This window comes from Nostoc sp. 'Peltigera membranacea cyanobiont' 232, from assembly GCF_002245985.1.
GTDB lineage: Bacteria > Cyanobacteriota > Cyanobacteriia > Cyanobacteriales > Nostocaceae > Nostoc.
Genome location: NZ_NOLK01000049.1, coordinates 1 through 56,922 on the forward strand (window position 1 = coordinate 1; position 56,922 = coordinate 56,922).

Annotated in this window: 47 protein-coding genes, 3 pseudogenes and 3 CRISPR repeat arrays; of the genes and pseudogenes, 25 read left to right on the forward strand and 25 right to left on the reverse strand. The window is 39.5% G+C overall.

From position 1 onward, the window contains the following. Positions 1-109: 109 nt before the first annotated feature. The 6 genes and pseudogenes from CDG79_RS17775 to CDG79_RS17795 all read left to right on the forward strand — a co-directional run. Positions 110-376 (forward strand): annotated as a pseudogene (locus tag CDG79_RS17775) (magnesium chelatase domain-containing protein); the annotation flags it as partial. Positions 377-968: 592 nt separating this feature from the next. Next, positions 969-1,778, forward strand: coding sequence for a TnsA endonuclease C-terminal domain-containing protein (locus tag CDG79_RS17780; protein WP_094343308.1), 810 nt, complete (start codon positions 969-971; stop codon positions 1,776-1,778). A gap of 63 nt (positions 1,779-1,841) precedes the next feature. Further along, positions 1,842-2,495 carry a hypothetical protein gene (locus CDG79_RS43785; protein WP_223278191.1) on the forward strand — a complete coding sequence of 218 codons (654 nt, stop codon included), beginning with the start codon at positions 1,842-1,844 and terminating at the stop codon, positions 2,493-2,495. Between the two features lie 64 nt (positions 2,496-2,559). Next, complete coding sequence (locus CDG79_RS17785; protein ID WP_223278192.1) at positions 2,560-4,110, forward strand: transposase family protein; 1,551 nt, start codon at positions 2,560-2,562, stop codon at positions 4,108-4,110. Further along, complete coding sequence (locus CDG79_RS17790) at positions 4,094-5,839, forward strand: ATP-binding protein (RefSeq protein ID WP_094343309.1); 1,746 nt, start codon at positions 4,094-4,096, stop codon at positions 5,837-5,839. Before CDG79_RS17785 ends, CDG79_RS17790 begins: the two co-directional genes overlap by 17 nt. A gap of 5 nt (positions 5,840-5,844) precedes the next feature. Beyond that, positions 5,845-6,801, forward strand: a complete 957-nt coding sequence (locus CDG79_RS17795) for a TnsD family Tn7-like transposition protein (protein WP_094343310.1) — start codon at positions 5,845-5,847, stop codon at positions 6,799-6,801. A gap of 705 nt (positions 6,802-7,506) precedes the next feature. Here the strand turns inward: CDG79_RS17795 and cas5 are convergent. The 5 genes from cas5 to CDG79_RS17820 all read right to left on the reverse strand — a co-directional run bounded on the left by cas5 (position 7,507) and on the right by CDG79_RS17820 (position 13,530). Continuing rightward, entirely contained in the window at positions 7,507-8,139 is a 633-nt protein-coding gene (cas5, locus tag CDG79_RS17800) for a type I-MYXAN CRISPR-associated protein Cas5/Cmx5/DevS (RefSeq protein WP_094343311.1), read from the reverse strand. A 4-nt stretch (positions 8,140-8,143) separates the two neighbouring features. Continuing rightward, positions 8,144-9,115: a DevR family CRISPR-associated autoregulator gene (locus CDG79_RS17805; protein ID WP_094343312.1), complete on the reverse strand. Its 972-nt coding sequence runs from the start codon at positions 9,113-9,115 to the stop codon at positions 8,144-8,146. Between the two features lie 40 nt (positions 9,116-9,155). Next, the gene (cas8a1, locus tag CDG79_RS17810) at positions 9,156-10,760 is read right to left on the reverse strand and encodes a type I-MYXAN CRISPR-associated Cas8a1/Cmx1 (protein WP_094343313.1); all 1,605 of its coding nucleotides are present in this window, start codon (positions 10,758-10,760) and stop codon (positions 9,156-9,158) included. Next, complete coding sequence (gene cas6 / locus CDG79_RS17815) at positions 10,733-11,425, reverse strand: type I-MYXAN CRISPR-associated protein Cas6/Cmx6 (protein WP_094343314.1); 693 nt, start codon at positions 11,423-11,425, stop codon at positions 10,733-10,735. The genes cas8a1 and cas6 overlap by 28 nt, the downstream gene beginning before the upstream one ends. A gap of 881 nt (positions 11,426-12,306) precedes the next feature. Continuing rightward, complete coding sequence (locus tag CDG79_RS17820; RefSeq protein WP_094343315.1) at positions 12,307-13,530, reverse strand: hypothetical protein; 1,224 nt, start codon at positions 13,528-13,530, stop codon at positions 12,307-12,309. Between the two features lie 3 nt (positions 13,531-13,533). Between CDG79_RS17820 and CDG79_RS17825 the strand changes: the two genes are divergently transcribed. Then, entirely contained in the window at positions 13,534-13,716 is a 183-nt protein-coding gene (locus CDG79_RS17825; protein WP_094343316.1) for a hypothetical protein, read from the forward strand. On the opposite strand, the gene CDG79_RS17830 is transcribed toward CDG79_RS17825, so the two are convergent. The 8 genes from CDG79_RS17830 to CDG79_RS45510 form a co-directional block, all read right to left on the reverse strand. Then, complete coding sequence (locus CDG79_RS17830) at positions 13,713-13,997, reverse strand: hypothetical protein (protein ID WP_094343317.1); 285 nt, start codon at positions 13,995-13,997, stop codon at positions 13,713-13,715. The two genes, CDG79_RS17825 and CDG79_RS17830, sit on opposite strands and share 4 nt — an antisense overlap. Continuing rightward, the gene (locus CDG79_RS17835; protein ID WP_094343318.1) at positions 13,990-14,301 is read right to left on the reverse strand and encodes a hypothetical protein; all 312 of its coding nucleotides are present in this window, start codon (positions 14,299-14,301) and stop codon (positions 13,990-13,992) included. Before CDG79_RS17835 ends, CDG79_RS17830 begins: the two co-directional genes overlap by 8 nt. A 255-nt stretch (positions 14,302-14,556) precedes the next feature. Next, positions 14,557-14,778: a hypothetical protein gene (locus tag CDG79_RS42450; protein ID WP_189525033.1), complete on the reverse strand. Its 222-nt coding sequence runs from the start codon at positions 14,776-14,778 to the stop codon at positions 14,557-14,559. Between the two features lie 201 nt (positions 14,779-14,979). Then, positions 14,980-15,258: a CRISPR-associated endonuclease Cas2 gene (cas2, locus tag CDG79_RS17845; protein WP_094343319.1), complete on the reverse strand. Its 279-nt coding sequence runs from the start codon at positions 15,256-15,258 to the stop codon at positions 14,980-14,982. After that, positions 15,259-16,251, reverse strand: coding sequence for a CRISPR-associated endonuclease Cas1 (cas1, locus tag CDG79_RS17850; protein WP_094343320.1), 993 nt, complete (start codon positions 16,249-16,251; stop codon positions 15,259-15,261). Between the two features lie 46 nt (positions 16,252-16,297). After that, complete coding sequence (gene csx18 / locus CDG79_RS17855; protein ID WP_094343321.1) at positions 16,298-16,561, reverse strand: CRISPR-associated protein Csx18; 264 nt, start codon at positions 16,559-16,561, stop codon at positions 16,298-16,300. 297 nt (positions 16,562-16,858) lie between these two features. Then, positions 16,859-17,344: direct repeats of the CRISPR family, unit length 36 nt; unit sequence GTCGCTTCTCCAATGAGAAGTGGAATTAATGGAAAC. 145 nt (positions 17,345-17,489) lie between these two features. After that, positions 17,490-19,565 (reverse strand): WYL domain-containing protein, encoded by a 2,076-nt coding sequence (locus CDG79_RS17865; protein ID WP_094343323.1) that lies wholly within the window; start codon positions 19,563-19,565, stop codon positions 17,490-17,492. Positions 19,566-19,866: 301 nt separating this feature from the next. Further along, complete coding sequence (locus tag CDG79_RS45510; RefSeq protein ID WP_442946220.1) at positions 19,867-20,070, reverse strand: hypothetical protein; 204 nt, start codon at positions 20,068-20,070, stop codon at positions 19,867-19,869. A 69-nt stretch (positions 20,071-20,139) separates the two neighbouring features. On the opposite strand from CDG79_RS45510, the gene CDG79_RS17870 reads away from it, so the two are divergent. Genes CDG79_RS17870 through CDG79_RS17895 form a run of 6 tightly spaced genes read left to right on the forward strand, consistent with a single transcriptional unit; the run spans position 20,140 to position 26,851 of the window. Continuing rightward, the gene (locus CDG79_RS17870; RefSeq protein WP_143855507.1) at positions 20,140-21,471 is read left to right on the forward strand and encodes a Cas10/Cmr2 second palm domain-containing protein; all 1,332 of its coding nucleotides are present in this window, start codon (positions 20,140-20,142) and stop codon (positions 21,469-21,471) included. Next, positions 21,456-22,448, forward strand: a complete 993-nt coding sequence (locus CDG79_RS17875) for a CRISPR-associated protein (RefSeq protein ID WP_094343325.1) — start codon at positions 21,456-21,458, stop codon at positions 22,446-22,448. The genes CDG79_RS17870 and CDG79_RS17875 overlap by 16 nt, the downstream gene beginning before the upstream one ends. Position 22,449: 1 nt before the next feature. Beyond that, on the forward strand, positions 22,450-23,286 hold the full coding sequence (locus CDG79_RS17880; RefSeq protein ID WP_094343326.1) for an RAMP superfamily CRISPR-associated protein: 837 nt from the start codon (positions 22,450-22,452) through the stop codon (positions 23,284-23,286). A 4-nt stretch (positions 23,287-23,290) separates the two neighbouring features. Beyond that, positions 23,291-23,701 carry a hypothetical protein gene (locus CDG79_RS17885; RefSeq protein WP_094343327.1) on the forward strand — a complete coding sequence of 137 codons (411 nt, stop codon included), beginning with the start codon at positions 23,291-23,293 and terminating at the stop codon, positions 23,699-23,701. Next, positions 23,694-25,301 carry a hypothetical protein gene (locus CDG79_RS17890; protein ID WP_094343328.1) on the forward strand — a complete coding sequence of 536 codons (1,608 nt, stop codon included), beginning with the start codon at positions 23,694-23,696 and terminating at the stop codon, positions 25,299-25,301. The genes CDG79_RS17885 and CDG79_RS17890 overlap by 8 nt, the downstream gene beginning before the upstream one ends. Positions 25,302-25,303: 2 nt before the next feature. Further along, entirely contained in the window at positions 25,304-26,851 is a 1,548-nt protein-coding gene (locus CDG79_RS17895) for a hypothetical protein (protein ID WP_094343329.1), read from the forward strand. Positions 26,852-27,388: 537 nt separating this feature from the next. Then, positions 27,389-28,070: a CRISPR direct-repeat array (repeat unit 37 nt; unit sequence GTCTCCACTAACTATGTGGAGGCGAATTAATGGAAAC). Between the two features lie 163 nt (positions 28,071-28,233). Here the strand turns inward: CDG79_RS17895 and CDG79_RS17900 are convergent. Then, positions 28,234-28,599, reverse strand: a complete 366-nt coding sequence (locus CDG79_RS17900; protein WP_223278193.1) for a hypothetical protein — start codon at positions 28,597-28,599, stop codon at positions 28,234-28,236. A gap of 243 nt (positions 28,600-28,842) precedes the next feature. Between CDG79_RS17900 and CDG79_RS17905 the strand changes: the two genes are divergently transcribed. After that, positions 28,843-31,041 (forward strand): DEAD/DEAH box helicase, encoded by a 2,199-nt coding sequence (locus tag CDG79_RS17905; protein ID WP_094343330.1) that lies wholly within the window; start codon positions 28,843-28,845, stop codon positions 31,039-31,041. A 359-nt stretch (positions 31,042-31,400) separates the two neighbouring features. On the opposite strand, the gene CDG79_RS17910 is transcribed toward CDG79_RS17905, so the two are convergent. Both CDG79_RS17910 and CDG79_RS17915 read right to left on the reverse strand, forming a co-directional pair. Continuing rightward, positions 31,401-32,135, reverse strand: a complete 735-nt coding sequence (locus CDG79_RS17910) for an IS1/IS1595 family N-terminal zinc-binding domain-containing protein (protein WP_094343331.1) — start codon at positions 32,133-32,135, stop codon at positions 31,401-31,403. Further along, positions 32,098-33,225 (reverse strand): tyrosine-type recombinase/integrase, encoded by a 1,128-nt coding sequence (locus tag CDG79_RS17915; RefSeq protein ID WP_094343332.1) that lies wholly within the window; start codon positions 33,223-33,225, stop codon positions 32,098-32,100. Before CDG79_RS17915 ends, CDG79_RS17910 begins: the two co-directional genes overlap by 38 nt. Positions 33,226-33,348: 123 nt before the next feature. On the opposite strand from CDG79_RS17915, the pseudogene CDG79_RS17920 reads away from it, so the two are divergent. Then, positions 33,349-34,230, forward strand: a pseudogene (locus CDG79_RS17920) (YifB family Mg chelatase-like AAA ATPase); the annotation flags it as partial. A gap of 36 nt (positions 34,231-34,266) precedes the next feature. Here CDG79_RS17920 and CDG79_RS17925 read toward each other — a convergent pair. Continuing rightward, positions 34,267-34,710, reverse strand: a pseudogene (locus tag CDG79_RS17925) (RNA-guided endonuclease InsQ/TnpB family protein); the annotation flags it as partial. A 217-nt stretch (positions 34,711-34,927) separates the two neighbouring features. On the opposite strand from CDG79_RS17925, the gene CDG79_RS17930 reads away from it, so the two are divergent. The 4 genes from CDG79_RS17930 to CDG79_RS17945 all read left to right on the forward strand — a co-directional run bounded on the left by CDG79_RS17930 (position 34,928) and on the right by CDG79_RS17945 (position 39,035). Further along, positions 34,928-35,944 carry a YihY/virulence factor BrkB family protein gene (locus CDG79_RS17930; protein ID WP_094343333.1) on the forward strand — a complete coding sequence of 339 codons (1,017 nt, stop codon included), beginning with the start codon at positions 34,928-34,930 and terminating at the stop codon, positions 35,942-35,944. Between the two features lie 351 nt (positions 35,945-36,295). After that, entirely contained in the window at positions 36,296-36,847 is a 552-nt protein-coding gene (locus CDG79_RS17935) for a DUF421 domain-containing protein (RefSeq protein WP_094343334.1), read from the forward strand. A gap of 168 nt (positions 36,848-37,015) precedes the next feature. Further along, a complete protein-coding gene (gene purB / locus CDG79_RS17940) occupies positions 37,016-38,311 on the forward strand; it encodes an adenylosuccinate lyase (RefSeq protein ID WP_094343335.1) in 1,296 nt (431 codons plus the stop codon). Between the two features lie 193 nt (positions 38,312-38,504). After that, entirely contained in the window at positions 38,505-39,035 is a 531-nt protein-coding gene (locus CDG79_RS17945) for a DUF4126 domain-containing protein (protein ID WP_094343336.1), read from the forward strand. A 711-nt stretch (positions 39,036-39,746) separates the two neighbouring features. On the opposite strand, the gene hemH is transcribed toward CDG79_RS17945, so the two are convergent. Then, positions 39,747-40,913, reverse strand: a complete 1,167-nt coding sequence (hemH, locus tag CDG79_RS17950) for a ferrochelatase (protein ID WP_094343337.1) — start codon at positions 40,911-40,913, stop codon at positions 39,747-39,749. 94 nt (positions 40,914-41,007) lie between these two features. On the opposite strand from hemH, the gene CDG79_RS17955 reads away from it, so the two are divergent. Both CDG79_RS17955 and CDG79_RS17960 read left to right on the forward strand, forming a co-directional pair. Then, positions 41,008-41,649, forward strand: a complete 642-nt coding sequence (locus tag CDG79_RS17955; protein WP_094343338.1) for a class I SAM-dependent methyltransferase — start codon at positions 41,008-41,010, stop codon at positions 41,647-41,649. Between the two features lie 276 nt (positions 41,650-41,925). Continuing rightward, positions 41,926-42,910: direct repeats of the CRISPR family, unit length 37 nt; unit sequence GTTTCAATCCCTAATAGGGATTTTGATGAATTGCAAT. Between the two features lie 577 nt (positions 42,911-43,487). Next, on the forward strand, positions 43,488-44,321 hold the full coding sequence (locus tag CDG79_RS17960) for a dienelactone hydrolase family protein (RefSeq protein ID WP_094343339.1): 834 nt from the start codon (positions 43,488-43,490) through the stop codon (positions 44,319-44,321). 385 nt (positions 44,322-44,706) lie between these two features. Here CDG79_RS17960 and CDG79_RS17970 read toward each other — a convergent pair whose 3' ends face one another. Continuing rightward, complete coding sequence (locus tag CDG79_RS17970) at positions 44,707-47,823, reverse strand: hypothetical protein (RefSeq protein ID WP_094343341.1); 3,117 nt, start codon at positions 47,821-47,823, stop codon at positions 44,707-44,709. A gap of 384 nt (positions 47,824-48,207) precedes the next feature. Here CDG79_RS17970 and CDG79_RS17975 point away from each other — a divergent pair, with 384 nt between their 5' ends. Then, positions 48,208-48,414 carry a KGK domain-containing protein gene (locus tag CDG79_RS17975; RefSeq protein ID WP_223278194.1) on the forward strand — a complete coding sequence of 69 codons (207 nt, stop codon included), beginning with the start codon at positions 48,208-48,210 and terminating at the stop codon, positions 48,412-48,414. 99 nt (positions 48,415-48,513) lie between these two features. Here the strand turns inward: CDG79_RS17975 and cobJ are convergent, their stop codons facing one another. Then, positions 48,514-50,235 carry a precorrin-3B C(17)-methyltransferase gene (cobJ, locus tag CDG79_RS17980; protein WP_094343343.1) on the reverse strand — a complete coding sequence of 574 codons (1,722 nt, stop codon included), beginning with the start codon at positions 50,233-50,235 and terminating at the stop codon, positions 48,514-48,516. Positions 50,236-50,499: 264 nt separating this feature from the next. Between cobJ and CDG79_RS17985 the strand changes: the two genes are divergently transcribed. Both CDG79_RS17985 and CDG79_RS17990 read left to right on the forward strand, forming a co-directional pair. Beyond that, the gene (locus CDG79_RS17985; RefSeq protein ID WP_094343352.1) at positions 50,500-50,748 is read left to right on the forward strand and encodes a helix-turn-helix domain-containing protein; all 249 of its coding nucleotides are present in this window, start codon (positions 50,500-50,502) and stop codon (positions 50,746-50,748) included. Positions 50,749-50,846: 98 nt separating this feature from the next. Further along, the gene (locus tag CDG79_RS17990; protein WP_223278195.1) at positions 50,847-51,419 is read left to right on the forward strand and encodes a restriction endonuclease; all 573 of its coding nucleotides are present in this window, start codon (positions 50,847-50,849) and stop codon (positions 51,417-51,419) included. Positions 51,420-51,433: 14 nt separating this feature from the next. On the opposite strand, the gene CDG79_RS17995 is transcribed toward CDG79_RS17990, so the two are convergent. The 4 genes from CDG79_RS17995 to CDG79_RS18010 form a co-directional block, all read right to left on the reverse strand. Beyond that, positions 51,434-52,534 carry a DNA-methyltransferase gene (locus CDG79_RS17995; RefSeq protein WP_094343345.1) on the reverse strand — a complete coding sequence of 367 codons (1,101 nt, stop codon included), beginning with the start codon at positions 52,532-52,534 and terminating at the stop codon, positions 51,434-51,436. Between the two features lie 46 nt (positions 52,535-52,580). Then, the gene (locus tag CDG79_RS18000; RefSeq protein WP_094343346.1) at positions 52,581-52,799 is read right to left on the reverse strand and encodes a type II toxin-antitoxin system HicB family antitoxin; all 219 of its coding nucleotides are present in this window, start codon (positions 52,797-52,799) and stop codon (positions 52,581-52,583) included. A gap of 77 nt (positions 52,800-52,876) precedes the next feature. After that, complete coding sequence (locus tag CDG79_RS18005; protein ID WP_094343347.1) at positions 52,877-53,266, reverse strand: hypothetical protein; 390 nt, start codon at positions 53,264-53,266, stop codon at positions 52,877-52,879. A gap of 40 nt (positions 53,267-53,306) precedes the next feature. Continuing rightward, the gene (locus CDG79_RS18010; protein WP_094343348.1) at positions 53,307-54,806 is read right to left on the reverse strand and encodes an acyl--CoA ligase; all 1,500 of its coding nucleotides are present in this window, start codon (positions 54,804-54,806) and stop codon (positions 53,307-53,309) included. Positions 54,807-55,042: 236 nt separating this feature from the next. On the opposite strand from CDG79_RS18010, the gene CDG79_RS18015 reads away from it, so the two are divergent. Then, entirely contained in the window at positions 55,043-56,185 is a 1,143-nt protein-coding gene (locus CDG79_RS18015) for a BMP family ABC transporter substrate-binding protein (protein ID WP_094343349.1), read from the forward strand. Between the two features lie 79 nt (positions 56,186-56,264). Here CDG79_RS18015 and CDG79_RS18020 read toward each other — a convergent pair whose 3' ends face one another. Further along, the gene (locus tag CDG79_RS18020; protein WP_094343350.1) at positions 56,265-56,726 is read right to left on the reverse strand and encodes a hypothetical protein; all 462 of its coding nucleotides are present in this window, start codon (positions 56,724-56,726) and stop codon (positions 56,265-56,267) included. Positions 56,727-56,922 lie beyond the last annotated feature (196 nt).

Here is a 56,922-nt window from a genome sequence, read left to right on the forward strand (position 1 = left end):
CCATTCCCCTTTACCTATTTCGATCGGAAAATCGTCCCTGTAATTTCACTAATGCCAATCTACCCAGACATCTGCTAGAGATTTGAAAGGTTTACTACTATATTAAGAAATGCTTGCTAGAGTCTGGAGTGCATCAATTGTGGGCATCGATGCCGTCAAAGTAGGCGTAGAAGTCGATGTCTCAGGGGGATTACCGGGAATTGTTGTCTTGGGACTACCAGATTCAGCGATTCAAGAATCAAGAGAAAGAGTCAAAGCAACGCTGAGAAATGCAGGTTTCGCTTTTCCCATGCGAAAAATTGTGATCAATTTAACTCCGGCAGATTTACGCAAAGAAGGCCCCTGTTTCGATTTGCCTATTAGCGTCGGAATTTTGGTGTAATGAAATAAAAAAGTTGGATAATAATTTTAAAAGTTGGATAATAAACAAAAAGTTGGATAATAAGTCTGAAAGCTTTTCCATATAAGGGAAAGTAAAAACTTGCCTGCCGCCACCTTGTCGAAACCGATGGTAAGATGGGAAGGATTGCAAGTCACAGTAAATTGCACTCATATACCTTAAAAACCTGAAGAATTGCAGCCCATAGAACAACTGTGATGAGATAACCAACTTGGATAATAATTCTAAAAGTTGGATAATAAACCAAAAAGTTGGATAATTAAGTCTTAGACAAAAAGTAGTCAGAAAAAACCATCAAACCCCTATGCAGATAGAGTTTGGCGTCGTTAAGCCTAGTTTATTGATATAGCTAAGTTTCAAGCATTTTTGAGCCTTTAGTGTTTTTTCCTTGCCCTGCAAGGACTTGAGGCTTGTTTTTGCCTCAAAAAGGTTTAAGTCCCGATAGTAGTGATTCAGACGCTCTCTACTCCTGCGGTGACAAAATTAAAAAGTTAAACAATAAGCCTAAAAGCTTTACGATATAAGGAAAAGTATTAGAAATTGCTTTTTTTTAGATGGGCTTTATTTTATGAGTAAAGGATGGACTTTAAGCACGATTGATCGCAGATTGAACAATCAACGTGGGCTGGGTGTTGGCAAACAGTATAAACCTTGGCTAACAGTAAGAGATCAATCCTCTAGTGGCCGGTCTGCTAGAGAACCTGGTTGGAAAACTGGTAGAGTGCATCATTTCCACTCAGACCTCGAAAGATATGCATTTTATATGTATGAGTTCTGGGATCAAGTATTAGATATCAGAGAACAATTTCCTATGTTCGATGTAGAACTGGCTATGACAATAGCAAAGGAACAGGGAATGCAAAACTTCAGAGATCCAAAAACTAAAGTTCCTTATATTTACACAACTGATTTCATGCTTACGATGAACCTTCATGGGCAAGAAGTCAATGTTGCTCGTGCAGTTAAGTCTCACCAACAGTTAAATAAACGATCTGTTCGCAATAGGTTGTTATTGGAACAACGCTATTGGGCTGCTAAAGGAATTGAATGGCAATTAGTTACAGAGCAAGTAATATCAAAAGTGTTTGCTAAAAATGTAGAGTGGGTTCACAATGCATACTGGCTAGAACCAACCAGGGATTTGAATATTTCAGAGCTACTAGAACTAGCAAAAGTTTTAAAATTAATGCTGAGAGATAATGATAGTACTGTAACCAAAATAACAACTAGGCTAGACAAAGAAAATGATATAGAACGTGGAACATCGCTTTACTTGTTTAAGTATTTAGTTGCTAAAAAAGAAGTAATTATGGATATGTTTGAAACTCAAATTTTTAAATCTCCTTCAACTCGATTAATTAAAAAAATTGTTTTTTAAAATATAATATATTAATTGCAATTATTAATACAATTAATACAGCAATACATAGGAGGTAATTAAATGGAAGAAAACCTATATGTTAACGATTTAATTGAATGGGAATTAGATTCAGGGAATAAAGTATTAGAAAGAATTCTTTGGATTGATGAAGATTATACTATTGCTTTTTTAATAGATGTTAATACAAATAAAGGATTACCAAAACTAAAGAAAGTTTCCGAAATTGTAGAAGAAATTTCTAATAGATTAGCTTTTAAACAAAGAGTAGATCCCTGGGCACGGGTAATTCGTGAGGAAGATTTACGGGATACTGAAAAAGTAATTAGAGATAAAGCATGGAATATTATTTCGGAGCTTGTTCTAGAGGAACCATTAATTTATGAGAGAAAAGCTCGTGGGTCATTAGTTCAGGATGCCATCGGTAAATATAACGCAAGAGAAGACAACAATAAATTAATTCCTAAAACCGTCTATGGATACCTGAGAAAATTTTGGCAAAGAGGTAAAACTAAAAACTCTCTAATTCCTGATTATATTAATTGTGGTGGTAGAGGTAAAACTAAAGCATATAGTGAAGTTAAAAGAGGAAAACCTAGAACTTATAAACACATTAATGAAATTGGTGAAGGCATAAATATTACGGAAGAAGATAAAAGATGCATCTTGATAGGAATAGATAGGTACTATAAAAAAAAAAAAAAAAATATCTCTTAATCAAGCATATAAATTAACTTTAAAAGATTTTTATACTTATGAAGATTATATTGAGAACGGAAAATTGAAATTCAATTTAATACCCAGAAGTCAACAGCCTACATATACACAGTTTAAATATTGGTATAATATTGAATTTGAACAGGATGTTAAAACAAGTATTATATCTAGAAAAGGTTCTAAGGCTTATGCTTTAAAGCATAGACCCATTTTAGGAACGTCAAAAAGCGAAACCCCTGGGCCAGGTTCCAGGTATCAGATTGACGCTACAGTCGTAGATGTTTTTTTACGTTCTGTTTATAACATCAATTGGATAATAGGGAGGCCTATTATCTATGTAGTTATTGATGTTTTTAGCCAGATGATAGTAGGTGTATATGTTGGTTTGGAAGGCCCATCTTGGATAGGAGCAATGATGGCTCTAACTAATGTAGTAACTGATAAAGTTAAATTCTGCAAAGAATATGGTATTGAAATTTCTGAGGATCAATGGCCTTGTAAGGAGCTTGGAGATTGTATTTTAGGCGACCGAGGTGAACTAATAGGAATGCCACCAGAGGATACATTAAGCCCTAATTTATATATTCGCATTGAAAATGCAGCATCTAAGCGAGGGGATTGGAAGGGGCTAGTAGAAAGTCGCTTTCATATTTTACATCATGAAACTAAACCATTTATACCGGGTTTTGTTGATCAAGAACTAAAGCAAATGACAGGAATAGATTACCGTCTTAGAAGCAGACTAAATATTGATAGTTTTACTGGAATTGTTATTAATCTGATTATTTCACATAACAATCGTCGTCATAATAGATATCAAAGAGATACAGATATGATCGCTGATGATGTACTTCCTATACCGACAGAACTATGGAAATGGGGAATTGTAAATCGTTCTGGCAGGTTGAAATCTTATGATGAAGATGTGGTTAAACTCAATCTGTTACCCATTATCAAGGCAACTATCACTTCCCAAGGTATCAAACTAAATGGGAAATTGAATAATTTGTTCAAACTTAAAGGTAATTATTTGTACTACACTTGTGAAAAAGCAGAAAAAGAACAATGGTTTACGAAAGCAAGAAGTGGTTTACTTACTCAAGAAGAAAAATCTATAGCTGTTTCTTACGATATCAGAAAACCTAATTTTATTTATTTACCTTCTCGAGATGGTAGAAGCTTTGAAAAGTGTTCGCTTATAGATCCAGAAGAAATATACAGTAATAAAAGCTTTTATGACATTGATTATAAGCTTACTAAAGAAGATGTAGAAAAACAGGAAACACAAGGAGAAGAATTACAAAAAGAAATTGATGTTACTGTAGATATCGAAAATATTGTTAATACTGCTGAAGATAATTTCAAACTAGACCAAGATAATACTATTACTAAAACACAGCAGATAGCTAAGATTGGAGAGAATAGAAAAAATGAAAAAAATCAAAGAAGAGAAGATGAAGGGTTTGAGCTACAAAGAACACAAAGTGAATCTATTTCCGATTCCAAAGATGAAGTACAAACTAAAGATACAAGTTCTAACAAGTTATTAGTACCAGACTATAGTAATATTCTCGAGCAAAATCGGGAGGGCCGTAAACGTGGACGAAGCAATTAATTTTAAAATATATCATGAATGGGATTGGAAAGCCCTGCCTAATGGTGGATTAATAGCTATAGCACGATATAGGCAACATAAACATACAGAATATAATCTAAACCCCTTAATACAAACCCTTCCTGAAATTATTTCTAATCAAGAATTTCTTAACAAAGTAACTTTGGAACCTGATTTATCTGATGAAGAGATAATAGGGGAAGCACATGATAGATTTCATTGTGTTGAAAGATTATCTGATTTTTATTTTGAGCCATTAGGTAAAACTGTATCATTATATCGTTTAGTCTCTACATTAATTATGCGGGGCTATTTACACCGTAATCCTTTGGTTTCAGAATATGCAAAGCGTTCAAGAGAAATTAATGAAGCTGTGCAAGACGGTAATGGAACAAACATATTAAAATATATCAGTCTTCGCATATCGGCTTCAGCTTTAACATTAATCGGCCCTTCAGGGATGGGTAAGTCAACAGATATTAAGCGTATACTTTCTCTTTATCCACAGGTAATCGTTCACCCAAACTATAAGATTTATCAGGTTGTTTGGGTCAAAGTTGACTGTTCTTCCATTGGCTCTTTGAAGGGATTATGTAGCGATATATTTTTTGCTTTAAGCAGAATCTTAAAAGATGAAAAATACCAAAAATATGCTGTCCCAAGAAACTCTGTAGATTATATGCTGGCTGAACTTGCACAAGTAGCTAACACTATTAATTTAGGAGTATTAGTTATTGATGAAATGCAAAATCTTGCAAATACAAAAACAAATGAAAACGATATATTAAATTACTTAGTTGATTTGAGCAACACTATAGGAGTACCTATAATTCGCATTGGGACACCAGAAGCCAAGCCGATTCTAATGGGGAATTTTAGAAATGCACGAAGAGGAGGAGAATGTATTGAGTGGCATAGGCTAACTAGAGCAACTAATAAACAAGATGATTCCTGGAAGAAAACAGATTTTTATTACCTTATAACAGGATTGTGGGTTTATCAATGGACAAAGACATCTGTTAAATTTGAAAAGGAATTTTATGATACTTTTTATAATTGTAGTCAGGGGATTATTGATATTACCATTAAGCTTTACAAAATGGTTCAGTGGAAAGCAATAGCGATTGGTGGTGAAGAAGAGATTAGCGTAGAATTGATCAATAAAGTTGCCGCAGAAGGCTTGATTTTAGTCCAGCCTATGCTGGATGCTATTCGTTCAGGAAAGCAAGAAGATATTGAAAAGTATAAAGACATTGCACTACCTGATGAATATGTCACAAATTATAGAGAAAAATGTATATCTGAACTAATAGGGAGACAACAACAAGAAATTCGTGACTCGGTACGGAGGCAGCAGGGCAGAAAAAGCATTTTACCAAAGGTACGTGCGATAACAACGGAACTACTGAAAACTGAAAAGTTAGGGTTAGATTTTGATAAAGCTATAGAATATGCGGAAAAAGTTGTAAATTCCAGCAAGGAAGATAACGATATTTTGACATTAATCAAAAAGGCTCAAATTCTTGCTTTGGATGGTGATTCAGTAAAGACAAGTAAATCTCAAGAAAGCATACAGAGTAAATCTAGTTCAAAACCAGCAACTAATAAAAAACGGCAAGCAGCAAAAAAAACAAATAAAAAACAAAATTTAAGTGGCAATTCTCAATCGGATGAAGGATTGGAGACACTTAATCAATTCATCTCAGATGATATAACTAAAATTCAGTAATAATTATGCTGAATGGTTTTCCTCGAATTTATCCTGACGAACTTTTATATAGTGTGATTGCTAGATATCATATTAGAAACGCTTACAAAAGCTTTCACCAATCAGATATGGAATTATTTGGATATGCATCGCAACAAATTTACAGAGTTGTTTTACCCTGCAATCTAAATCATTTAGTCAGAGAAATACATTTGCATTTATTCTACGAGCTAAATATAAATGATTTAATTTATCATCATACCTTATACCCATTTTATGCAAGTTTTTTACCTCCACAGGAAGCATGGCTACTCAAAAATTATATGGAGCAAAAAGCTAATGTTTCCCTTTCTGAAATATTAAAATGTCCTCGAAATAATAAAGAAGAAGCAAAAACATTTTTAAAATTTTGTCTTTACTGTATAGAAGAAGATACACAAAAGTATGGAGAACCTTATTGGCATAGATTTCATCAAGTCCCTGGCGTAATTGTTTGTCCCATTCATCGAATAGCTTTGAATAATAGTTTAGTATCAATAGAAACGAAAGAAATACATTATCATGCTCCAAGTGACGATAACTGCCCACTTAACACCAGCACAACAATTTACAATGATGCAACTCTACAAAAACTATTAGTATTTGCTAATAATATTGAGTGGCTGATTAATAATAATTTCACTTTTAAAGGTTTATCCTGGCTTCGCAGTCACTATAAGACTTATTTAACTAATAAAAACTTTATAACGGTATTCTCTAAAGATAAATTTATATTTCATGAGCAAGAATTTTATAATGCAGTGTTGACATATTATGGACAAGAATTTTTAGAAGCCATTAATCCAAAAATAATAAAAAATCCAGAAAAATATTTTAGTAATTGTCTACTTGCCTGTGACGTTAACCCAGTAATCGACCGCATTATACATATATTAATAATCAAATTTTTAGCTAATTCTATTGAAGATTTTTTTAAAGCATAATAGTTAGCTCTTTAGTAAAGAACTAACTATTATGCTAAACGCCTAAAGACATCTTATATTGAAAAGCTAAATCAGCAGGAGTGAACTTAATCACAATTTTCCGTTTATAAACGCCTAAAGGCAATCTAATATTGAAGCAGGGCAATAGTTGCCAGTTACAATTTACGATCTCTCTCGTGATCAACGCCTAAAGGCAATCTAATATTGAAGCAGGCATAACAATAATCAGGGATTGCGATCGCAAGAACGTGATCAACGCCTAAAGGCAATCTAATATTGAAGCAGTACTTTGCCAGTGTTCCAGAAATGATAAAGGCTTTGTGATCAACGCCTAAAGGCAATCTAATATTGAAGCAGGGTAATCCCTAAACTTATTGATTCATAACTATCTCCAGGTAAGATTACAAGCACCTACCGCAAAACATCTCGAAATTGACACAGTGAAATGGTTTAGCCCCTTATTTCAAGCCTAAAAAGCTTATCCTGTAGTCTTTCTAGAGATTGCAAGCACCTTAACTCAGCTTGAAACTGCTGAATACTGCATTTAGCAAGGAACACAGACGCTTTATCCTCTTGTCCTGACTCTACAAACAGGTATCCTTGCAAATATCTGACATTCTCTCTTGTTGATTGAAACAATACACCTCTCAAAAATTTTTTGTATTGGGCAAGGTAATATGAGATGTAATTGGAGATGAATATTATCTAAGCTGTCTGGATTACAGTCCACGATAATTCAGGTGGTTGCCGCCCCAAGGATTTTTGCAGCATATAACGCTGCCATCGTGTTCCCTGTGACCCAACGTGGTCAACCCAATAAGGTAGAGTTAGCAAACCCTCTTCATTTTGAACTAACCACTCAAACGACTCGCCTTCATATTTTTCAGAAAAGAAGCTAACAGAATTAACTAGATCGCGGCTCTCTCCCAAGCACAGTCCACCAAAACGATTAATAGAAGCAGGGTTAGTCAATGCCAAATGTAGACGTTCTGGCAAAGTTGGTTTTGATTTATCTGTACCTGCAATAATCCAAACAACAAATTCGATATTAGTCAATAATTCCTGATAATCAGGTTTAATATTGCTAGGATCGTTGATATCCAGTTTTTTGAATCGATGAAACTTCCGAATTACCGTAGATTTTTTAGGTTCAGAGAGGAGTGCAATTGCTAACTGAGTTCCACAGTGCGTATAACGATTCATCTCGCCAATCATAGAAAGCAACATCCCATACACTGTAGATGGTGGCGGTACTGGATAGGTTTCCACATACTCCCTGGCGCGAGATTGGCGAAAGCAAGCTACAGGTACTTCAACTTTCAAAGCAATTGTCGTCATGTTCTTAGCTCCTCAAAGCCAACTGCAAATCTTCTGCTATAACCTGTTTTAATGCTTCTACTAGGGCTTTCACTCCTGGAAAGACATTTGCTCCTAAATCTTCTAGAGTCTTGGATATAGCTCCTCCTATCCATAATTCTTTTGGATCAATATCTCCAGCTTCGACACGTCGAACTAAATCTGGAACTGTGATATTTCTTCGTTCATCTTCTTCAAAGCAATATAGAAAACGAGGCGAAGAATCATGTGTCCACCGCAGTACTATACTTTCAGGGGAGAAATCATACAAAAAACGAGCATGATTTCCCGCCACTTCACCAATAGAAATCAAGCCATCTAAGACAGCATGGATGCGAGATTTATCTTTAAGGCTATCAGGTGTCAATGCAAAACCATATTGATAACGAGTGGCATGAATCTCTGTAGCATAAAGAGAATTTCGGTTTTTAATTCCACTAACAGCATTAAAGGTAATGTCTCCCATAAAGGGTATCATTGATACTGCACGAGTAACTTCTAATACACCTCGTCTAGCAGTTATTTTACCTTTAAGCTTTTGCTGGCCTTTACGTCGAGAAGTTTGCTTATCCTTACCCTTAGAATTTTTTTTATTATTATCTTGAGATGCTCCTTCGGACTCGCCCTCAGACTCATGTGACGCTTCCATTTTTGCTGCTTCTGCCTGCATAAATCCCAAAACATCATCATCAATAAAGCGAATATCATCAAAGTTGTGGTCTTGCATGATATGATTCGCTACTGGTTGAGCATTCTCATCCCAACGTCTATTTACCAGATAGCCAAAATTTTGCCAATAGTACCGTAATGCCCAACGAATCGCCTCAGATGAAACCGTAGTGTGAACTTCACCTTTCCAATCTAATTTTTGTAAAGGGGTTACATTACCTTCATTATCCCCCCGATTATTAGCTGCGGTTCCGTAACTAGTCAAAATATTGCCGAACAAATGGAACATTTAAATTTTCCTAAATCGATTGTTATTAATCACATAGTCCCTATATATTTGATTCTGTTGTTTTGATTTTTGGATAACTAGCAAGAGCAATAAAAGTTAAATCCTTGGCTATTTTCCAATCCATTATTCCTGAAGTTATGGATAGTATTTCATCTAGATGTTCTTGCAAAATTGGATTATGTCCTGTTTTTCCCCAAAACTCTGCAATAAATTTTCGGAAATTTACAGCATTTGTACAACGCTTTAGCTGAGATACAATGCGGATATTTTCTCTTTCAATTTGAACATATTCATCTTCCTTAGTTCGAGCATAAATTTTCGCATATCTTATTTTTAATGTTTCATGAACACATTTGATGAATAGTTTTTGAGTTTCTATATCCCATTGGGAATTAGATATCATTTTGTAGATTCCTTGATTATCATCATTACTGAGTTCCAATAAATAATTATCTTGAACCTTTGTAGATAAATTAAACCACCAAGGCAGGCTGTTTGCTAAATTGTCTGCAATTATTCCTCTAAGTATATTTGCAATAATAGGTGTTTCATTTTTAGATTTAAAATTTTGGTAGTTTGGAAAAAATATGCAACTGAGTTTATAAACTGAATTAACTGTTTCACTTGCCTGCAAAAATGCTGTTTCTGTACGAGTTTTTTGCTGCTTTGACCAAGCAGCCTTTCCAAATAATATTACCAGGCATCGTTCTACTGGATTAAATGCAGTCTGTTGTACATTTGTTTCATAAGTCAAGAATCTTAATCCTGCATCTCCCAAACTAGATGCATGAAAGTAGTCAAAATCTAAGTCAGTTAAATTCCAACAATGTTGAGCATAAGCTTCTAAGTCAGTTACTTGGGGTATTACTAAGATAAAATGAGGCTTTTCCCGTTCCAAGTGAGATCCCAAAACGAAATACTGACAAGCAACAGGAGCAAATAACAGTGCTAAAGCCAGTTCCGGTTTTTCATGAAACTTAGTTTCTTCACGAAAAACCTCATGACGAATTACTGCTCCCGGATAAAGCCAACCTACTATACCTATTGGCTCTTGTAAAAGCTGACCTTGTTTGTTGCATAGGTGTTTTGCGAAAACTTGGTGTGCATATTCATCTACCTTTTTATAAAGGACAATAGCTTCCATTTCATCAATTAACACTGTAGATACGTTACCAGCGGATTTAAAAGACTTGTTATGCTGAAGAAACGTTCCTCTTATTCCTAGATGCTTAATTATTTTGGTTTGAATATTCCCTGTTTGAGAATTTACCCCAGGCAGGTCAATTAAACCCTCATCACTAATTTTAAATGATTGCTTCAGTAACCAGTCTAAAACTATGAAATCTTCTTCTCCATCCCAGTCAAGACTTATAGAATGAGGAGTCCGTGACCAAGTTAAATTACTAGGACGCTTTGCAGATTCAGGATATAGTTTTTCTAGTTGTCCTAGTGTCATCCATAATCCTGCTACTCCCGCAATGTGTAATCTAGTTAAGCTCGGATCACTTAGATTTAATCGTATTCTCGATTTAACTGAGCTCTTCGCTATAGACATACTATGATGCTTTCTAAAACATTTTTTTGAAATACAATTAAATTTTTCCTGATTTCTAATAATTATTTTAGTGGAACGAAAAACCCACATCCCATTTTATGCTTTCCACCAATACTATATGCTTGTAAGATTAATGAATCTTCCTCACTAAGATGCTTTACTTCTAATCCGAATCCCACTAAAGTAGATTCTTTAACTTTAATAGTTCTACGTTTTGGAGTTCCATCAAAATTAGCTTGAATATTAACCGTTCCTTTAATCCCTAGTTGTTCTATTTGGCGCTGTGCTACTTTTAAAAAACTCCTGGGTTCTTGGCAACGTTTAATAATGACTATACGTGAACGCAATTTTTCTGTAGGCTGAAGTAGCTCAATTTGAGGAATACTTAATCTAATAGTATCTTCACCAATTCTGAGTGATTTTCCTGCCAGCGAATAAAATAATGGTATTTTATCCACAGGTAGGCGAATCCGTAATCTAGAATTTTGGTTGAGATGAAGTTTACCAAACTTATCAGGATTACCTGTAATACGACAAATTCTTACTACTTTTGAATCATGGAGTTTAGGTTGAAACTTAGAAATTCCAGAATACAAGTGATAGCAATGATCTATTGCTATAATCTGACCAATTGCTCTAAAACTTAAATCTGCATATATAAGCTGAAGCTGGCAGGTTAAAAATTCTTTTCTATTGGTGCAGGCTAAAGTTTCTTTATAGCAGTTATCAACAGTTAGCCTGTAATCTATTGCCATGTATTTTCCTTTTTTAAAATTCTAAAATCATTTGTTCCTTCAGACTACGCTGGCATATTTCAATTTATCTGATAACAGATATATTAAATGCATATTACATTTTTAATTTCTTAGCCAATGTTTAATTTCTTCTATCCCTGGCGGCTCTAGGCTTATCTAGCCCATATATACAGTACGATCAACAGGATTTATCGCTACTGTGACCCAAGGACGTACAATCTGACCATTATTGTCAACTATAGAAATATCCATACAACATCTGTCTACTATGTAAGAGGTTGTTTGAAAATATTTAGGCATCAAGATATTCCTCTATTTATTTAGATTAATAACAAATTAGAACAGCTATCCTTTATTTAAAATTAGAAATTTTACTGAATTTAATTAATTTTTTGGTAAAATTAATTAAATTCTACGGTTATCATTTGATCATAAAATAATACACCCAGGTTGTAATATTTTTTCAATTAATCCAACCAACGTAATAGTCTATATTAGTTAATAGTCTATAAAGCTATAACCGTTGCTAAATAAGCTTTACATGGCTTACGCTTATATAATTTATTATATATTTTTATGATTATTGATAATAATATACATCATAAAGTTTCCAAATGAAATCTTTTAATTTGTACATTTTTTAGTATTGAAAATATTTACTGCAATAAAACAATTTTTCTATCAAGTATTAGAAGTAAAAGAGTTGACAAAAAATAATAATCATGATTTATGCAAGGTAAGAAATGATTTAAATTTACACTACTGACATCAGATCCTTATCCAATAAGCATTTGAGCAATCTCAATTTGATAGTACTATCAGAAAAGTTGCATTATTTTCCTGTCTTAAGTATTAGGATTATTACAGACTATTAACTTAGCCTAAGTTAACTTTATACTCAGTGTTTGTTCAACTGATTTTAATGCTGATTGTATATCTGCGTTCAAAGCATCTGCCTCAGTTTGAATAGTACTTACACTCTTACTGACTTCTGCTAGGGATTTTTTGATAGTCCTGATACGTCTCAAAGCTGTGCGGATTTGTTGAATCTGTTGTTCAACAGCAGTCACATCCAGTTCTGATTCAAAGGTACGCAATTTATTTAACCTTTGCTGGATCACCAAAAAGCGGATAGCAATGATTAAAAATGGATGGGTTGTAGCAATCCAATAACCCGACTCAGAAACTCCCTCTGCCCAATCACCAATTTCCTGCGCTAATCCTTCACGCGAATAACTTAAAAAAATTGCCGAATTTGCAGAACGCCGCACCATTGCTGACTGTAAATGTTGAGTGATTGCTTGGCGACCAAAAGGCTTTGAGGGTCGTTTCCTAGCTTCAATCACTATTGACAGTTCAATTACAGCTAACGATTTACTGGTGAACTTTAGGAGAATATCGCCAGTATCCCCATCACGACCAATATGCTCCACCTCTACTCCACTCAATTTTGACCAATTTCGTAGTTCGACAACCACTAACTCTTCATAGCTGATGCCTTTAGCAGTTGTCTGCTCAAGTACTTGTTGTGTCACCTGTTGATCTCGAATTTCCCTGGTCAGTTTTTCCACTTGTTCGGTTAATGGTTTCACAGACTCAGAAACCACATCTTTAACTGCCGCAGCCAAAGTACCATTTTCCTTTGTGGCATTTATTAATGCTGCTTTAAATGCGCCTTGAATTGAATCAGAGCGTTTGGCATCTAAGAGTTGACGTAATGAAGAGAGAAAGCGGCCAACAACAGAAGTTTCTCTGGCAGGATCTATTTCTTGTGTAAGTAAAGTGCTGACGCTATTGAGTTTTTCAGTGAGGATGGCTGAAGTCAGATTAATTTGATTTTGTAGTGGAGCTAATAATTGGCCATTATCTATCCCTACTTGACTAATTAATTCCTGCTGGAAAGACTCTGCAATTACCTTGACTGCCTGTTGAAACTCCACCAACAAGGATTCCATCTGTTGCTTGATTAATTCGTTGCCATGACGAGTTTGAGCAGTTTGCAAGCAAAGAAATCCTAACTCAAAAGCATCCCGGCAAATATCCTCATATTCTGACTGAGGAAATTGTTGTAAGTAGCTGATGGCATTTTTGAGAGGGATTGCCATGCGATGAATCAAGACATGGCTTTGGGTCAATTCAATACTGGAGGGCAGGTAATAGGAGTCATTGGTGGAACGGTTCATGGAACAGTGGGTAGGCTGGTGACGATAAATTGCACCCTACTACCTATTTTTTATGTCAGTCAAGGTGATGAAGAAAAGTTTTGTCAATTTGCAAAACTGAAGGATTAATTCGGTGGTGGAGAATTATGCCACTGTTCCAACAGAGGATTAATTACTTCGGCGTTGGTGAAAAGAAAATCAGCCACAGCCATAATTCTCTGATAAGGTAATCCAGCTTCTCGGCGGCTGGCTTGTCCACCCAACCAGTGATAAGCCGTAGATTTAGAGATGGCACAGATTTTTGCTAATTCTTCGTAACCCAATCCCCAACGATAGCTAAAATCTTGGGGGGACATGAACATTTGGTTATGCAATTCTAGCAACTGCTGATGTTGTTGAGCTTCAGACATGATTGCCTTGAAGCCTTTCCAAGAATGAGTTATCCAAGGGTTCGATATCTTCCTCAAAAGCGAAGTCGCAGCTACAGGTGTCACGAGAGGGACTGCGCTCATCTAAAAGAACCAAGTAATGTAAGCCAGTGGCAATGCAACTGGCTTGTTGGGTGTAGATTACTCCAATGACACGACCATAGTCACCGTTGGGTACTTGAAACCATCGCACCCATTCACCGAGATGAAATCTCTGCTGGGGTAATTCGTTGGGAATTACTTCTGGCATTGCTACTGGCGGTATTTGAGGAAAAATATTAGGCATAAAAATCTACTTAGTTGCAGATTAACCAAGAACAGCAAAGATCAGAAAGAATTCCGTTTTGTAAACGGAAATTTTCCAGCATGGTGAACAATAGTTATCCACGCCAAGCTTAAAATCTCACCTGTTTTTCTTTGATCAGCAAACTAAACCCTCTCGGCTTGATTGCAAGTCAATACTAGGGTTGGTTGTTATGATCAATCACATCTTACTCGTTTTTGATGGTAAATTCTATATGTACACATAGAAATTTATGATTTACTTGTGTTTCTTGTAGGGTGCTACTGCTGATACTTGTTCTAAAAGCTCTGTAATCGCTGGTTGAATTTCCTCTAGCCTGATGGCTATAAGGTTAATGGTATGAGCGACTTCGAGAATTTGTAGCACTGTATCAGGTCGTTTCTCAAATTGAGAACCCCAGTTCTTATCGATTGTTTGGTACGAATAGACCCCAAAGGTTGCTTCTGTGAGCGTTCGCACGCACGCAGTTCTATACCCCCTTTTTTCTGGCTTTGGGCTTTTAACGTACAAACGGCAGTATTCCATTGGTTCCATTGACGGTTTATTCTGATTACGTCAATTAATGATTTTGTCGCCTCTAGTACCGTAAATAATACTCATTCATTATGGTAATAATTTAAACTAATTTTCCTTCTCTCAGAGTGACCGAAGAGGAGTAAATCAAATAATAGTTGAACCTGGTAGTTCTGTAACTGGTAGTTCTCCCCAAGTTTCAATTTGGTTAAACGTATGCCGGCTGAGGGGATAAAACCGCACGCTGTCTTCTGAAACTTTCACTTGTTTATGGAGTCTTTTTCGCAGTTCATTATATTTATTTTGGTCAAGAACACATTCAAATACTGAATATTGTACTCGTTGGCCATATCCTTCTAATAAATCAGACACTTTTTTGCGTCTTTTATCGCAAGGTATGTCATATACTATTACATAAAATAGCATTCAACGAATTTCATAAGGCTTATAGAGTTTGCTAGGCTGATAAACGAATTCTTTAAAAGATTTAATTTGCTGTGTCATTAAATCCCAACGAGGTTGTTTTTCTCCCTGAGAATTTTGTACTTCTTCTGACAAACGTTGTAAAAAATATTTAATATATTTTGGGCGACCAGAGTTATTCAGATAGCAACCTCCATCATGATATTCAAAATCGTTTTGAGTATCCATGACTTTGCTATTGATTAACCAAAGTACCAGGGAATCAATAATTGGGGCGCGAAATTCTTCAATTAAATCGGAAGCAAGAGCAGCATGACGTTCTGTGCCTTGATGTAAGCAAGCGTGATAAGGGTCTAATCCCTGAAGTTCAATTATTGTTAATAGGTGATTCCAAAGAATTTGGTATCCAAAACTCAGCATGGCGTTGACTGGATTTCCTGGTGGGCGGCGGCTACGCGCTAAAAATATAAAATTGGGATTATTTAAACACTCACCAAAGGCTGAAAAATATTGTGCTGCGCCAGCACCTTCTAATCCCATCAATCGTTCTATTGTTTCAGCTTCTCCTGATTTTTGACCCAGAACTTCTAAACTTTTGATGGCAATTTCAGCGGTTTCGGAAGGATTGCGCCGTTGCTGTCGCAGTAAAAATGTCCGGCTATTTTTCAGTTTGACTTGGACAATTTTTCTAGCTGCTAACAAGCGTTCGATTGCTGTTAATTGTTGCTGATAACGAGATAATTGACGATACCCTCGTTCAATTGGCATGAGCCGACCATAGCAGTATCCCATGCGGGATAGGTAGGCAATGGGTATATCTCGCCATAGACAAGTACGAATTGCCTGAGTAGTGATTTGAGATTTACCAAATATTAGTATTTGTTCCAGCAATGGTAATTGTACTTCGCCGTGAATAGTTTCTCCTTGTTTAATGATTAGGGTTTCAGCTTTGAGGCTGATATAACAACCTTGTCGGGAAACGTAGAGTGTCCGCATAAAATTTCAAGACAATATCAAAGGAAAACGGTTAAAATGTTGTTAGTTATTTTTTGTTTTCTTTGGTCACTTGTGAGTGTTGGGAAATGATTTCAGCTTGCAACGTTTTCATTTGGGATGGTTGCAAAAAATTCACTACAGCATCACCTGCTGTAGCGTTGACAAAGCTGGCGACGGCGATCAAGATTGTATTGATGATTACTGCTGCTAGCCCCAAAGGTGCTATTAACAGGATAATTAGAGTGATAGCACCGTTGAGTAAGGCTATCCCAAGATTACGGATTAATGCAGCACGCGAAGAAATATACATAAATATGATGTTTGATGATTGTTTGTGTTTTCTCTATACCTTAAAATTAGGGGCTGGTTTTAGACTTTGCTAGTGGTTTCATGCGAATGACAAATTTACTAAGTTTTTTTACTTTCTCTGCGGCAGGGTCGGCAAAACTTGAAAATGCCTATGTTTCCGTTGACCCCGCCGATGTCTTTCTGTACAAGGATTTCAGCGTTTTTGTATTCCCCTGTAAAGGTAAAAATTTCTCTATTCTCCGACCCCGTCGCAAATGGCATCTGGACATCAGACACCATAAGGGTTTAAATAAGAGGGGTCGCTTCTCCAATGAGAAGTGGAATTAATGGAAACAAGGCAGTATTCGTTATTTCTTACCCGAAGGCTGCCCGCGACCTAAGTCGCTTCTCCAATGAGAAGTGGAATTAATGGAAACCATGTATGCAAAATTTGTTTGTATTTTCATTTTTTTTTAGTCGCTTCTCCAATGAGAAGTGGAATTAATGGAAACGGTAAGGATCGCTGGTGCATTGTTTGTCATTTGTTTTGTCGCTTCTCCAATGAGAAGTGGAATTAATGGAAACATGGCTTGCATGCAGGGGATTCAATCACTCTATCAACAGTCGCTTCTCCAATGAGAAGTGGAATTAATGGAAACACAGTTGACCAAGTACCTCCAGCTAATCCACATCCCATGTCGCTTCTCCAATGAGAAGTGGAATTAATGGAAACGTTATTTCAGCAGCACAATAGAATAACTCTCCTAAAGTCGCTTCTCCAATGAGAAGTGGAATTAATGGAAACTCGTCTGTAGCATTCCAATTGAAGTTCCAAATGAAGTGTTTTGCTTGTTGCTTCTCTAATGAGAAGTGGAATTTCCCTAAATAAAAAGGTCGAGATGTAAACATCCTGACCTTTAAAAGTATTTTGGAATATATATTTTTATTTCTTACTGCTGATAAACTTTAAGAATCGCCTCACCAATTCCCTTAACCTTAGCTACCAATTCCTCTGGCTGTACTACCTTAACATTACCGCCAAAACCAACAATCCACCGCAGAAACTCTACATCACCCAAATACCATATAGGCAATACCACGCGAAAGCGATTAGGAAACTGTTTATTTGTGGTTTTCTTTAGGCAGAAAATTGACTTAGGTAACATTAGTCTTCCGCCCTCTACAGGTGGAGACATATTCATTTGTCTTGCAGGGAATCTCTTAGTGCCTTCAGCGATAAATCGGAACATAGCATCGTTAAACCACAGTTCCACTGTAATACAAGCTTGGGAATGTTCTTGCTTATCGTTAGAAAGAAACTTGTGCTGGTCACTGGCGCTATACCCTAAAAAAATCCCTGCGCTAGCAGCAGAAAGCTTCTGTAATTTCTGTAATGATTTTTCCTGTTCCTGTTTAGAACGGAATCTTCCTTGAAATTGACCTACAAACAATCTATCCAAACGCTCAAACCGGAACAATCCTGCATACTTTCCACCTTCACACTCAAAACCTAAATACCACGCTTGGTTACAAAATACGATTTGCAATGGAAATGCTAAAAAAAAACCTTCTTCATCAAGAGCAAATTTACCACCGCCAGGAAAGCGATTTAATTCCAGCAATTGTCCTTTAATTATTGCCTCTTCTAATTGCTGTAAATTCTTAGAAAGGGTATCAGATGGTAAAAACTCTGGTTCAATCATACTACGATTTGTGATCGCCCGTACCGGATACACATTACTTACCCCCAACTTACTTTTTACCATCCGTGTAGCAAATATTTCATAAATCTCCAATGCTACAGGATCATCAAGGCTTTTAGCTTGAGACTGGAGAACATCAAACACTTTAGTTAATTCATGTGTTGATAAAATCGCTGTCCCTGCAAAATACCCATCTCTCAAGGGAAATTCTGGCAATATTTTATAAGGTTTGAGAACCTTTTCAATGTCCTTGCGGACAGTATCTAAACCATCGCCATCGATAATCCCATTTTCCCTGAGTGCAGACACGAGCGTTTGCAAGCTTCCCTTTCCTGTATCTTGCAAAAATGGGTGGTGGAGAATCAAGCGAATTATTTGTATCAACCTCCAAAAGCTATCGCAGTCAGAATAAGGATGAGTTACAAAAGTCGATGGTGTAATAGAGTGATCGGGTGGTACAGTGATGCCAGAAGAAGGGGCAATACTATTGACTCCAATGAGGGAATTTTGTTGTAGCCAGTGTAAGTCAAATTCAATGGCATTTTTATTAGCGTAAGTCGTACCGCATAATTTATCCATGAAGGCGGTAACTTCCTCTAAGGAACTTGCAAACGCAGGAGCATTACCCAAAATACTTTCCAGCAAAGTGTGGTTAGTGGTTTGCAGATTTCCAATTCCTGGATAGCGAATAATTAGAGAAATTAAATGCATTAAGCGCTCAAAATCCAACAGCTTACTGTAACCGTGTAAAGTAATGTGGCGATTACGATTAGCGCGGTTAGTAAGGGTACGAGGAAGCTGCTGGATTTGGGTTGGAATTTGCTGAATGTCGAACTTGGAAGATGTGACATCGATTTCTTTGACAGATGCAAATCCCTCCGCAGCTATTGGCGGAAAGTCTTGGAGAGATTTGTGCATATTCTCAATGATCATGTCTGGAACTTGTCGGGTGCGCTTTTGGTTCCACAACTTGCAAGTTGCAATCGGGGTTTGCAAATGCCACCCCATCCACAAAACCTCTTCCCGATGCTCTGCAAGGCAAGCAACAGATGAATTTAGCTCTTTTAACAAATCCATCCGCCATACACGCTTGGCATTGGTAGCGTCATAGATTACGGAATCACCTTGAGCTATTGCATCAGCAATCTCAGAAATTACTTTTTCTTCTATATGACTCCACTCACCCTGGATACTTGCATTACCATAGAGTTTTTGGCGAATTGCATCAGTGGAGACAATGCGATAATTCCCCAATTTTGCTAACTCGACCGCGAAGGTGGTTTTCCCACTACCGGGGATACCGATGAGGAAGTGACAGATCATCAGGAGTTCAAGACTAAAAGTTTTTCTACTTTAACTTTTAACTGTTATTTGTTTGTTGTCTAGGCTTTTCAAGCGAATGACGACGGTATTAATTAAGGGTTGAATTAATTTAGCTTCTCAAACACAGAGAAGCGAAGTAATGGCATTGTTTTGCATTAATTCCGATTTAACCCAATCGGTAGGGTCAACGTTACGGTTAATGGTGGCAAGACGGAGGTAACCGTTTCCATTAATTCCGATTTAACCCAATCGGTAGGGACATGGTTTAGCCTATGCGCTGATAAGTAATTACTTGTTTCCATTAATTCCGATTTAACCCAATCGGTAGGGAAATTTTGCTCCGGCTCTTATTGCTTTGATGATTGTTGGTTTCCATTAATTCCGATTTAACCCAATCGGTAGGGTTGCTGGTGAAGTTGTGGCAAAGAATGTGTAAAGTTTCCATTAATTCCGATTTAACCCAATCGGTAGGGTTAAGAATGTGTATCGGCACGCAGATGGTCACTTGGTGTTTCCATTAATTCCGATTTAACCCAATCGCATTCTTATTAAGGGAGTATTTTCAAAATCAGAGGTGGAAAAAACCTTATTGTCCGCATGGAAGGGAATGTTGAAGGAATGTCGGTGCTGGATAGAGGAGAAATTACCTGACTATACATACTACTGGGAGAGGGAGTGGGCAAATTGGGGAAACCACGCCTGGGAAATTTTTTGGGGAGAAGGCGACAGTATTCAAGCGGCGATGGATGATTTAGAAACCCGCAAACTTTGCCGTGGGTGGACTGCTGTCAACTGGATTGGGGAGAGTTCTAGTTTAACAGGTACGGATGGAATTGCATTTCCCGGATTAGGTGGAGAAGCACGAAATCCTAAAAATCGCCAGTGGACTATAGAAAAAGACGATATTAAAATCTTCTATAAACGCCTTGCTTGTGTATTAGAAAATCGTTCTCAAGATACAGAACCAGAAGGTAAGTTTTTTGCACTCAATGAAAAATTAAGTATTCCCGAATTAGTGAAACGTTTAGTCACGCTGCCAGAAATTGCCAACAATTTAGGGATGTCTAAACTAGAAAGCTTCAGCGAAATTTATAGAGGCCCCGAAGCCAAAAATGAGCAAGGTAAAGGACGCTGGACAGGTTGGTTTATGGGTGATGGCGATGAAGTTGGGAAACACCTAAAGGAAATAGCAGACTTAGAAAATGGTGATGATGAACTGAAAAAGTTTAGTCAAGCGATGCGTCACTGGGGGAAAGACTTTAGCAGAGACTTCCCCCAAGAAATCGGTCGGGTAGTTTATGCAGGTGGAGACGATTTTTTAGGTGTAATTTATCGAGACAAGGATCAAGAAGCGATTACAGCCCAGCAAGCTGTTGCATGGTTAATTACATTACCCAAAATTTGGGAAAGACATGACCAAAAGATAGGCTTAAGCGTCGGATTTGTTTGGGCAGGTTCTAGCGTCCCTCAAAGAGATATTTTACAACATTGTCGTGAAGCAGAAAAGCTAGCTAAATCTTCAGGGCGTGGGCGAGTCACCATCAGAATTGTCTTTAACAGTGGTCAATATGTGCAATGGACTTGTCCTTGGGATTATTTAAATATTTTGACCAAGTATCAAGACAGAGAGAAAAAAGCCAACTGGAGTCACATTTATCAAGATTTAGCTCAATTAGAATCCCGACGTGCTTTTAATCTTGATAAAAAGAGCTTTGTCGAAAAATTCGCTATTGAATTCTTTGACATTTACTTTCCAGGTGAAGGCAAAGAATTACTAAATTATGAACGTGCTAAACATCTTGTGGGTTTTGATGATGAAGATGCTCCTTATGATAGAGCAAAAGCCACAATTGATTGGATTAGCAATTTAATTAAAGTAGGCTGGCATTTATGTTCAAATACCTAATTACTATTCGTCCCTTGGGATTAATGTATGGAAGTGCAGGTGCATTTCTTTCACCAGAAAATCTAGTGGGTCGTTCTGGTGCTAAATTCCCTCCAGAAGCCGCGACACTCTCAGGTTTAATGTTTAGCGTTAACAAGACAACAGAAAAGTTTACTCAAAGTGAGTTGAGTACTAACCTATGTGTTGCAGGCCCATTTTGGGCGAAATACAACGAAAGACAAAATTTTTATATTCCTATCCCTTGGCATAAAATAATTGCCAAAAAAGCCGTTGATGAGTGGCAATTAAAGGATGATAAATGGGAGCTAGAAAATAAAAGCGAGAAACTAGAACCAGATTATCGTTGGCAAACGATAGATTCTTGGGGGACTCCAGCTAAAGCAATCAGGACTAATGAATATAAATCTGTTGCTGATAATCCTTGGAAATACGTTTCTTTTTTGCATCCCAAAATTAAAGCAACTGAGCGGTGTGTAGAAAACTCCGACGGACTTTTTCTAGAAAATTCTGTCCAAATGGCAGACGATACCTGTTTAGTTTATCTATCAACATATCCTATAGAAAACGGCTGGTATCGTTTTGGTGGTGAAAATCACGTTGTCGAAATAGAATGTGAGGACATCAAAAATAAGAAATTTTTAAATCTATTAAATCAGCCAATAGAACGTACCTTTGCCTTAATTACACCAGCTACATGGGGTTCTAACCGTTTCTCTCACCGCCATCCTCAACATGAGAGCTTTCCCCAGACAGTAGAGATGCTAACAGATAAACCAGTACCCTACCGTTACCGCGCCAAAGGGAATTTAGGAAGGGGACGTTACGCGGTTCCGGCTGGTAGTGTTTATGTGCTTGCAGAACCTTTAAACAAACCTTGGTGGTCATGGGATGAAGCATGGTTTCCCAAAGAAGGTTACAGCCTTAAACGTGTAGGATGCGGTTTATGTTTGCCAACAGAAATTAAAGGAGTCGCCTAAAATGTACAAAAAAGCTTATGGAATTATTGAAACTTTAGCACCTCTGCACGTCGGTGCAACTGCTGGAGAAGAAAGCGGTAATTTAAACCTCATCTTCCGCGACCAATTTACTCAAACTGGTATTCTTCCCGGTAGTTCGATTCGCGGTCGCCTGCGTTCAGAAATGCGTCTGCTAGATGGAGAACAAGCAGCAAATTATTGGTATGGCAATGAAGCAGGTTCAGAACAATCAGAAATTAATAATGAGTCTATTATCAAATTTGAATACGCTTCTATTCTCTGGCTACCGGTCTTTTGTCCTGGTCAACCAATTGTGTGGGTAAGTAGTCCACGTTTACTCCAACGCTACCAAAGAATTGCTGGCGATACTGTCAAATTTAATGGTAAATCTCTCAAAGAAATAGATATACCAGACCCGTATACAGGCTCCAAGAACTTAAAAGCGCGGGAATCACAAGGTAAAAAGACCCTGTTTTTCAACTTAGGATTTTTGACTATCAACAAAACCGTAGACTTATCCGCTTGGTTTCCATTAGGAAAAGAAAAGCCAGCAGTGATCGTAGACGATAGTGATATTTCCATGATTCATGACATGGCTTTATATCGTCAAAGTCGTGTGCGCTTAAAACCTGACCAAAAGGTTGTCGATGGTGGTGGCTTCTTTAACACCGAAGCCTTGCCAGAAGGGACTATTTTAGTCTTTCCCATTGCCATCAAAGATGATAAATCAGGAAAGCAATGGCAACCATTAAATGGTACTCAAAGCACAGATATTTATCTTGGTGGTTTAGAATCCATTGGTTTTGGTCACTGTAGTTTAACTTTAAATGGGGTGTGAATATATGACTTGGAAATCTTACGACTTAGACCAAGAAGCACAACGCCTAGTCCTCAAACACCGCGACCAAAAAGGTGTTATTGGTCAATCTCACAAGATGCGAATAACTGTAGCTTACGGCTTAGAGAGATTTTGGGGAGAACAATTGCGACTTTTAGATAAAGAAAAAGCCAAAGGCGAATATTGGCGTGATACATGGAAAAGCTTTGTCAAAATTATGCAACTGGCTGGAATTAAGCTTCCTCAAGAAGATGTCAGCAATAATGAAACCTTAAAAATTCAGCAGTTCGCCGCCAAATTATGGGAACTTCCAATTGAAGACCAAAGAATTTGTTTAGCTGTGCTTACTCAATTCTGTGACAGTTTGGTTTGGTGGACTCAGCGCTACAAAAAATCAGGATTTGCAGATGAATAATAGTAATGAAGTTCCGTTAATGTTTCAAGCGCAAATCTCAGGGCGCGGGCAGATTCAATATATCAGAAATCCCGAACAGTCTGAGAGATGGGTTGATGAATGGGTAGAAGGTTCTGCAATCGACCCTCCCACATTTAACACCAATGTTAAAACAAAAGAATATAAAATAACTTGGCGCTTTGTTTCTAACAGTGGGCAAGATGAAGATATAATTCGGCCAGTCATCGCTGCTAAGGGATTTCCGTTTTACCCCGGCGCAAGCATGAAAGGTGCTTTTTTACGTGCTTGTACCTCAGAACAGGGTGCAAGATATTGCGGTGGCAAACTAACTAGCAATGATACTATACCGGGAATTCTTCGCTTTCATGGTGGTTATCCCAAAGATGCAACGTGGGCTGAACAACCATTAATTGATGTAGTTCATCCTCAACAGGATTGGCAAATTAAAAATAACGGTAGCCACTCAGCATTTATTCAGATATCCCTCTATCAACCTACCTTAATATTCGGTATCTCCAGCACCGAAGCACTAGAAGCCAGTGAATGGGAGACTATCTGGAGTATTTGGGATAAAGCTATAGAACGAGGTATTGGTTCTAGAGTTAGTGCCGGTTATGGTCAACCGATAAATCACCCAGAAACCAAATTGGTCTCTGTTAATCTGCGTGGACAAGGATTAGCCTCACAATTAATTGATAAAACAGGCGAGTTTCGTCCCAATATTTTTAAAGCTGCTTTACGTGGTCACACCCTGCGCTTATTTAGTGGCATTACTGATGAAAATACAGCCGAAGAATTAACTAGAGAGCTTTGGGGAGGATTTGCAGGGAGAAATGGTGCTGTTGTCGGACAGTTAGGAATTGCTTTTAATGCTGTTGATTTAGAAATGGATGTATATCGGTATGGGAATGTAACCATGCCTATCTATGAATTAAATGCAGGAACTTTAAATATTCTTAGCATGGGTGATACCTCAAAAGAATATAAAAAAGAATTAAAAATATTAGCAACACAAATTTTAAGATTTGCTATGCTGCTTGGTGGCTTTGGTAAATCGTGGCGACGCATTGACCATCGTCTATTCTTTCCAGAGTATTTAAATGGTAAACCCATGATAGGTTGTCATTGGGAATTCCCTAAGCAATCAAATCAATACTACTTCCCAGTAAATAGCCTCAGTCATATCACTAATATTCTGAATGATATTCATAAGACTGTAAATAACTGGATGAAATTAAAAGATAAAACCCCAAGTAATAAATTAACTTCTTGGCGCGAATCATTCCATCCGCAAAAAGTTCAAGTTTGGGGACGTATTGCACAAGACGAAGATGATAGTTTAGCTGTGAGATGGTTTCACGGGAATTACCAAGGAAGCAAATCAATTAAAGGCTCAAACCTTACAGGTAAGATGAGTCAAATTGGTAGAATTTGGCATCGCATGTACCCGCACTACAAAATCAGAGACGGAGAGATGAAACGTCAGGGAAGAAGGTATGTAGAGTTACTCACCATTTTTCCTGATAAAAAAGATGAGAGAACAGAAGAATTTTTAGCTTTCTTAGCAACCAGCGAATTTACCAAACTTTGGGGGGAGTAAATATGAGTATTTGGATTATCACAACGGGTAATAGCGATGTCCTCCTCAAGCATAGTAAAAATTGGGGAAATTTATACGGTGAAGTCAGATATGATTTGGAGTGTACAGAGTTTGCTCCACTTACCCCGAAAGATCCCTATAATAAAGAGGCGGGATATCCAGTAAGTGCTAGGCTTTTAGGTATAGTCTATGGCAATAAACCAGATAAATACGAGTCAGATTTAGAATTCCCACTTCTTGATACTTATTATGAATATTTTCTAGAAAATAACATTAAGCTGGAAAGGATTATAATTTTACTTACAGACCAAACTGAAATATTTAAACAAGACCAAATTATTTATGAAAAGTGTCCCTATTGGCAAGATACTTGTACACTTAAGGCTCTACTAGAGTGGTATTTACAAGGAAAATTTGACTGTCAATTAGAATTTTTATATCTTGCACCAAAAACTGATGATAAAGGTATAGATAATTGGAATGAAACCCTTTATTTGGTAGAAGAAGCATTCCGCAAGTTAGACTTTAATCCACTAAAGCCTGTTTATGTTAGTCATCAAGCTGGAACACCGGCGATATCTTCTGCTGTACAATTCGTTAGCTTAGGCAGATTTCAGAAAGTTAAGTTTTTAGTTAGTAATGAATATTTTGATGAAAATTATGAACAGAAATCTAAATCAGAAGCTATTGAAAGCTCTAATTATCGGCGGGGGATACAGATTCAAAAAGTAAAGCAGTTAATTATAGGAGGCTTCCCTGGCGCAGCGCTAAAAATTTTAGAAGATATAGATAGAATAGACAAAGCTGCTATAGCTAGCTTAGAGAAGATTGTTGATTTCTTTAATCTCCATAGTACTCTAATGGATAGCGGACAAGATTTTGAAATTACGCAAGCTACTCAACGCATTGTTGATGCTCTCGATCTCATAGGTTTTTTCTTTAATCAGAAAAATTATCTCCAAGGGATTACTCTACTTGCTGCTGCTCAAGAAACCTTTTTAAAGGTGGCTATTCTATCACAAGTAGCGATGATTAATGAAACTGTGATTTTAAATGGTAGCTCTCAAAAAGTCTGCGATTTATTAGAGTGGATTCCCCGTGGATTATTTCTAAAAGCATCTGTTAATTATCAAAGTATTAATGAGAAAAAAGTAGTTTTACAAAAATTAAGGTTTCCTGTAGATAGATTTAGATTTAATACAGAAAAAGATTTTGATATTACCAATAAAAACTTTGCTCTAATTGCTTGGTTAAACAATATAGATAAGACTTTTCCCAAGTGGCCGTTATTATTATGGTATTGTGACTCTAATAGAAAGACAGAAGATGACCTCCGTAACCAATTAATGCATAACTTGTGCGGGGCTGAAGAGAAGGAAGTAATTGATTATTTATTGGGGTCTAAAAATCATCAAGCATCTGATGTAATGACTACCTATGTAAATTCTGTTAAACAGCCATTCTTAGAGGCGATAAGCTATTTTAAACTTCCTTATAAAAGAGATAAGTTGAATAAGAAACTTCAAGAAGTAGCAGACTCTCTTATTTAACAGGTAAAGATATAAAAAAATGAGAGTATAGAAACAGCCGGAAACTTGGAATGCGACATCCCTATTATCGGGAATTTCTATGGGTCTTTTGGCGATCGAATAATCTTTGCTATGGTCAAGGATCTACTTTTTGCTTTCTAGAGTGGAAGCTCTTGCGGCGGGGTCAGCAAAAGCGGGAAATGTTTGTTCTTTCGTTGACCCCGCCGATGTCTTACTGTCTAAGGGTTTCAGGGTTTTTATATGTATGTAATATGGTTAAATTTGGCTGTAACTTTATACCCCGTCGCAAATGGCATCTGGACATCAGGCTACGTAAGGGGTTAAATAAGAGGGGTCGCTTCTCTTCGGAGAAGTGGAATTAATAGAAACCATAGCCAGAGCGCTGGGCAAGGAATAAGGAGTCGCTTCTCTTCGGAGAAGTGGAATTAATGGAAACACTGCTTGTGCAGTATAATCTACCTGTGCAATAAAGTCGCTTCTCTTCGGAGAAGTGGAATTAATGGAAACAAAAGGGCGTACAGAATCTAAGTTAAAGATGTCTCCACTAACTATGTGGAGGCGAATTAATGGAAACTTGATTTGGGTTATGCGATCGTTGAGTTCATCTTGTCTCCACTAACTATGTGGAGGCGAATTAATGGAAACTAGGCTGTGCTGACGCGCAAACTCACTTAGGTTAGGTCTCCACTAACTATGTGGAGGCGAATTAATGGAAACCAATATCATCTTGTGTGTAGTTAACATTCTTGTCTCCACTAACTATGTGGAGGCGAATTAATGGAAACTTAAATCAAACAATAAATGAGTTGGGGAAACCTTATGTCTCCACTAACTATGTGGAGGCGAATTAATGGAAACGAGTATGAAGCGAACGACCATCAAAAAATAATGTCTCCACTAACTATGTGGAGGCGAATTAATGGAAACGCTTGCTACCACTGAATACAGTTTTTGCAATTTGTTGTCTCCACTAACTATGTGGAGGCGAATTAATGGAAACTCCGTGTGGTTTTACCCTACTCTATTTTAGAGATGGAGTCTCCACTAACTATGTGGAGGCGAATTAATGGAAACACAATTATTCCTAATAATAGGATACAAAGAAAAGTCTCCACTAACTATGTGGAGGCGAATTAATGGAAACTTGTCAACCGCAGTCTGAACGTCGGCTGGTACTGTGCCGTCTCCAATAACTATATGGAGGCAAATTAATGGAAACTTCTCAACTTACTCGATAAACTGAAATCCACAAATCGTCTCCATATAAATGGAGGCTAATCAATAGAAACAACAGGTGCGAAAGCTTCCCCTTTTATTTCTCCGCTGCTTCTCCTCAAGTTTGCGCCGTCACTAAAACAACAACTAAATAATCAAATCAGAATTTACTGCTCCAAAACTTCCAACTGATAAATTCTCAAAGATGGATATTCTGCCATTAAGCGCCAGCAGCAGTGTTCAGGTGGTAAAGAAGGTCTGTCATTACAACGATATAAAAATACTGGCTCATCTCTCAAAAGTCCTGTTAATGCCACTTGTTTCCAGTCCTGTTCGCCTAGATCCCAAATTAGATGCGACCTACCAAAATATCCTGCATTCATTAGACTAGCAAATAGCCACTCCATAATCTGCTGAATTTGTTGCATCTCAAGCGCACTATCACCTTGACCGTAGCATTCGATTTCAAACTTATTAGATTTTGGCTTTATCAGTCCTAGCAGTAAGGACGGGATTTTCAAAAGACTATTCATTATCCAGGCACACCCATTAAATATATTTATGGTAGGAGAAGGGTAATTTTAGTTTTCCCAATAATTCAGATGGTCTATCAAATAACTATAAATATTTAATTAACTGTTCTGGTATAGACATTTTAAAATTTAACAGTTAAAAATAATTAATTGTTGTATGAACGTCTCAACACAAAATTTATAGCTGATTATTAAATTAAAATTTCAGCAGTATTTTATAGAAATCATTAAATAATTATATTTATGGTTGCAGCTACCAATAACCAAGTTGTTGCTTGGAAGTTTATTGAAACCGAGTCAACTGGTGGAACAGGTTATCAAGGTGAACGAATCGTCTGGGACACAGTTCGTCAGAAGTTGACACAAGGAGAAGGTATTGCAATATGGGGCTACCGCGCTTTCTCCCAGGAAGAACGAAGTCGCCGCGAGATGGATATTTTACTTGTTAGTAAGGATTTGGGGCTAGCCATCATCGAAGTGAAATCTATCGCTATCAATGATATCAAAAAGGTTGAGGCTAACCGATGGAAAATGATACCTGGTTTTTACAAGGAATACCTCGCTCCGATCGAGCAAGCTGAAAAACAAGCGTTTAGTATCATAAATCGCTGCGACAGAAACTCATTCCTTTACGAAAAGGTTGCAGCCAGAGTTATTGTAGCTCTACCAAAAATTACACGTCGTGCTTGGAGAGATAAAGGATTTGACGACAACCATCTTACCTGCCCACCAATTATCTTCAAAGATGATTTAGAACGGCAACCAGATTTACTCGATTACATTGCTAATAATGCTACGGTTATTCGTCACGCTGCTTCAACTTTAAACGACCAGCAGTGGCAGCAGTTACTTAAACAAGTTGTCTCTCCGATACCAAATAAAACGCCTCCAGTCAGCCAAAAAACCACACTGTCACCGCGTAGTCAAGCTATTGTTCACCTACATGAGTGGATTAGCGACGTTGACTGGCAGCAAACCGAAATTGGAATGCAAATACCTCCAGGGCCACAGCGCATTAGAGGCACGGCAGGTTCGGGTAAAACGCTTTTGCTTTGTCAGAAGGCAGCACGGATGCATTTACGTCATCCAGATTGGGATATTGCTTTAGTATTTTTTACCCGGAGTCTTTATAACTTAATTATCGAACTAGTAGACCAGTGGTTGCGCTATTTTAGTGGCGGAGAGGTTTGCTACAACGCTAAAAGTTCAAAACTTAAAGTACTGCACGCTTGGGGTGGAACAAACCAACCAGGACTGTACAGCACGATTTGTAAAGCTTCTCGTGTGCAACCGAAAAATGTGAGCCATTTCCCCAATTTCACTCCAGAAACGGCTTTAGCTGCTGCGTGTAGAGATTTGCTTGAAGTTACAACAATACCACCACAATTTGATGCCATCTTAATTGATGAAGGACAAGATTTAATCATTGATGACGATGCACTGAAATTTAAAGGCAAACAACCATTTTATTGGATGGCGTATCAAGCCTTACGATCGCCAGAGGCAAACACACCAGAACTGCGACGATTAATTTGGGCTTATGATGAAGCACAAAGCCTAAACAGCTTAGTAATTCCTACTTCAAAGCAAGTTTTGGGAAGCGAACTCAGTCAAATTATCGGCGGTAGTAGTGGGGGATTCTACCTTGGCAAGATTAGAAAAGCTCACGTTCTAAAACGTTCGTATCGCACTCCCAGGTGTATTCTTGCTGCTGCCCAAGCCTTGGGTATGGGATTATTGCGACCCGAAGGAATGCTGGCAGGAATTACCAACAAAAAGGATTGGGAGCGAATTGGCTATCAAGTAACCCAAGGAGATTTTCGCATTCCTGGAGCAACTATTACTTTAACAAGACCCCAGGAAAATTCACCCAATCCTATACGGACGCTTTGGGATAAGGAACTGATATCGTTTCAATTTTACAGTTCCCGGCAAGCCGAACTTAAAGCTTTGGCTAATTGCATTAAGCATAATATTGAAGATGAAAAGCTAAATCCCAGCCAGGATATTTTAGTAATTGTTTTGGGGAATAGTTTTGAAACCAAAAAGCTCCAAGAACAAACTGCCAATCATTTTTTGGATGCGGGAATTAATTATTATATTCCGACTGCACCAACAATTAATTTTTTTCCGGATAATAGGCACAATGTTTTTCCAAACCGTTTTTGGAATCCAGATAGCGTGACAATAGCAGGAATTCATCGTGCTAAGGGTAATGAAGCAAGCGTAGTTTATGTTGTTGGCTTAGATTACATTGCTCGGAATGAAAGCAATATTACTGCACGCAACCAACTTTTTACTGCGATGACCAGAACTCGTGGTTGGCTTTATTTAAGCGGTATTGGCAACTATCCTATGTACCAAGAGATTCGTCAGGTTATACAAAGTGACAGCACTTTTACCTTCACGTTCCAACGTCCCAAGCGTGATGTGAGCGAATAATTTGATAGCTCACGCTATACAGGACTCGTATTTGGTTTTTGAAAAACAAAGGTGACTGGAAGCTTGCTATACAAAGGTTTCTTGCTCACTTTACTGAGCAAAATTTAATTAAGATTCTTATATCAATAGCATATTAACATAACTTAATATTTTCCCTCGCCGTCGACTGTTAATCCTTCAGACCTCTAAAGCCTTTATTTACAATGCTTTCAAGAAATTATCCAACTTTTTTATTCAGATTTTACCTCATGTACCAGTATCAGCTTCTTTAAGCTCATTAAATTATCCAACTTTTAATTTTTCTACATACGGAATAGCAAGGGTTTCAAGCCTTAATATTATCCAACTTTTTTATCTCGTCACACTTGCAACACTAATATCATTCGCATTATTGGCTCTGCCAAATCATCCAAGTATTGATTAAGTTGCTGCATTACTTCTTCTGGAATGTAGCGAGGGAGTCTTTTTTCTATCTTAGGAAAATCTTCAGGACGAACCAAATACCTTCGGACATCAAGCCATTGATATTGATAAGCGGAATCAAAAAACAGTTTTGCATCACTAATACACTTATATCTGGTACTTGATGCTAATTTTTGACTTGCTAAATATATTGTGTATTCAGTGATGACATCGCGGTTTATCTTTTCCGGGATAATATTTGGGTAGTTTTCTGAAAAAAACTTTGATAATTTTCTGATTGAACTGAGTTTTTCTTGTACAGAAGCGAATGTGATAGAACTCAGGCAAACCTTTAAATAAGTTTTCGCTGTTTCTTTCAACCAGTCTTGTTTTATAGGAGCGAAATTTAGTTTATAACTGGATTTTCCTACACCACCATCAACTCCCAATGCTCGACAATCCCAAATATCTTTAGAATACTCATGTTTAGGATTAACACTTACTTCCTTAGATTCTTGAATTAAAGCCAATGCCTCCGGTGTAAAAGTTTTATAGCACTGCTTACATATATAAATTTGAGTACCAGATGAATTTTTTCCATTTTTCCTAAAACTGGTACTTTTACACCTTGGGCAGTTAACAAATTGATAGACTTTATTCTGCTTCTGAACTACTGGCTGATTCTGCGTCATATCTATTGTTCAAATATTGGTTATATTCTCTTTTCATGTCTTCATTGTTGACATGAACATAGGTATCAATTGTGGTTTGAATACTTGCGTGGTTTAGTCGTTTCTGGACATAAGCCATTCCCACGCCTTCACGAACTAGTTCTGTAGCGTGCGTATGTCTAAGCATGTGAGGATGAGCAGCAATCCCAGTTTTCCTTTTGAGGCGATTGAACAGATCCATAACATTGTTGTATGTCATCGCAGAGCCAATCTCTCCATCCCAAAGATTTACAAAAACATAGTCACTGAGGTCATCACCGAGTATTTCCATGAATTCATCTTGTAAATATTGGCTATAAAGTCCCATCAATTCTTTTGTGACATCGACATTGTAGGGAGAGTTGCCTTTAGCACGAGCGCCATTAGCATTGTCGTCTCTAGGGATAACTTTGATAAGATTATCCCAAGATTGAATGTCTTCATGTCTTAGACCTAGTGCTTGCCCAATTCGCATACCGCTTTCATGCAGCAAACAAATCAAAAATTTATCCCTAATTCGCTTGCAATTATCAATAAGTTGTTTGACCTGCTCAGATGAAAGTGTTTCTGGATAGTGCTTTGGTTCTTTGAGTTTGAGTAAACGGGTTCTTGTCGATTTGCTCTTAGTTATGTGATGCAAGAAGCTTTTATACTTCCTACCTGGCATGACCTGTGACCGATAGAGAGGAATATGTGGTACTTTACCCGTTTTTTCATGGAAATCGTAAAGCATACAGACTGAAGTCAGAATCACATTGACAGTTGATTCTGTGCGCTTGGCAACCACTTCTTGCATTGATGCAATTTTTTGAGGATTAGGACTTCTAAGCCATGCCATAAATTCGGCAAGCTCAATTACGCTAACTTGCGTCCAATCCAAATCGTAGGTTTCAAGATATTCCCAATAGAGACTGAGGTGATGGGCGTAAGACCTAATTGTGTTTGGCGATCGCTCAATGCTTTCTAGATAAGCTAGGTATTCCCGAATTGGTTCTATGGGCAAATAATCATCCCCTAGCACAATCCAGGTAACTTTCTCGCTCTTGGGGATGCGTACCCTCTGAACTTTCATTTACTTTGTAGACTTTATTGACTTTGTGGAATCGCTGAATGTTAAATAGTCTACAATGTGCAGATATACCTGTCAAGTTGTTGTTGTTTACTTTAAAGAATTGTTTTTAAGAGCTAAAGATAATTAATTTTTGTCGGGCCACCTGGTAGTGGAAAAACCATGTTAGCACGGCGCTTACCAGGAATTTTACCGCCTCTGAGTTTTGCTGAATCTTTAGAAGTGACTCGTATCCATTCGGTGGCTGGTTTATTAAAAAATCGCGGTTCGTTGGTACGCGATCGCCCTTTTCGCAGTCCCCACCACTCAGCATCCGGGCCTTCTCTTGTTGGTGGTGGTAGCTTTCCTCGTCCTGGCGAAATTTCATTATCTCACAATGGCATATTATTCTTAGATGAATTAACAGAATTTAAACGTGATGTTTTAGAATTTCTGCGTCAGCCTTTAGAAGATGGCTACGTTACAATTTCCCGTACCAAACTATCGGTAACATTTCCGGCGCAGTTTACTTTGGTAGCGAGTACTAATCCCTGCCCTTGCGGTTACTATGGCGATACCATCCAACAATGTACTTGTTCTCCCCGCCAACGCGAGCAATATTGGGCAAAACTTTCTGGGCCATTGATGGATCGGATTGATTTACAAGTTGCGGTGAATCGCTTGAAACCAGAAGAAATTACCCAACAACCTACGGGAGAAACATCAATCTCAGTCCTACAACGAGTTCAACAAGCAAGCGATCGCGCCATTACCCGCTTTGAAGGAGAAGCAAATCTGCGTTGCAATGCCCAAATGCAAAGTCGTCATCTCCAGATATGGTGCAAGCTAGATGATGCTAGTCGTAATTTATTAGAAGTAGCCATTAGAAAATTAGGTTTATCAGCCAGAGCTAGCGATCGCATTCTCAAAGTAGCACGAACAATTGCAGATTTAGCGGGAGATGATGATCTCAAAACTAGTCATGTAGCGGAAGCAATTCAATATCGGACAATCGACAGAATGCATTGACACTCCCCGCCCTAAAGGGAACGGGGATTCTTGAATCTAAGACATGACTTGCTCAATCAGGCTTGCGCCAGATTGAGTAGAGGACTCATCTCCCCAAGCGTTGCTTGCGTCTAGCGCAAAGGTTCCGGTATGCCCTACCGTACCCAATCCCCGACTAAGGATATTCCTAGCTGCGTTCTCATCCCTATCCATCACACACCCACATTTACAAGCATGAGTTTGGGTGGATAGTGTTTTCTTAACGATGACACCACAGCTAGAGCATTCAAGACTAGTGTATTGCGGATTAACCGCAACCGTGACACGTTTAAATACTTTTGCAAAGTACTCAACCCAGACACGGAACTGATACCAAGATGCGTCATTAACGGACTTGGCTAAACAATGATTTTTCACCATATTTTTAATCCTCAAATCTTCATAGGCTACCAAGTCGTTAGACTGAACTACGCACCGTGCTAATTTCACAGCATGGTCTTTACCGTTGCCTATTCTTGTAAAAAAATTCGTAATTCGTAATTCGTAATTCGTAATTAACTTTTGCAACGGGGATTTAGACCCCCAGAATTTGGTAAAACTATTAAATTCCTCCTCAAGGACGCTTTACAAACTCCCTTGGGAGGATGTCGCTAACTAGAGAATAAGTATCAAATATATCAGGAAGTAAGCGATATCCTCTTAGAAGGAGACTGGTTGGATGAATTGGCAGGCGATTTGGAAGTTGTTTCAAGAGACGTTCAAAGAATGGAGTGATGATAAAGCTTCACGGTTAGCGGCGGCGTTAGCTTATTACACGATTTTTTCTATTGCACCGTTGTTAATTATTGTAATTGCGATCGCGGGCGCAGTATTTGGAGAAGAGGCCGCAAGGGGTCAAATTGTCGGACAAATTCAAGGTTTAGTGGGGATAGAAGGTGCAAAGTTTCTCGAATCAGCCATTCAGAATGCTAACCAACCAAAGACAGGAGCGATCGCTTCGATTATTAGTGTTGTAGTTCTGCTAGTGGGTGCTACTGGTTTATTTACCGAGTTGCAAGATGCCATGAACACGATTTGGGAAGTTAAACCCAAACCCGGACGCGGCGTAACTAACATCATTCGTCTACGTGTTTTGTCCTTTGCAATGGTCATAGGTATTGGCTTTTTACTATTAGTTTCTCTAGTAATTAGTACAGCTTTGACAACATTAGTAACATTCTTTAGCAACTTGTTACCAGGTGTCGATTTTCTCTGGCAACTTGTCAATTTTATTCTCTCGTTTGCTATAACTACAGTCCTATTCGGACTAATTTTTAAAGTTTTACCAGATGTTGAAATTGCTTGGAGTGATGTTTTAGTTGGAGCTTCTCTCACCTCAGTTTTGTTCTCAATTGGGAGGTTTTTATTAGGACAATATTTAGGTAATGGCAGTTTTGGTTCAGCTTATGGTGCTGCTGGTTCGCTGGTGGTGATTTTAGCTTGGGTTAACTATGCAGCACAGATTCTTTTCTTTGGTGCTGAATTTACCCAAGTTTATGCCAGAAGGTATGGAAGCGGCATAACCCCAACTAAACATGCCATACCTTTATCTGATAACACGGAATATAATGGCAAGGCTCCAACAAGGCAATCGTCTACTAATAAAAAATCATCTTCTAACTTGATTAATCGCTTATTCAAGTCTTTTAAGAAGCCCAAGCGCTTAAAACAGAAAAGGAAAAATCCGCGATTTTAATCCTTCGACAGTGATATTTTATGTTTGTAACTCTGATAAATATTGAAGTATTTAATCTCTATAGGACTACTATTTCATTTTTGAACAGACAGGTAGGGGAGCCAGTCGTGTGGGCGGGTTTCCCGACTTGAGCGACCTGGCGTTGCGTTAGCGTTTCGCGTAACGCACCATTTTTAAGGATTTGGTGCGTTACGCGAAACGCTAACGCACGCTACAAATACTTAATTTCGTTCAAAAATCAAACTGGATTCCTATAATAAAAATCAGTTTTATGAAATAAGAACGTAGATAAATAACCTGATACTGGATTTTTTCCAGAAGTCTATTGAAAAAGGAAGAAAATCAGTGCTAATGGAAAAATGGTTTTTTATCGATTGGCAGGCAATATTTATTCCTCGCATTAGCGTCTTTGAATTGATTATCCGTGGCTCACTAGTATACTTAGCGCTGTTCTCAGTGTTACGTTTCCTTCCTAGCCGCCAACTAGGAACATTAGGAATTACTGATTTACTCGTAGTTGTATTATTTGCTGAAGCTGCCCAAAATGCTATGGCAAGTAATTATACATCGATTACTGAAGGCGGTATCTTAGTAGGAACTGTGATTTTTTGGAGTTATTTGTTGAACTGGTTAGGCTACAAAATACCCCAGTTCCAACGTTTTTTGAATCAGCCACCGCTACTACTGGTAAAAAATGGTCGGATGATTCAGCGTCATTTGCAACGAGAATTAATTACAGATGATGAGTTGATGAGCAAGTTACGTCAGCAAGGTGTAGAATTTTTAGCCGATGTGAAGTTTGCATATATGGAAGCTGACGGTAGGATTAGCATCATCACCTTTGAGTCAAAAACTAATTCCGTCCCTGAGCAAAAAGTAACACTAAAAAGCGATCTACAGTAAGGGAACTCCAAAAAATAAATTATTCAATTTGTCTACTCAACTAGACTTCTTTCTTCCTTGTCTCCCTTGTCTTCCTTGTCCCCCTTGTCCCTCTGCGACGGAATATTTTTTTACTTGGAAATCCCTAATTAGACTGTAAAATATGACGGTTGTATTCTGTGCCGAATTGTGATTGAGCGTTATACTTTGCCCGAAATGGCTAATCTATGGAGTGAAGCCTATAAACTAAAAACTTGGCTGCAAGTCGAGATTGCTGTTTGTGAGGCTCAAGCTGAACTGGGTTACATTCCATCTCAGGCGGTTGAGGAAATCAAGGCTAAGGCAGATTTTGACCCCAAGCGAGTGTTGGAAATTGAGGCTGTAGTCCGCCATGATGTCATCGCTTTCTTGACAAATGTCAATGAATATGTAGGTGATGCCGGACGCTACATTCACCTGGGTTTAACTAGTTCGGATGTTTTGGATACAGCTTTAGCACTGCAATTGGTTGCCAGCCTGGATCTATTATTACAACGTTTGGAAGATTTGATTGAGGTAATTCGCCAAAAAGCACGGGAACATCGTCATACAGTCATGGCTGGCCGATCGCATGGTATTCACGCTGAACCGATTACTTTTGGTTTCAAGCTAGCTGGCTGGTTAGCAGAAGTGTTGCGACACCAAGAACGCTTGAGAATTCTCCGCCAAACGATCGCTGTGGGTAAGATTTCTGGTGCAGTGGGAACTTACGCCAATGTTGAACCCCGTGTAGAAGCGATCGCTTGCCAAAAACTCGGACTCCAACCCGATACGGCTTCAACACAAGTTATTTCCCGCGATCGCCACGCCGACTACGTGCAACAATTAGCCTTGGTAGCGGCAACCATCGAACGTTTTGCTGTAGAAATTCGCAATCTGCAAAAAACAGACGTTCTGGAAGTTGAAGAATTTTTCGCCAAAGGTCAAAAAGGCTCCTCAGCTATGCCACACAAGCGCAACCCCATCCGTTCGGAACGGCTGACGGGAATGGCGCGACTAGTCAGAAGTCATGCTGGTGCAGCATTAGAAAACGTTGCACTCTGGCATGAGAGGGATATTTCCCACAGTTCTGTAGAACGGGTAATTTTGCCAGATGCTTGTACTTTGACGCATTTTATGTTGTCAGAAATAACCGACTTGGTAAAAAACCTGTTGGTCTATCCTGAGAACATGGCACGAAATCTCAACTGCTACGGCGGCGTTGTGTTCAGCCAAAAAGTGCTACTTGCCTTAATAGACAAGGGAAGCAACCGAGAAGAAGCTTATGCGATCGTTCAAGAAAGCGCTCATATTGCTTGGAACAAACCAGGAGGGAATTTCCAGGACTTAATTAGCAAAGATCCTCGCGTTACCGAAAAGTTGTCCCCAACAGAACTAGAAGTCTGTTTCGATCCCCAACAGCATCTCCAGCATTTAGAAGAAGTTTACCAACGATTGGGAATTTAGGATTAATTGGCCTGTGCTGTAGGGGCAATTAATGAATTGCCCCTACAGCGGATAGTAAAGAATATAAAAATATCAAAAATCTCTAGTATTACTTCCTGAATACTGTCTGCTTGATGCTGGAATTATCGCCAGCACTGGGTAATATAAATAACAGATATTTACTTATTTATTTATTAGTACTACGAGTGCTTTAATGATTGAAATCCTAGCCACACTTTCTGCATCTGCGGCAGCAGGAATGAGAATAGGCATACCTTTGCTGATTATTGGATTATTGCAAGGTAGTGACTTATGGTCACAAGTTCCAGTTTTATCTCACATTTCCCCACCAATATTGTTAGGCTGCCTCACCTTTTGGTCTTTATTTGAATTATTAGCCTCAAAAAAACTATGGGGGCAAAGATTATTACAACTGGTTCAGTTATTCATGTCTCCCATTGTGGGGGCAATTATGGGTTTAGCAGTAGCTAATGCAACAGCAACACCAGATTGGCTGATTGCTTGTATTGGTGGTTCGTTAGCTTTAGTACTCCAGCTAGTTCAAGTTGGTTGGTTTTATCGGTTACGTGGCTTACCCTTGTGGGCAGTCTTTCTTCAAGATACGTTGTGTATTGCTCTAGTCCTTTTTGCCTTTGATGCTCCCTGGCAAGGAGGATTAATTGCTTTAATACTGCTCTGGTTTGCAGTTCGTAGCGCTAAACAGTGGTATGACTGGTATCACTAAACCCCAACGACACTCAGAATTGCCAGTTATTTAATCATGGTAAAATGTTGTTCGCTAGTCAAATCAGTAATTAACTCAATGAATGTAGAAATTAGCAATTGTCGGTAAACAATAATAATATTTACCTTAATTCTACCTTATCTACAAGCGATGTCTGCGACGGGCTACGCCTACGCACTATTTCAGGCAACCCGGACTTAAGTCATCTATAGATTTTTTAACTAATCGTGGAAGATGACTATTAGGAACTTGTTTCACAAAACTCAGAGTATCTTTATACACAGAACATGATTTCTCAGTTTGCCCCAATTTTTCGTATGCAACGCCCATCTGCCAAAGAGGTACTATTCTCAACTAAGGCATCAAGTAAAAATAAGTAGTGCGAGCATCTTGCTCGCGCGGGCAAGATGCCCGCACTACAAATATTAAATTGTTCAACTTATTTTTACACGACTCCTAAGGAGAGAGAGCGTGAGACAGGATAAAGTTTTGCATTTTATTTAATCCACGTTCCTTAAGAGTGAGGAGTTTTGTTTAGGGAACTCCAAAAAATAAATTATTCAATTTGTCTACTCAACTAGACTTCTTTCTTCCTTGTCTCCCTTGTCTTCCTTGTCCCCCTTGTCCCTCTGCGACGGAATATTTTTTTACTTGGAAATCNCCTTATCTCCTTCATCTCCCCCTGCCTCTGTGCCTCTTCCCCAAAATTTTTTACTGCAAAAGCCCAATCATGTGCAAGAAGCCATGACCTGTAATTAGCTCAATGATTAAGGCAATAAAGCCCAGCATAGCAATCCGACCATTCCAGACTTCAGCGCTAGTAGTTAGCCCCCATTCCCAACGTTCTTGGGGATACATTTTCACCATTTTTTTCATTTGGGCAGCTTGCGAAAGCTTGAAGCTGGGGTTTTTCAGCGCATCAATCACTAAGTCTGCAAGTGCATTAATAAATACTGGATGGGTATTAGGAGCAGGAACGCGGCGGAAGTTGTGAATTCCTGATTCTTCTGCTACTTCCCGATACTCAATATCAATTTCTTGCAGTGTCTCAATATGCTCTGAGACAAAACTGATTGGCACGACAACCAAATCTTTAACACCTTGTGCGCCTAGTTCTTTAAGCGCATCTTCAGTATAGGGTTGCAGCCATTCGACTGGGCCGACACGACTTTGGTAAGCTAAGGTGTGGGCATTGGGACGATTGAGGGTCTGCATAATTAGAGCAGTACATTCTTCAATTTCTTGCTGGTAAGGGTCGCCAGCTTCTTCAACATAGCTTTTAGGAACACCGTGAGCGCTGAAGAATATATGAACCTCATCTGGGTTAGGATACTGCTCAAGTTCTTGGGCTATGAGTTCCGCCATTGCTTGGAGGTAGCCTGGTTGTTTGTACCAAGAAGGAATAACGGTGTATTCAATGGGCTGAAGTTTTGGGTCTTCTTGCCAAAGTTTATCTAAAAGCCGGAAGCTGGAACCACTAGTACTGATAGAAAACTGGGGATATAGTGGTAATATAACCAGGTGTTCTACATTATCTTGGGTAATCTGTGCGATCGCTTCTTCTGTATAGGGGTGCCAATAACGCATTCCCACATAGATATCGGCTTCTTGCCCTAAATAAGCCAACTGTTCTTTTAAAGCTTCCCCTTGCGCTTCTGTGATCCGTCGTAGTGGGGAACCGCCACCGATTTGCTTATAATTCTCTTGAGATGTTCTGGTTCGCCGCGAGGCAATAAACCAGGCTAGGGGCTTTTGCAACCAGCGAAACGGTAGGCGAATAATTTCCGGATCGGAAAATAGGTTATACAAAAACGGCCCGACATCTTCTAGCTTATCGGGGCCACCGAGATTGAGTAATAAGACGCCTACACGACCCATAGCTGTTACTTTCCCCCAATCTTTTCAGATTTTTTACTAATGTTAACAATATATCTTTATTAAATAATAAAGCTTAATAGCAAGGAAATATGCAATGGCAACAATTTTAAGGGATTGGAGTTACCGCTATCAGTGGTTGTATGATGGTATCTCTCGTTTAGCAGCCTTAAGTGTAGGTGGTGAAGCGCGTTTTCGGCAACTTGCTTTGCAAGGCTTAACAATTCACTCAGATACTCAGGTTTTAGATTTATGTTGCGGTAGTGGTCAAACAACGCATTATTTGGTGAAAAATTCACAAAATGTAACAGGATTGGACGCTTCACCTAAGTCTTTGGAACGAGCGCAGTTAAATGTCCCTGAAGCTTCTTATGTGGAAGCTTTTGCCGAGGAGATGCCATTTGCAGATAATCTGTTTGATGTGGTGCATACCAGTGTTGCATTGCACGAGATGCAGCCTCAGCAGTTGCGAAAAATTATTAATGAAGTTTATCGGGTGCTGAAGCCAGGAGGGGTATTTACGCTGATAGATTTTCACGCTCCTACAAATCCGATATTTTGGCCTGGGATATCACTGTTTTTGTTGTTGTTTGAGACGGAAACAGCTTGGCAATTGTTGAAAACTGATTTGGCTAGATTATTAACTGAGGTTGGATTTGATGAGAGTGAGCCAATTTTATATTCTGGCGGTAGTTTGCAAGTGATACAGGCGAAGAAGTCAAGCATAACGCCTAAATAATAGCAGATATCTTAACCTGCTTTATAGGAATCCTGTTTGATTTGGAGAAAAGATATGTAGGGGAGCCAGTCGTGTGGGCGGGTTTACCGACTTGGGCGTTAGCGTAGCGGTAGCGACTGTGCGTAGCGTAACTGGCGTTGTGTTAGCGACAGCATAACGCACCAAACCCTCGATAATGGTGCGTTACGAACTGCGTTCTAACACACCCTACAATACCTAATTTTGTTCAAAAATCAAATATGATTCCTATCTCAATCTAAAGATGGGTAATTGTTATATTCAATCCCTAATAGGGATTTTGATGAATTGCAATATTTTCTCCCCAACAAAAAGCCCCGGCTACAGTCATGTTTCAATCCCTAATAGGGATTTTGATGAATTGCAATTGCATTCCATCACTGATTAAAATGGCTTCCCGGTTGTTTCAATCCCTAATAGGGATTTTGATGAATTGCAATCAGATTTCGTTGGTGCCATTTAAAGGGAAGTGTAGTTTCAATCCCTAATAGGGATTTTGATGAATTGCAATCCTCTTATGGCAACGCGTGCGAGAATCGGATATTTGATGTTTCAATCCCTAATAGGGATTTTGATGAATTGCAATTAGGTTTAAAAGATGTCAGAACTTTTTACAGTTCTGTTTCAATCCCTAATAGGGATTTTGATGAATTGCAATTTCTAGGTTGAAGTTTGCAAGCCAAATAAGTGTCGGTTTCAATCCCTAATAGGGATTTTGATGAATTGCAATTTGCTTGTCAAGCTTTTTAGAGCCGCTTTTATTTTTCTGTTTCAATCCCTAATAGGGATTTTGATGAATTGCAATCAGAGACGGCAGCTAAAGCAATGGGAGCAAGAGCCTGGTTTCAATCCCTAATAGGGATTTTGATGAATTGCAATGATTCACAACCGAAGTTTGAGCTAATGCCGGGATTGAGTTTCAATCCCTAATAGGGATTTTGATGAATTGCAATAAACAGCGGCTAGGGCAATAGGGGCAAGAGCCTGGTTTCAATCCCTAATAGGGATTTTGATGAATTGCAATGTGTTGAGGTAACATTTTTATCCTTGTGTTATCTGTTTCAATCCCTAATAGGGATTTTGATGAATTGCAATCTTCATTTTAGTTACCCATTACTTGCAACAGGAATTCGTTTCAATCCCTAATAGGGATTTTGATGAATTGCAATTTTAACTTTTATTATTTGTGGTTCAGTAGGTTCAACAGTTTCAATCCCTAATAGGGATTTTGATGAATTGCAATAGCAAGAGCCTGAAACCCCGGCTGTATTTAGTTTTCAAGGTGCAGTTGCGCGATTGTTGAGTAATCATAGCATTAGAGAATTCGTTTGGAAAGAGTGCCAGGAAAATTTAAAAGCTGAAATCGTTTTTTGATAAGGATTTCAGAGATTGCGCGGATGAAGATTAAGCGACAAGTGGGTTGAAAGCCCTACTGTAATTGGGATAGAAGCGCTTTTTTGGGGCTGTGAAATTTGTACACCTACCCTTTCGCGCATTTTAGGGATTTCCAAGTAAAAAAATATTCCGTCGCAGAGGGACAAGGGGGACAAGGAAGACAAGGGAGACAAGGAAGAAAGAAGTCTAGTTGAGTAGACAAATTGAATAATTTATTTTTTGGAGTTCCCTTATTCGGATAGAAACCTAACTATATTTTCCAATACATCGGCTTTCGCCTGACAACAGCCACAGAGCAAAGAAAGCTTGGACAGCAAACGAAGCTAATATTACGGTAAACTTATTCATAAATTGTAATATCTAGTTGTCGTATTACTGTACTGACTAATTAACAATAAAGTTTTTGCCAATTTAAGGTAGAGATGATGAAAGAAATAACACGCCGCAAATTTATCGCAACAACCACCTTGGCGACGGGTTTTGCCTTGGCAGTGCAACCAATTTCTGCTCAAGTGATTACCACCGAGGCTAAGGGTTTAGTAGCTGGTGCAGTGAAAATTCCTGTCAAAGATGGCACAATTCCCGCCTATAGAGCAGTACCTGCTACTGGTGAAAATTTCCCAATTGTCCTGGTAATCCAAGAAATATTTGGTGTACACGAGCATATTCAGGATATCACCCGACGTTTTGCTAAGTTGGGGTATTTAGCGATCGCACCCGAATTATTCTTCCGTGAAGGTGATGTCACTAAGTTAAGCAATATAGACGAAATTCGCCCAATTGTCGCCAAAGTGCCAGATGCTGAAGTTTTATCCGATCTTGATGCCACGGTAAAATGGGCTGTGAAATCAGCTAAGGGTAATGCTGATAAATTAGCGATTACAGGCTTCTGCTGGGGTGGCCGCATTACCTGGTTGTATGCAGCACACAATCCCAAGGTGAAGGCAGGTGTAGCGTGGTACGGACGATTAGTGGGCGATGCTACTGAACTTCAGCCCAAATATCCCATTGATATTGCATCAAAACTAACAGTCCCCATTCTCGGACTCTATGGTGGCAAGGATACGGGTATTCCTCTTGATACAGTAGAACAGATGCGCGATCGCTTAAAGTCTAGCAGCAGCAAATCTGAAATCATTGTCTACCCCGATGCGCCCCACGCATTTTTTGCTGATTATCGCCCCTCCTACCGTGAGAAAGAAGCTAAGGACGGTTGGAAACATCTTTTGGAATGGTTTAAGAAGTATGGCGTGTCATAGTCGAGGATCGGGAAGCAATATTTTCCTCACTCCCCCATTAGGCTACGGTGTACACACAAGTTGACCAGTATAGGTTTCAACTCTTCTAGTAGTTTCGTAGGGTGCGTTATGGACACACCAAAATAACAAATGCGTATGCCGAAATAACAAATGCGTATGCCGAAATAACAAATGCGTACACCGAAATAACAAATGAGTATGCCGAGCTTAGAGTTAGAGCAATTATATTCGCTCTGATACAAACGATAAAGTCAAATCAAGATTTTGAAACCCACGGAGGTGGGTAAAGCTCGTGTAGACGCGGTTTCTAACCGCCCTTTTAATGCTCCATAGAAAAGCCTCCCATATCGGGAGGCTTAAAAGTGAGCGGAGACAACTTGTGAAACTACGGCCTTGCAGCCATCGCTCCTCCTAATGCAGCGAAAACGGCGGAGACGGATGCTGTGGCAAACAACCACCAAGCTGCTGTAGCTGCGGCTTTGCGGGTTTCTTCCGCTTGTCGCTGTGCTTGCTGCTTCACCTGTTCTAGGCGGCGTTGGGCTTCTTGCTGGATGCGTTCTGCACGTTGCAATACTGTGTTGCGGGCCCGTTCAATTTGGTCAACGATCCGGTTGGCATCTTCCTCAGAGATGTCCTCACGAGAACTCATAATTGCCACTAAGGTATCACGATCGAAAGAAGATAGGCGATCGCGCAGGGCATCAAACCCTGCTTGAGGATCGTCAAAAAATGTGCGGACATCGCGCTTGATACTATCGTAATTTAATTCTGGGCGATCCAGGGAGTTAAGATAGTTGCGGATGCGGGCAAAAACCCCATCAATTGCATCTTGAATTCCCCGTTGGATATTCCGCACTTGTTCTACAAATTGATCCCTGACGGATACAATGCTATCGGCAATCCGCGCTGCTTCTTCATCAGACATATCTTCCCGAATTTTCAGCAGGGCGATGATGGTAGAACGGTCAAACTGGGAAAGGCGATCGCTAAAACTTTCTACCCCAACTCGCGGATCGTGCAAAAGGAGTTGCAGGTCGCGTTTGATACCTTCTGGGTTCAGTTCTTCTTTGCCAGTTTGGCGCAGATACTCTTCTAGATAAGCTTTGAATGTTTCCGCTCTTTGCTGGGTGCGGGTAGCTAAACGACGAGGCGCACGCACAAAGTTACGAATTGAAGTTTGGGTGGAATCAATGATTTCATTGACTTGTTGTTCGCTTAAATCTTGACGTTGACTGAGCAATTTCACCAGTGTATCTCGGTCTACCTGCGATAACCGCCGCCGTAGTGCGACGGCTCCCTCTTTGGGATTTTCAAACAATCTGGTCAAATCTCGCTGAATTCCTTCAGGATTCAGTTCTTGTTTACCAGTATTACGTAGGTAATCTGCGATCGTTGTAGTAACAGAGTCGTATTGCTCTTTGGCTTTATCCACTACAGCTTGGGGTGTGTGGCGAATGTTATGCCACGACTCCTCAGCCGAATTGATGATTTGATTGACTTGTTCTTCACTCAAATCTTGCCGTTGACTCAACAATTGCACCAAGGTATCGCGGTCAAAGCGAGACAACCGCGCCCGAATTGAGGTAATTCCAGCTTGGGGATCTTCTAGTAGCTTTTTGAACTCCGCACGGATGGCATCAGGATTCAGTTCTGATTTCCCTGTATTACGCAGATATGATTCTACATTCAGCCACAGGGTTTCTGCTTGATATTGTGCTTGTTCAGCTAATCCTTTAGATTCTACCAAGACGCGATCGCGTTGTTTTTCCAACTCGTCCAGAATGCTATCTACTTCATATAGCTGGACATCATTACGTTGGAGCAATATCTCCCGAATTTCTTGCCGTTCAACGTGCGCCAGTCGCAATGTCAGGGTTTCATAATCTGCATCTGGGTCTTGCAACAGTGGTTTGAAATTCTGTTCAATGCCTTCTGGTGTCAAATCTGCTTTCGGGGTAACGAGCAGATAACTTTCCACCGCGCGTTGCAGGTCTTGGACTATATCTCTTTCTTCAATACCTGTAACTATCACCAGCACATCTTTGCGGACAAATTCTAGCCGATCTGCAATGCGCTGAATTTGGGTTTGGGTAAGCAATCCCCGTTGTTGGAGAATTTTGACGAAATCGTTACGGGATAGCCGTTCTAGTTCTCTGCGGACTATTCCAGGGTCGGCTGCTGGGTCGTAGATGACATCACGAAATTCTTGGGCGATTTTTTCTGGACTTAGTTGCCAAGCATAAGTGTTGTAGAGGTAGTTTTCGATATCAGAGCGAATTGGACTATAGGGTTGTGATGGTGTTGGCAAACCTAGCTTATCTGCTTGTTGGGTGACTTTATCTTTGGCGGTGGTGAGACTACCCAAGATTTTTTCCACATCTAAATCAGATAAATCTGCCCGTCCCAATACAATGCCAGTTAAGGCGGATAGTCCTTGCTGGAGTGTACTTTGAATTGGCCCAGTAGATGCCTTTTGGTCGGTTTCTTTGGAACCACGTGTTTCTGCAACTAATCGATCCAGCTTGGCGTTAAGTTCATCTGTCTTGCTTTGTCCTGCTGGAAGTGATTTCAGATAGTCCATTAATTCACCCATCCGGTCTTCGGTGGGTGAATGCTGACTCACTACCTGTTGCCAAACTTTATACAAAGTATCAGCAATGCGGCTAACGTCTTTTTTGGAAAGGTCGGTGCGGCTGCTGACTAACTCGATAAATTTTTGGCGGTCGATGTTGCGAATATCTTGAGTCCCGGCGATCGCTTTTAATTGCGGATCGTTGAGTAAATTTTCAAAATCACCCCGAATTTTCGACACATCCAATTCTGGTGGACGTAGCTTATCTAAATAATCTTCTATGTTTTCCCGAATACTTCCAGGGTCGATGCCGCTTCCTAGTTCTCGGCGGATGGCGGCGGCGGCGGCTTCAGCTGTTGCGACAACTTGATTATTGACAGCTTTTGCGCCTAGTGCGGCTGTAGCTGTGCCCATAATCGCCTGAAAACCAGAAGTTGCCGTATTTACGACTGAGCCAATTAAGGAACCCACAGTAGTGGAACTTACCCAAACCAGGAGTAAAAAGTAAGCACCCCAAATTACCAAACCGAGGATTGCTCCTAAGCCTGGATCTAAGATTACAAGGCTTAATTTCACAGCCAGAAAACAGGCAATTAATAAAGCGATCGTTACAGTGACTAACGTCCAAATCCCTACTGCTGTGCCGATTTTCCGAATGCTGCCGCCCAAACTTCCAACTTCCCCAGAATCTGAATCCGAGTCAGATGAGTGCCCCAGGTAGGAAATACCGGCTGCAAGGGAGAGATTAGTTAAAACTAATTGGAAAGCAAAGGCTAGAATCACGCCGGAGATTAAAGCCACAAAAAAGCGCGGCCCCGAAGTGAGAACTGATGCCTGTGCTGGCGTGACATTTGAGGGATCTACTGGAACCTGTGCCACCCACAATAGTGGTTTGTAGAGTCCCAACATGATTTCCGTACTTTGGAACATTGTATTTCCTTCTACTAAGTTTAAATTTGGGGAATTAAGATTTTCTTGAGAAGCAACTCTTAGTATTTTCGTCTGTATCTATGGCAATACCTAACTGTTTAGTTCAGAATCGTGGAATTTAGCTGTTTAAAGCATCTCCCCAAAGGCTGAAAACTCTATCCAGCGAAAGATATAACTTTTACTATCTCTTGGTGAAAGCTTAATCAAAATTGCAAATTACTATTAATTTATTAGTGTTTATATTTAATTTTAATTCTTTAGGTAATGCTAACCAAATAATCTAACAAACGTTGAGCTTGCAAATCACAATTCGCAATTCGCAATTAAAAAACTTAGATATAGCAACCCTTTCAGTGTTTACATCTGTTTCATGATTTTAGTGAATTGGTATTACAAGAAGATGAGGCTTCAGCCTGGGCTGCCAATGGTGTAAACTGTAAGCTTTTACTAGCTCAGGGTGGCAGCTGGCAAAAAGGTAAAATCCGAATCCGCTTTGAGTTTATTCCTGACAAGCCAACATCAACAAAACCAGTGATTCTTACTAACTCGACATCTCCACTGGACGATCTGCGATCGCACCTAGAGGTCTAACAGTCACAAATGCATCGCCTGCTAGCAGATAGGAAGCGATATATCCATGAGAAAGCTGTCCTTGCTAAAGCAGCTAGGATGGCTTTAATCTCGTACTTTCTATTCGATATAGCGACGCGGTGTATAAACCCAGAGATTACCATCACTACGCTTGATAGTTCGGGTTTTTGTGGAACCAATGAGAATAATTGTCCGCATATCAGCGCTTGCTGGTGTTAACTGGTCAAGTGCGATCGCTTTCACCGTTTGTCCTGGTCTGCCGAGATTCCGCGCCAATACTACTGGGGTATCTGGTGTTCTATGTCTCAGCAAAATATTTCTTGCTTCAGCCAGTTGCCAGGTACGCTCTTTGGAAACAGGATTGTAGAAGGCAATGACGAAATCAGCCTCAGCAGCAGCAGTAATTCGTTGGGCGATCGCAGACCAAGGCTTCAAGATATCAGATAGGGAAATAGCACAGAAGTCATGTCCAAGGGGCGCACCAATGGCTGCTGCGGCTGCCTGCATAGCTGAAATACCTGGTGCTACATGAATATCGATACTTTCCCATTCGGGTTTGGCATAGCGATCGCATACTTCAAAAACTGCTGTTGCCATTGCATAGATACCAGGGTCGCCAGATGAAACCACAGCTACATATCGCCCAGATGCTGCCAAATCAAGTGCAAAAGTTGCCCGTGCTTCTTCTTCGCGGTTGTCAGACTCATGGCGTTGTTTGCCATCAGCCAGAGAACCGATTAAATCCAAATAAGTTTTATAACCCACTAGGTCAGTTGCCGACTTCAGTATCTCCTTCACTTCGGGAGACATCCATTGCGAACCACCGGGACCAGTGCCAATAATCGCTAACCGTCCGCGTGGCTGACCGATAGTGTTGGGGTCAATTGGTTGGGGGGCAATGGCGATCGCCACGTCAGCAGATGAGGAAGATAAGAAAGATGTGCCTGTGGCTGCGATCGCTGCTGCTTGAGCGGGGCTATAACCTTGTGATAACAGACTTTCTAGCTGATTTGGGGTAAAAAAGCGGGCAGGTACTCCCAAGGCGCTAGCTAAGGCGTGAATGGTTGAATTGGTGGCGGCGGTGATGGGTGCAAATATCCCAGCTACTGATGCTTTTTCTAGTTTGGCATCAGCTAGTAGCTGTTGTACTAAAGTTACTGGATTATCAATGGTGTCATTAATTGCGATCGCGATCGTTGCTGGGTGATACACAAGACAGTTGGCTGTAGGAGTCACCAAACGTTCGGTAACTTGAATGGTCAAATCTCCCTTTGGATCTATGGGGAGTTTACTATCACTCAACCAAGGTGCTATTCCTTCTAGTTTAACTTGCGCCCCGGCTAGCACATCTGAGATAAATTTCTTAGCATCGTCTGGGTTTGCTAAATGGTATCCGGGGGGAGGAGACAACAGCGTTGTACCCAAACGTAAATAGCCTGTAGTCGTAATTGCAGGCTTGACATCAAGCACTTCGGCAATGCGACGGGCTAAATCGTTTACTCCACCAAGTCCGCCCAACAGGGGGACAACAGCACTACCATCTTCAGCCACAGCTAACACTGGTGGTTCCTGTTGTTTATCCGAAAGTAGGGGGGCTAGCGTCCTAATTAAAATGCCGGCGGCACAAATGCCAATTAGCGGCGTTCCCTGAGCAAATAACTCGCGCAACGTTTCACCAAAATTAGTAAAGCTGACATCAACTCCAGATGTGCGACCCGCTAGACCGTATAGTGTCGCCCCTGGTAGAACGCTGATGATTTTGCGTGCAACTGTGACGCTATTTTGACCTAGTATTACAATGGCGGGTGCAACGTTAATCATAAAACTTCTTTTATATGGATATCTTAAAAAGTCGATATCCTTAAAATGAAACCACAGATTTAGTCATAAAAAGACTTACCGTTTACAAGGTTCGGGAATTCAGAGTGTGCGGGCTTCTCTACGGGCGTGCTATCTTCGTAACATATTTCTAAAACCTTTTTTGGGTTAATCCCATATTAGGTTTTAGAATTTAACAGAGTTTAGGAATATGTACTAACTCTCATTGAGATCGAATAAATCATCGCCAGAAAAAGGCAAGTGAAAGTGCCTAAATCAGTTTTCAGCGAAGAGTACAATCGGTTTCGCCACCTACTTATCGAAGCCCGGAAAGCTGCCAAGCTCACTCAAGCAGAGTTGTCGGCAAAGTTAGAGCTTCCGCAATCCTATGTATCAAAGTATGAACGTGGAGAGCGTCGTCTTGATGTAATTGAATTTTTACAAGTTGCCGAAGTCCTTGAAATAGATCCACTTGCTTTTATCGAAGAACTGCTGAAATACCCAAAGGAGATATAACAATCATTATTCAATATGTTGACTTTAATGCGGCAGATACAATCATTAATACCCAATACAAGAACGAATGGCATGAGATTAGTACTACTCTCACTAGAATGCCTTTACACATCAAGGCTTCAGATCAAGCTGGAATTCAAGGTAATGCAATATTCGATCCAGTGGGTACTAATGAATACATTAAAGCAGCCTTTATTCATAATAGCTGGCAATCAAATATACCTATTCCAGCACCTTATAGATTTTTAGGTACAGATGTTGATTTTGCTAAAAGTGGTATCATCATTGAAATTCAATTTTCTAACTATCCCTTCCTACTCAATAACACTTTACGCTCAGAATTGTTCTTCAAAGCTAAAACTGAATTTGTTGGATACCCGACGAATCTGGTAATTTTTGTGACAAAAGCTCTAATGTTTCCTGCTTCTAATAGTACTCTTTATTATGAGCAAGCTGTTAATCAGTTAACAGCTTTGGCTAAATACCAAGTTTTTGATTTACCAATCAGACTGGTTGGATTATTTGAACAACAAAATATAATAGTACCCATCATCTGGACTGAGTATTTATCTAAAAGATATTCTAGAACTGTGAATACTAGAGTTAGTCGTGAATGCGAAATAATTGCTGGACGTTCAGCCCGTAGTCGTTGTCTACTTCGCTTATTGTAAGAATTTATAATATATTAACTCCATAATCTCAGTTCAGTTTGTTCTACTTCTTCTACTTTTGGATTTTGCAAAGGGGTCTTTTTCCCATTACCATTAAGCTTTGGATCTATTGGAATCTCTTCACCTCTGAGATTCGCTGCAAAAGCAGATTCTTCATAGATTAATCTATCTTCCATTTCTTGCAAGTGATACTCTTCTGGATAAATTTTTGCTTTGCTGCGTTCCGAAGCCTTATTTCCTACTTGCACATCAAACTTAAATTTATCAATAGATTGACCAGTTTTTTCAACATAATCGCGCAAGGTTTTTAAATTTGGAAAAAAACCATTTTTATCTGGATTCCCACTGAGACGACGCAATGCAACTTGATGATATTTTGGTTCAATTTCTGAGCCGATAAAATGGCGTTCATGATCTCTCGCAACCACTGCCGCAGTACCAGATCCCATAAATGGATCTAAAACAATATCATTTTTGTTAGTTGTAGCTAATATAATTCGAGCTACCAAGTCTTCTGGAAATTGGCAAGGATGTATAGTCTGTTCTTCATGGTTATGTTTAACATTCCGAAATAGCCAAATATCACCAGGATTTTTACCTTCTGGATTGCATGAAAGTTGCCCCTTCCTATTTCCGCGATAATGTTTCTTATTTTGATACTTTTGCGGAACTCTAATAGCATCTAGATTAAATTTATAATTATCAGATTTAGTAAACCAAAGAATAGTTTCATGTCTACAAGAAAACTTTTTCTGGGCATGAAGACCATGTTGCCTAGCCCATATAATTCGGTTGCGAGGAATTAATCTACATGACTCTAAAATCGGAAAAAAGCGAATATCCAGAGGAAGCAGCATTCCTCGGTCAGAAAAAGCACCAACTTGCCAAAATAGCGAACCTGTATTTTTGAGAATTCGGCTACATTCAAGCAGCACGGCTGTTTGTTCTGCCAAATAAATCTCAAGAGCCTGCCTTGATTCGTATTCTTTGCCTAGATTATAGGGTGGAGAGGATACAACTAAGTCAACACATTCATCTGGCAAATTACTAAGCAGTTGTAAGCTATCCTCTAAGAGAATCTGGTCTAAGGGTAGATTCTCTCTATTAGTCTTCATTACGATACCTACCTTGCAAGTAATACTAGACTTTTGTCATCATAACCTAAAATAGGTTATTAACTAGTTCAACGTCTTTGGGTAGAGAACGTCCTTGTTCTTCGTATTTTTCCTGAATCATTTCAAAAACATAGACAAGTTCAGTACGGGCCTCATCTGGCGTTTGTCCCCAAGCGTGACAACCGGAAATCGCTGGTATATAGGCGACAAATGTACCATTGTTATCGGGACGGATAACAGTGGTGTAGTCTTGTAAAGACTTCATGGGGATAGCCGCAAGTTTGAGTTACACCTTTAGTTTACAGGGATCGCATCTTTCAAAAAATGCGATCGCTTGTTATCTCAATTAGCTTTCCGCTCTTTAAGGACTTGATCTAGCAAACTTCTCGCAGGTTGGGCTTTAGCCAACGCTATTTGATGGTCATTATAAGCCCGAACAAGGCGAGAAAGACTGCTCACCCCTGCCTTGAGTTGCTCAAGTTCTTCACCAGCAACCAGTTCCCCATCCAGCATCCGCCCAATTAACGGTTTGATATCGCCCACTTCCTGCCGGACTTTTTGGAGCTTTTCTAGGCTACTCAACAAGGTTTTGAGTGAGTTCAAGATGTCGTCAATATCTTGCACATCCTCTATTTGTACTGGCAAATCTTCAATTGTCACTGTCTCTTCATCTGATATTGTAGGCAATTCCTGTGCAGATATTTCAGTTTGAACCCCGTTTGGCCGTGCCATTGATGCTTCCTCAAGGAATTTTCCTTAGTGTATCGCTGATTTAGCCGATGTTAAGCAATTTGGCCATAGCTAACCGTTGCAGTTTCCCGGTAGCACCACGAGGTAATTGCTCTAAAATGTGAATTTGCTTCGGAACTTTGAAGTCTGCCAACATAGTTGAACAGTGAGCTAAAAGTTCTTTTTCGCTAGCTTCTCCCTTGAGGACAACAGCAGCGTGGATATCTTCACCTAAAGATTTGTGGGGAACAGCAAAAGCTAAAGCTTCAGCGACGGCGGGATGACGCAGCAAAACATCATCCACTTCTAAAGGAGAAATTTTTTCTCCACCCCGGTTAATCAATTCTTTAATCCGTCCAGTCAAGTGGAGATAGCCGTCTGCATCCAGAGTACCTCGATCTCCTGTGCGGAACCAACCATTTACAAAAGCTGTGGCGTTGGCTTCTGGGTTGTTTTCGTAACCATCAATAACATTGGGTGCTTTTACCACCACCTCGCCCAAGCTTCCCTGAGATAATAGCTTGTCTTCAGAGTCCATAATGCCGACATCCACAGCAAAGCCATAACCTACACTACCTGGTTTCCTGACTTTTGGCGGTAGGGGATTGGTGGTCATTAAGTGGGATGCTTCAGTCATGCTATAAGATTCCACCACGGGAGCATTGAGAGTTGCCTCTAACTGTTCAATGATAATTGGGGGCAAAGAAGCACTACTAGAGCGAATGAAACGAAAGCGGTTAGCTTTGACAATTTCTGAATTACGGCTAGCGCGGGCTAAAATTGTCTGGTGCATAGTTGGCGCTGCGGAGTACCAGGTAGGTTTGTAGGTATCTACGAGTTTCCAAAACTCTAAGGCATTAAAACCATTAGGACAAATTAGTGTGCCGCCCGATGCTAGGGTTGACAGCAAACAACCCACTAATCCGTGAACGTGGAACAGGGGCATTAAGCAAAGTGTAGTGTCAGCTGCGGTGAGTGAGTAAGCACCAATAATGTTGTTGGCTGAGGCAATTAAATTGCGATGACGAATCGGCACACGTTTGGGACGGCTGGTAGTGCCGCTAGTGTGGAGAATCATCGCCAGATCGTCAGCGCTGGGGGGTGCGGGATTCGAGGATTCTATTGGTTTTGAGCCTGTTTTGACTAATTCAAAGCTTAATGTGCCGTCAGTGTTTACCTTGGCATTAATCAGGATCATATTGGGTGCGATCGCAGCAATAGCTGCTTCTGGTTCCCCAGACAAGGTAATCAGTGCATTTGCTTGGGTATCTTCGTAGTAGAAAGCAAATTCTTCTTGCTTGTATTTGGGATTTAAGGGTGCAGCAGTGCCACACAAGGCGGCAGCCAAAAAGGTAATAGCCATTGGTGAACCATTAGTCATAGCAATGGCAATGCGTTCGCCCCGTTTCAATCCAAAGCTGTTGAGTTGAGATACCAATCCAAGAATATTCTCGCGCAATTGCTTATATGTTAGCGATCGCCCCCCAGGCGTAATGAGGGCCAAATGATTGTCTTCCCCTGCTAAAAGCTCAAATAAGTTCATTAAAAACCTCCAGATTAGTAAAATTGGGCATTGGGCATTGGTTATTAATGCTTCTACCTCATTCCCTTCTTTTTATTAAAAAGTATTGTGCTTTTGTATAATATCAACCATTATTTGATTTCTTTTGTTAGTAAGTTGACGGCAAAAAACAAGAGCTAAAATTAAGTCAATAGTGTGTCTATCGTTACTAGAGATCGGAAAAATATTTTTCAGCAACTAAACCCCATCGATAAAATATGGATCGTCGGAATTTTCTAAAGTATGTCACTTTAGCAGGATCTAGTTTTGCCTTAACGAGTTGTATTCAAGGCAAAAATTCCAAATTGCAGGGTGAGGTGTTTCCCTCAGCGTCGCCTGTGGCAGTAAATGAACCTCTCAAGGTGGGATTTGTTTATGTGGATACTGTCGGTGATTTTGGCTGGACTTACGCCCATGATTTAGGCCGCAGAGACATGGAAGCCAATCTTCAAGATAAGGTAAAAACTACCTTTGTCGAAAATGTCAACGAAGATGCTGAAGCCGAAAAAGTGATTCGCCAACTAGCATTAGATGGTAACAAGTTGATTTTTGCAACTTCTTTCGGGTACATGAACCCAACAATTAAAGTTGCCAAGGACTATAGTGATGTTATCTTTGAAGACTGTGCAGGATACAAACGTGCTGCTAATATTGGTACTTATTTAGGACGCATTGAAGAACCGCGTTACTTAACCGGCATGATTGCTGGTAAGATGACAAAATCAAATGTAGTTGGTTTTATTGGCGCATACCCAATTCCAGAAGTAATTCGGGGCATCAGTGCATTCACTCAAGGACTGCGCCTAACAAATCCCCAGGCAAAAGTTAAGGTACTTTGGGTACAAAGTTGGTACGATCCAGCTAAAGAAAGAGAAGCGGCTCAAGCTTTGGTAAATTTAGGTGTAGATGTACTAACGCAGCATACCGACTCTGGTGCTGTTATCCAATTAGCAGAGGAAAAAGGCATTTATGCTTTTGGCTATAACACCGATATGAGTAAGTTTGGTCAAAAAGCCCACTTGACATCAGCTATTAACAAATGGGGTAAATTCTATACAGATAAAGCTTTGTCTGTAATCAATAATACTTGGAAATCTCAAAACGTTTGGGATGGTATTGGTGAAGGAATGGTGGATATTTCCCCGATGAATCAGGTGATTCCGGGGGATGTACAACAACTGGTGAATGCAAAGCGCGATGAGTTTATTCAGGGTACTGCACATCCTTTTGATGGCCCGTTGAAAGACCAAAAAGGCATGGTGCGAGTCCCAAAGGGTAAGGTGTTGGACGATTGGGGACAACTGGCGATGGATTGGTATGTTGAGGGAATTGAAGGAGCAATTCCCAATAGGAAATCCTAGCACTGCTAAACAATACTAGGATTTCTCGTTTTAATTTTTAAATTTAGTGATTGGTGTTGTTAAATTAGCCGCAGCAGAGTTATGAATTAAAAATTTTCTTCAAACTTACTGGCTGCGTTGCCGCCAAATATTGAGCCGACATTTCCGGTGTGAGTAGTTCGATCATAATTTTGTTTTCCAACCAGAACTCAATAACATCAAAAAAAGAGTCGCGGTTACAATGTAATACTCTCCAACCTTCTCGTTTGCCAATCAACTCAATTTTTTCTTGACTAGAAGAAACCGAGATTGCTGCATGAGTAGCTGTGAATCCAGAAGGGGTGGCATCTTCTACAAATGTACACTGCTTATCTCCTTCACCAGGCATTAGCCGAGTTTTTAACGGATAAACTTCAATCCCTGTTCCATGTTCGTCAAGGGGAAAAACCATATAGCTGCCTGGGTTAGGAAAAAAGGGAAAAGCTTGCCCATTCAAGACTTCAGCCAGAACTTCGGCAACGTGTAGGGGGTTTTGAACAGAAATAGATAGGTGATGAATCATACTTAGCGCTCTTTTATTACTCCGAAAAAATAAAATATTGGTAGGTTGGGTTGAACGAAGTGAAACCCAACAAAACCAGAGATTGTTGGTGTTGGGTTTCGTTCCTCAACCCAACCTACGCCTAAATTCATCAAAGTCCTTAAAAATAAGGGTGGATGATTTTTATCCGACGAGAGTCATAAAAGAGCGTTAGTTA

What these genes read in the sequence shown, in the direction of transcription:
- CDG79_RS17780 (WP_094343308.1), top strand. Translation starts at nt 969, where the DNA reads ATGAGTAAAGGATGGACTTTAAGCACGATTGATCGCAGATTGAACAAT.
- CDG79_RS43785 (WP_223278191.1), top strand. Translation starts at nt 1,842, where the DNA reads ATGGAAGAAAACCTATATGTTAACGATTTAATTGAATGGGAATTAGAT.
- CDG79_RS17795 (WP_094343310.1), top strand. Translation starts at nt 5,845, where the DNA reads ATGCTGAATGGTTTTCCTCGAATTTATCCTGACGAACTTTTATATAGT.
- cas5 (WP_094343311.1), bottom strand. Translation starts at nt 8,139, where the DNA reads ATGACGACAATTGCTTTGAAAGTTGAAGTACCTGTAGCTTGCTTTCGC.
- CDG79_RS17805 (WP_094343312.1), bottom strand. Translation starts at nt 9,115, where the DNA reads ATGTTCCATTTGTTCGGCAATATTTTGACTAGTTACGGAACCGCAGCT.
- cas8a1 (WP_094343313.1), bottom strand. Translation starts at nt 10,760, where the DNA reads ATGTGGGTTTTTCGTTCCACTAAAATAATTATTAGAAATCAGGAAAAA.
- cas6 (WP_094343314.1), bottom strand. Translation starts at nt 11,425, where the DNA reads ATGGCAATAGATTACAGGCTAACTGTTGATAACTGCTATAAAGAAACT.
- CDG79_RS17820 (WP_094343315.1), bottom strand. Translation starts at nt 13,530, where the DNA reads ATGGCAATCCCTCTCAAAAATGCCATCAGCTACTTACAACAATTTCCT.
- CDG79_RS17825 (WP_094343316.1), top strand. Translation starts at nt 13,534, where the DNA reads ATGAATCAAGACATGGCTTTGGGTCAATTCAATACTGGAGGGCAGGTA.
- CDG79_RS17830 (WP_094343317.1), bottom strand. Translation starts at nt 13,997, where the DNA reads ATGTCTGAAGCTCAACAACATCAGCAGTTGCTAGAATTGCATAACCAA.
- CDG79_RS17835 (WP_094343318.1), bottom strand. Translation starts at nt 14,301, where the DNA reads ATGCCTAATATTTTTCCTCAAATACCGCCAGTAGCAATGCCAGAAGTA.
- cas2 (WP_094343319.1), bottom strand. Translation starts at nt 15,258, where the DNA reads ATGCTATTTTATGTAATAGTATATGACATACCTTGCGATAAAAGACGC.
- cas1 (WP_094343320.1), bottom strand. Translation starts at nt 16,251, where the DNA reads ATGCGGACACTCTACGTTTCCCGACAAGGTTGTTATATCAGCCTCAAA.
- csx18 (WP_094343321.1), bottom strand. Translation starts at nt 16,561, where the DNA reads ATGTATATTTCTTCGCGTGCTGCATTAATCCGTAATCTTGGGATAGCC.
- CDG79_RS17865 (WP_094343323.1), bottom strand. Translation starts at nt 19,565, where the DNA reads ATGATCTGTCACTTCCTCATCGGTATCCCCGGTAGTGGGAAAACCACC.
- CDG79_RS17875 (WP_094343325.1), top strand. Translation starts at nt 21,456, where the DNA reads ATGTTCAAATACCTAATTACTATTCGTCCCTTGGGATTAATGTATGGA.
- CDG79_RS17880 (WP_094343326.1), top strand. Translation starts at nt 22,450, where the DNA reads ATGTACAAAAAAGCTTATGGAATTATTGAAACTTTAGCACCTCTGCAC.
- CDG79_RS17885 (WP_094343327.1), top strand. Translation starts at nt 23,291, where the DNA reads ATGACTTGGAAATCTTACGACTTAGACCAAGAAGCACAACGCCTAGTC.
- CDG79_RS17890 (WP_094343328.1), top strand. Translation starts at nt 23,694, where the DNA reads ATGAATAATAGTAATGAAGTTCCGTTAATGTTTCAAGCGCAAATCTCA.
- CDG79_RS17895 (WP_094343329.1), top strand. Translation starts at nt 25,304, where the DNA reads ATGAGTATTTGGATTATCACAACGGGTAATAGCGATGTCCTCCTCAAG.
- CDG79_RS17900 (WP_223278193.1), bottom strand. Translation starts at nt 28,599, where the DNA reads ATGAATAGTCTTTTGAAAATCCCGTCCTTACTGCTAGGACTGATAAAG.
- CDG79_RS17905 (WP_094343330.1), top strand. Translation starts at nt 28,843, where the DNA reads ATGGTTGCAGCTACCAATAACCAAGTTGTTGCTTGGAAGTTTATTGAA.
- CDG79_RS17910 (WP_094343331.1), bottom strand. Translation starts at nt 32,135, where the DNA reads ATGACGCAGAATCAGCCAGTAGTTCAGAAGCAGAATAAAGTCTATCAA.
- CDG79_RS17915 (WP_094343332.1), bottom strand. Translation starts at nt 33,225, where the DNA reads ATGAAAGTTCAGAGGGTACGCATCCCCAAGAGCGAGAAAGTTACCTGG.
- CDG79_RS17930 (WP_094343333.1), top strand. Translation starts at nt 34,928, where the DNA reads ATGAATTGGCAGGCGATTTGGAAGTTGTTTCAAGAGACGTTCAAAGAA.
- CDG79_RS17935 (WP_094343334.1), top strand. Translation starts at nt 36,296, where the DNA reads ATGGAAAAATGGTTTTTTATCGATTGGCAGGCAATATTTATTCCTCGC.
- CDG79_RS17945 (WP_094343336.1), top strand. Translation starts at nt 38,505, where the DNA reads ATGATTGAAATCCTAGCCACACTTTCTGCATCTGCGGCAGCAGGAATG.
- hemH (WP_094343337.1), bottom strand. Translation starts at nt 40,913, where the DNA reads ATGGGTCGTGTAGGCGTCTTATTACTCAATCTCGGTGGCCCCGATAAG.
- CDG79_RS17955 (WP_094343338.1), top strand. Translation starts at nt 41,008, where the DNA reads ATGGCAACAATTTTAAGGGATTGGAGTTACCGCTATCAGTGGTTGTAT.
- CDG79_RS17960 (WP_094343339.1), top strand. Translation starts at nt 43,488, where the DNA reads ATGAAAGAAATAACACGCCGCAAATTTATCGCAACAACCACCTTGGCG.
- CDG79_RS17970 (WP_094343341.1), bottom strand. Translation starts at nt 47,823, where the DNA reads ATGTTCCAAAGTACGGAAATCATGTTGGGACTCTACAAACCACTATTG.
- cobJ (WP_094343343.1), bottom strand. Translation starts at nt 50,235, where the DNA reads ATGATTAACGTTGCACCCGCCATTGTAATACTAGGTCAAAATAGCGTC.
- CDG79_RS17990 (WP_223278195.1), top strand. Translation starts at nt 50,847, where the DNA reads ATGCCTTTACACATCAAGGCTTCAGATCAAGCTGGAATTCAAGGTAAT.
- CDG79_RS17995 (WP_094343345.1), bottom strand. Translation starts at nt 52,534, where the DNA reads ATGAAGACTAATAGAGAGAATCTACCCTTAGACCAGATTCTCTTAGAG.
- CDG79_RS18000 (WP_094343346.1), bottom strand. Translation starts at nt 52,799, where the DNA reads ATGAAGTCTTTACAAGACTACACCACTGTTATCCGTCCCGATAACAAT.
- CDG79_RS18005 (WP_094343347.1), bottom strand. Translation starts at nt 53,266, where the DNA reads ATGGCACGGCCAAACGGGGTTCAAACTGAAATATCTGCACAGGAATTG.
- CDG79_RS18010 (WP_094343348.1), bottom strand. Translation starts at nt 54,806, where the DNA reads ATGAACTTATTTGAGCTTTTAGCAGGGGAAGACAATCATTTGGCCCTC.
- CDG79_RS18015 (WP_094343349.1), top strand. Translation starts at nt 55,043, where the DNA reads ATGGATCGTCGGAATTTTCTAAAGTATGTCACTTTAGCAGGATCTAGT.
- CDG79_RS18020 (WP_094343350.1), bottom strand. Translation starts at nt 56,726, where the DNA reads ATGATTCATCACCTATCTATTTCTGTTCAAAACCCCCTACACGTTGCC.